This is a genomic window from Streptomyces sp. NPDC058051 (genome assembly GCF_042885475.1).
Lineage (GTDB): Bacteria > Actinomycetota > Actinomycetes > Streptomycetales > Streptomycetaceae > Streptomyces.
Window position 1 is genome coordinate 56708 of the sequence record NZ_JBHVRW010000008.1, and the last position, 56486, is coordinate 113193.

50 protein-coding genes and 1 riboswitch (2 of these 51 running past the window's edge) are annotated in these 56486 nt (G+C 70.5%); of the genes, 28 read left to right on the forward strand and 22 right to left on the reverse strand.

Features of this window, described 5'->3' with window-relative positions:
• From ACFVUT_RS15380 to ACFVUT_RS15415, 8 genes are all read left to right on the forward strand, one after another.
• Window positions 1-299, forward strand: partial view of a LacI family DNA-binding transcriptional regulator gene (locus ACFVUT_RS15380; RefSeq protein ID WP_389650366.1) — the final stretch only. 685 nt of this gene lie to the left of the window's left edge; 299 of the gene's 984 nt are visible here — the last part of the coding sequence; its start codon lies off the left edge, out of view; its stop codon occupies window positions 297-299.
• Window positions 300-380: 81 nt separating this feature from the next.
• Entirely contained in the window at window positions 381-1760 is a 1380-nt protein-coding gene (locus tag ACFVUT_RS15385; protein ID WP_389650363.1) for an ABC transporter substrate-binding protein, read from the forward strand.
• Window positions 1761-1766: 6 nt separating this feature from the next.
• Entirely contained in the window at window positions 1767-2723 is a 957-nt protein-coding gene (locus ACFVUT_RS15390) for a carbohydrate ABC transporter permease (protein ID WP_389650360.1), read from the forward strand.
• Entirely contained in the window at window positions 2720-3598 is an 879-nt protein-coding gene (locus ACFVUT_RS15395; protein WP_389650358.1) for a carbohydrate ABC transporter permease, read from the forward strand. Before ACFVUT_RS15390 ends, ACFVUT_RS15395 begins: the two co-directional genes overlap by 4 nt.
• Before the next feature lie 57 nt (window positions 3599-3655).
• Entirely contained in the window at window positions 3656-5947 is a 2292-nt protein-coding gene (locus ACFVUT_RS15400) for a hypothetical protein (protein WP_389650355.1), read from the forward strand.
• Between the two features lie 3 nt (window positions 5948-5950).
• A complete protein-coding gene (locus ACFVUT_RS15405) occupies window positions 5951-8173 on the forward strand; it encodes an FAD-dependent oxidoreductase (RefSeq protein ID WP_389650352.1) in 2223 nt (740 codons plus the stop codon).
• Window positions 8174-8183: 10 nt separating this feature from the next.
• Window positions 8184-9056: an NAD-dependent epimerase/dehydratase family protein gene (locus ACFVUT_RS15410; protein WP_389650349.1), complete on the forward strand. Its 873-nt coding sequence runs from the start codon at window positions 8184-8186 to the stop codon at window positions 9054-9056.
• Window positions 9057-9449: 393 nt separating this feature from the next.
• Complete coding sequence (locus tag ACFVUT_RS15415) at window positions 9450-9911, forward strand: transglycosylase SLT domain-containing protein (protein WP_389650347.1); 462 nt, start codon at window positions 9450-9452, stop codon at window positions 9909-9911.
• A gap of 55 nt (window positions 9912-9966) precedes the next feature.
• Here the strand turns inward: ACFVUT_RS15415 and ACFVUT_RS15420 are convergent, their stop codons facing one another.
• Together ACFVUT_RS15420 and ACFVUT_RS15425 are read right to left on the reverse strand one after the other, a co-directional pair.
• Window positions 9967-10479: a GNAT family N-acetyltransferase gene (locus ACFVUT_RS15420; RefSeq protein ID WP_389650344.1), complete on the reverse strand. Its 513-nt coding sequence runs from the start codon at window positions 10477-10479 to the stop codon at window positions 9967-9969.
• Window positions 10480-10639: 160 nt separating this feature from the next.
• Window positions 10640-11689 carry an ABC transporter substrate-binding protein gene (locus tag ACFVUT_RS15425; protein ID WP_389650342.1) on the reverse strand — a complete coding sequence of 350 codons (1050 nt, stop codon included), beginning with the start codon at window positions 11687-11689 and terminating at the stop codon, window positions 10640-10642.
• A 96-nt stretch (window positions 11690-11785) separates the two neighbouring features.
• Here ACFVUT_RS15425 and ACFVUT_RS15430 point away from each other — a divergent pair, with 96 nt between their 5' ends.
• Both ACFVUT_RS15430 and ACFVUT_RS15435 read left to right on the forward strand, forming a co-directional pair.
• Complete coding sequence (locus tag ACFVUT_RS15430; protein ID WP_389650340.1) at window positions 11786-12847, forward strand: FecCD family ABC transporter permease; 1062 nt, start codon at window positions 11786-11788, stop codon at window positions 12845-12847.
• Window positions 12844-13893, forward strand: a complete 1050-nt coding sequence (locus ACFVUT_RS15435) for a FecCD family ABC transporter permease (protein WP_389650338.1) — start codon at window positions 12844-12846, stop codon at window positions 13891-13893. The genes ACFVUT_RS15430 and ACFVUT_RS15435 overlap by 4 nt, the downstream gene beginning before the upstream one ends.
• Window positions 13894-14042: 149 nt before the next feature.
• Here ACFVUT_RS15435 and ACFVUT_RS15440 read toward each other — a convergent pair whose 3' ends face one another.
• Together ACFVUT_RS15440 and ACFVUT_RS15445 are read right to left on the reverse strand one after the other, a co-directional pair.
• Entirely contained in the window at window positions 14043-14948 is a 906-nt protein-coding gene (locus ACFVUT_RS15440; protein WP_389650335.1) for an endonuclease/exonuclease/phosphatase family protein, read from the reverse strand.
• Between the two features lie 303 nt (window positions 14949-15251).
• A complete protein-coding gene (locus ACFVUT_RS15445; protein WP_389650332.1) occupies window positions 15252-16448 on the reverse strand; it encodes an alpha/beta hydrolase in 1197 nt (398 codons plus the stop codon).
• 568 nt (window positions 16449-17016) lie between these two features.
• Here ACFVUT_RS15445 and ACFVUT_RS15450 point away from each other — a divergent pair.
• Window positions 17017-18102: a PP2C family protein-serine/threonine phosphatase gene (locus ACFVUT_RS15450; RefSeq protein ID WP_389650329.1), complete on the forward strand. Its 1086-nt coding sequence runs from the start codon at window positions 17017-17019 to the stop codon at window positions 18100-18102.
• 536 nt (window positions 18103-18638) lie between these two features.
• Window positions 18639-19133, forward strand: a complete 495-nt coding sequence (locus ACFVUT_RS15455) for a hypothetical protein (protein ID WP_389650326.1) — start codon at window positions 18639-18641, stop codon at window positions 19131-19133.
• 353 nt (window positions 19134-19486) lie between these two features.
• Here the strand turns inward: ACFVUT_RS15455 and ACFVUT_RS15460 are convergent, their stop codons facing one another.
• Window positions 19487-19951 carry a pyridoxamine 5'-phosphate oxidase family protein gene (locus ACFVUT_RS15460; RefSeq protein ID WP_389650323.1) on the reverse strand — a complete coding sequence of 155 codons (465 nt, stop codon included), beginning with the start codon at window positions 19949-19951 and terminating at the stop codon, window positions 19487-19489.
• A 291-nt stretch (window positions 19952-20242) separates the two neighbouring features.
• Between ACFVUT_RS15460 and ACFVUT_RS15465 the strand changes: the two genes are divergently transcribed.
• Both ACFVUT_RS15465 and ACFVUT_RS15470 read left to right on the forward strand, forming a co-directional pair.
• Window positions 20243-21454, forward strand: coding sequence for a S8 family peptidase (locus ACFVUT_RS15465; RefSeq protein ID WP_389650320.1), 1212 nt, complete (start codon window positions 20243-20245; stop codon window positions 21452-21454).
• A gap of 562 nt (window positions 21455-22016) precedes the next feature.
• Window positions 22017-23522 carry an aldehyde dehydrogenase family protein gene (locus ACFVUT_RS15470; RefSeq protein WP_389650317.1) on the forward strand — a complete coding sequence of 502 codons (1506 nt, stop codon included), beginning with the start codon at window positions 22017-22019 and terminating at the stop codon, window positions 23520-23522.
• A 36-nt stretch (window positions 23523-23558) separates the two neighbouring features.
• Here ACFVUT_RS15470 and ACFVUT_RS15475 read toward each other — a convergent pair whose 3' ends face one another.
• Complete coding sequence (locus ACFVUT_RS15475) at window positions 23559-24185, reverse strand: TetR/AcrR family transcriptional regulator (protein WP_389650314.1); 627 nt, start codon at window positions 24183-24185, stop codon at window positions 23559-23561.
• An 86-nt stretch (window positions 24186-24271) separates the two neighbouring features.
• Between ACFVUT_RS15475 and ACFVUT_RS15480 the strand changes: the two genes are divergently transcribed.
• Complete coding sequence (locus ACFVUT_RS15480; RefSeq protein WP_389650311.1) at window positions 24272-25411, forward strand: acyl-CoA dehydrogenase family protein; 1140 nt, start codon at window positions 24272-24274, stop codon at window positions 25409-25411.
• Window positions 25412-25499: 88 nt separating this feature from the next.
• Here ACFVUT_RS15480 and ACFVUT_RS15485 read toward each other — a convergent pair whose 3' ends face one another.
• From ACFVUT_RS15485 to ACFVUT_RS15510, 6 genes are all read right to left on the reverse strand, one after another.
• Complete coding sequence (locus ACFVUT_RS15485; RefSeq protein ID WP_389650308.1) at window positions 25500-27332, reverse strand: AMP-dependent synthetase/ligase; 1833 nt, start codon at window positions 27330-27332, stop codon at window positions 25500-25502.
• 203 nt (window positions 27333-27535) lie between these two features.
• Window positions 27536-29719 (reverse strand): 3-hydroxyacyl-CoA dehydrogenase NAD-binding domain-containing protein, encoded by a 2184-nt coding sequence (locus ACFVUT_RS15490; protein WP_389650305.1) that lies wholly within the window; start codon window positions 29717-29719, stop codon window positions 27536-27538.
• 44 nt (window positions 29720-29763) lie between these two features.
• Window positions 29764-30978 carry an acetyl-CoA C-acetyltransferase gene (locus ACFVUT_RS15495; protein WP_389650302.1) on the reverse strand — a complete coding sequence of 405 codons (1215 nt, stop codon included), beginning with the start codon at window positions 30976-30978 and terminating at the stop codon, window positions 29764-29766.
• Window positions 30979-31033: 55 nt separating this feature from the next.
• Complete coding sequence (locus tag ACFVUT_RS15500) at window positions 31034-32182, reverse strand: acyl-CoA dehydrogenase family protein (RefSeq protein WP_389650299.1); 1149 nt, start codon at window positions 32180-32182, stop codon at window positions 31034-31036.
• The gene (locus tag ACFVUT_RS15505; protein WP_389650296.1) at window positions 32179-33204 is read right to left on the reverse strand and encodes an LLM class F420-dependent oxidoreductase; all 1026 of its coding nucleotides are present in this window, start codon (window positions 33202-33204) and stop codon (window positions 32179-32181) included. The genes ACFVUT_RS15500 and ACFVUT_RS15505 overlap by 4 nt, the downstream gene beginning before the upstream one ends.
• On the reverse strand, window positions 33204-34358 hold the full coding sequence (locus ACFVUT_RS15510; RefSeq protein WP_389650293.1) for a CaiB/BaiF CoA transferase family protein: 1155 nt from the start codon (window positions 34356-34358) through the stop codon (window positions 33204-33206). The genes ACFVUT_RS15505 and ACFVUT_RS15510 overlap by 1 nt, the downstream gene beginning before the upstream one ends.
• A gap of 261 nt (window positions 34359-34619) precedes the next feature.
• Here ACFVUT_RS15510 and ACFVUT_RS15515 point away from each other — a divergent pair, with 261 nt between their 5' ends.
• From ACFVUT_RS15515 to ACFVUT_RS15530, 4 genes are all read left to right on the forward strand, one after another.
• A complete protein-coding gene (locus ACFVUT_RS15515) occupies window positions 34620-35357 on the forward strand; it encodes a TetR/AcrR family transcriptional regulator (RefSeq protein ID WP_389650290.1) in 738 nt (245 codons plus the stop codon).
• A 124-nt stretch (window positions 35358-35481) separates the two neighbouring features.
• A complete protein-coding gene (locus tag ACFVUT_RS15520) occupies window positions 35482-35979 on the forward strand; it encodes a DUF4334 domain-containing protein (protein ID WP_389650287.1) in 498 nt (165 codons plus the stop codon).
• A complete protein-coding gene (locus ACFVUT_RS15525; protein WP_389650284.1) occupies window positions 35976-37067 on the forward strand; it encodes an NAD(P)-dependent alcohol dehydrogenase in 1092 nt (363 codons plus the stop codon). The genes ACFVUT_RS15520 and ACFVUT_RS15525 overlap by 4 nt, the downstream gene beginning before the upstream one ends.
• 268 nt (window positions 37068-37335) lie before the next feature.
• Complete coding sequence (locus ACFVUT_RS15530) at window positions 37336-38532, forward strand: TetR/AcrR family transcriptional regulator (RefSeq protein WP_389650281.1); 1197 nt, start codon at window positions 37336-37338, stop codon at window positions 38530-38532.
• A gap of 127 nt (window positions 38533-38659) precedes the next feature.
• Here the strand turns inward: ACFVUT_RS15530 and ACFVUT_RS15535 are convergent, their stop codons facing one another.
• Window positions 38660-39859: an oxygenase MpaB family protein gene (locus ACFVUT_RS15535; RefSeq protein WP_389650277.1), complete on the reverse strand. Its 1200-nt coding sequence runs from the start codon at window positions 39857-39859 to the stop codon at window positions 38660-38662.
• A gap of 592 nt (window positions 39860-40451) precedes the next feature.
• Entirely contained in the window at window positions 40452-41417 is a 966-nt protein-coding gene (locus ACFVUT_RS15540; protein WP_389650274.1) for a pirin family protein, read from the reverse strand.
• Between the two features lie 166 nt (window positions 41418-41583).
• On the opposite strand from ACFVUT_RS15540, the gene ACFVUT_RS15545 reads away from it, so the two are divergent.
• Together ACFVUT_RS15545 and ACFVUT_RS15550 are read left to right on the forward strand one after the other, a co-directional pair.
• Window positions 41584-41955: a tetratricopeptide repeat protein gene (locus tag ACFVUT_RS15545; RefSeq protein ID WP_389650271.1), complete on the forward strand. Its 372-nt coding sequence runs from the start codon at window positions 41584-41586 to the stop codon at window positions 41953-41955.
• A 387-nt stretch (window positions 41956-42342) separates the two neighbouring features.
• Complete coding sequence (locus ACFVUT_RS15550; RefSeq protein WP_389650268.1) at window positions 42343-43077, forward strand: SDR family oxidoreductase; 735 nt, start codon at window positions 42343-42345, stop codon at window positions 43075-43077.
• A 275-nt stretch (window positions 43078-43352) separates the two neighbouring features.
• Here the strand turns inward: ACFVUT_RS15550 and ACFVUT_RS15555 are convergent, their stop codons facing one another.
• Both ACFVUT_RS15555 and ACFVUT_RS15560 read right to left on the reverse strand, forming a co-directional pair.
• A complete protein-coding gene (locus tag ACFVUT_RS15555; RefSeq protein WP_389650265.1) occupies window positions 43353-44081 on the reverse strand; it encodes a TetR/AcrR family transcriptional regulator in 729 nt (242 codons plus the stop codon).
• A gap of 301 nt (window positions 44082-44382) precedes the next feature.
• On the reverse strand, window positions 44383-45129 hold the full coding sequence (locus ACFVUT_RS15560) for an SDR family oxidoreductase (protein WP_389650262.1): 747 nt from the start codon (window positions 45127-45129) through the stop codon (window positions 44383-44385).
• A 164-nt stretch (window positions 45130-45293) separates the two neighbouring features.
• Here ACFVUT_RS15560 and ACFVUT_RS15565 point away from each other — a divergent pair, with 164 nt between their 5' ends.
• Window positions 45294-45800: a GNAT family N-acetyltransferase gene (locus ACFVUT_RS15565; RefSeq protein ID WP_389650259.1), complete on the forward strand. Its 507-nt coding sequence runs from the start codon at window positions 45294-45296 to the stop codon at window positions 45798-45800.
• A gap of 105 nt (window positions 45801-45905) precedes the next feature.
• On the opposite strand, the gene ACFVUT_RS15570 is transcribed toward ACFVUT_RS15565, so the two are convergent.
• Together ACFVUT_RS15570 and ACFVUT_RS15575 are read right to left on the reverse strand one after the other, a co-directional pair.
• Window positions 45906-46685, reverse strand: coding sequence for a CbtA family protein (locus tag ACFVUT_RS15570; protein WP_389650256.1), 780 nt, complete (start codon window positions 46683-46685; stop codon window positions 45906-45908).
• 26 nt (window positions 46686-46711) lie between these two features.
• The gene (locus ACFVUT_RS15575; protein ID WP_389650253.1) at window positions 46712-46927 is read right to left on the reverse strand and encodes a CbtB-domain containing protein; all 216 of its coding nucleotides are present in this window, start codon (window positions 46925-46927) and stop codon (window positions 46712-46714) included.
• 3 nt (window positions 46928-46930) lie between these two features.
• Window positions 46931-47079, reverse strand: a riboswitch (adenosylcobalamin (AdoCbl) riboswitch).
• Between the two features lie 107 nt (window positions 47080-47186).
• On the opposite strand from ACFVUT_RS15575, the gene ACFVUT_RS15580 reads away from it, so the two are divergent.
• The gene (locus ACFVUT_RS15580) at window positions 47187-47780 is read left to right on the forward strand and encodes a histidine phosphatase family protein (protein ID WP_389650250.1); all 594 of its coding nucleotides are present in this window, start codon (window positions 47187-47189) and stop codon (window positions 47778-47780) included.
• Between the two features lie 210 nt (window positions 47781-47990).
• Here the strand turns inward: ACFVUT_RS15580 and ACFVUT_RS15585 are convergent, their stop codons facing one another.
• A complete protein-coding gene (locus tag ACFVUT_RS15585) occupies window positions 47991-49430 on the reverse strand; it encodes a dihydrolipoyl dehydrogenase family protein (protein ID WP_389650247.1) in 1440 nt (479 codons plus the stop codon).
• A gap of 116 nt (window positions 49431-49546) precedes the next feature.
• Between ACFVUT_RS15585 and trxA the strand changes: the two genes are divergently transcribed.
• A complete protein-coding gene (gene trxA, locus ACFVUT_RS15590) occupies window positions 49547-49918 on the forward strand; it encodes a thioredoxin (protein WP_389650244.1) in 372 nt (123 codons plus the stop codon).
• Between the two features lie 127 nt (window positions 49919-50045).
• Here the strand turns inward: trxA and ACFVUT_RS15595 are convergent, their stop codons facing one another.
• A complete protein-coding gene (locus tag ACFVUT_RS15595) occupies window positions 50046-50363 on the reverse strand; it encodes a hypothetical protein (RefSeq protein ID WP_389650240.1) in 318 nt (105 codons plus the stop codon).
• Window positions 50364-50434: 71 nt separating this feature from the next.
• Window positions 50435-51457 (reverse strand): LacI family DNA-binding transcriptional regulator, encoded by a 1023-nt coding sequence (locus ACFVUT_RS15600; protein ID WP_389650237.1) that lies wholly within the window; start codon window positions 51455-51457, stop codon window positions 50435-50437.
• Between the two features lie 576 nt (window positions 51458-52033).
• Between ACFVUT_RS15600 and ACFVUT_RS15605 the strand changes: the two genes are divergently transcribed.
• Window positions 52034-52501 carry a type II toxin-antitoxin system PemK/MazF family toxin gene (locus ACFVUT_RS15605; protein ID WP_389650234.1) on the forward strand — a complete coding sequence of 156 codons (468 nt, stop codon included), beginning with the start codon at window positions 52034-52036 and terminating at the stop codon, window positions 52499-52501.
• Here ACFVUT_RS15605 and ACFVUT_RS15610 read toward each other — a convergent pair.
• Window positions 52486-53322, reverse strand: a complete 837-nt coding sequence (locus ACFVUT_RS15610; RefSeq protein ID WP_389650230.1) for a TIGR02452 family protein — start codon at window positions 53320-53322, stop codon at window positions 52486-52488. The two genes, ACFVUT_RS15605 and ACFVUT_RS15610, sit on opposite strands and share 16 nt — an antisense overlap.
• Window positions 53323-53471: 149 nt before the next feature.
• Here ACFVUT_RS15610 and egtA point away from each other — a divergent pair, with 149 nt between their 5' ends.
• The 3 genes in view from egtA to egtC are tightly spaced (each overlapping or abutting the next) and all read left to right on the forward strand, a layout consistent with a single transcriptional unit that may run on beyond the window.
• Window positions 53472-54791: an ergothioneine biosynthesis glutamate--cysteine ligase EgtA gene (gene egtA / locus ACFVUT_RS15615; RefSeq protein WP_389650227.1), complete on the forward strand. Its 1320-nt coding sequence runs from the start codon at window positions 53472-53474 to the stop codon at window positions 54789-54791.
• Window positions 54788-56197 carry an ergothioneine biosynthesis protein EgtB gene (gene egtB / locus ACFVUT_RS15620; protein ID WP_389650224.1) on the forward strand — a complete coding sequence of 470 codons (1410 nt, stop codon included), beginning with the start codon at window positions 54788-54790 and terminating at the stop codon, window positions 56195-56197. Before egtA ends, egtB begins: the two co-directional genes overlap by 4 nt.
• On the forward strand, window positions 56197-56486 hold the 5' end (the start) of the coding sequence (gene egtC / locus ACFVUT_RS15625) for an ergothioneine biosynthesis protein EgtC (RefSeq protein WP_389650221.1). It continues 466 nt past the right edge of the window; the window shows 290 of its 756 coding nt (coding positions 1-290); the start codon lies at window positions 56197-56199; its stop codon lies off the right edge, out of view. Before egtB ends, egtC begins: the two co-directional genes overlap by 1 nt.

Below are 56486 nucleotides of genomic sequence, written 5' to 3' on the forward strand. Positions count from 1 at the left end.
CGGCGGTCATCGCCCACAACGACCTGGTCGCCCTCGGTGTCCTGCACCAGATGGCGAGCCTCGGCGTCAGCGTTCCCGGCGATGTCAGCGTCGTCGGCATCGACGACACGCTGCTCGCCTCGGTCTCCACGCCCAACCTCACCACGATCAGGATCGACCCCGAAGAGATCGCCACGCGGGCCAGCGATCTGCTCATCGACACCATCGCCGGACGGACGCGCGGCGAAGAGACCCCGTGCGTGGAAATCGGCTCCCGGCTCGTCCCGCGCGCCTCGACGGGCCCCGCTCCCGCCAACTGAGTCCCCCTTCTCGTCACCCACGCCCCCGCACAGACCAGGAACCCCCACGCCGTACCCCTCCCTGCCCTTCTTGGAGAAGAAATGTCCAGAACATCCCGCCATGCGGTCGCACTCGGCTGCACAGTCGTGGCGGTGGCCCTCACCGGCTGCTCCGCCCTCACACCGAGCAAGGCCGGCTCGGAGGGCGACCTCGTCCTGCGGGTCCAGGGGATGCCCCCGGCCACCGACAAGCCGGCGCTGGCCCTGTTCAAGGAGCAGGTCGCCGACTTCGAGAGGGCCAACCCGGGCATCGAGGTCAAGGGGTCCACAACAGTCTTCGACCCGCTGACGTTCTCCGCCAAGCTGTCCGGCGGCAACGTCGAGGACGTCATCAGGGTGCCGCTCACCGAACCGCAGCGGCTCATCCAACAGAAGCAGGTGCAGCCGATCACCGGGCAGCTCCAGGAGTGGGACCACTTCGAGGAGTTCAACCCGCAGGTGCTGAAGCCCGTGAGCGACAGCGCCGGCGACGTCTACGGCGTACCGCAGAATCCGTATGCGCAGGGTCTGGTGTACAACCGGGATCTGTTCAAGAAGGCGGGACTCGACCCGGACCGGCCGCCGACGACCTGGGACGAGGTCCGGGACGCCGCGCAACGGATCAGCGAGAAGACCGGCAAGGCGGGATTCGTCCACGAGTCCAAGGACAACCAGGGCGGCTGGCAACTGGCGATGCTCACCTACGCCTTCGGCGGTGAGCTGGAGACCCAGCAGGACGGTACGTACACCGCGACGCTGACCGGCGAGCCGACGAAGAAGGCGCTTCACCTCCTCCAGGACATGCGCTGGAAGGACGACTCGCTGGGCCGCAACCTGCTGAACAACCAGAACGACGTCATCAAGCAGTTCGCGGCCGGCCAGGTCGGCATGTTCATGGGCAGTCCCGGCACCTACCGACTCGCCAAGATGCAGTTCGGCATGGAGCACACCGACCACTTCGGCGTCGGGCAGATGCCGCAGGCGGGCGGCAACGCGACGCTCACCGGCGGTGACATCTACATGGTGCCGAAGTCAGTCGACCAGAAGCACGCGACGGCCGCGGTCAAGTGGCTGACCTTCGCCTATGCCCAGCCGCAGTACAGCACCGATGTCGCCGCGGCACAGGCCGAGGCCCTTGCCGCGGACCCGAAGTCGGCGGTCGGCGTGCCGACCCTGCCGGTTTTCGACGAAAAGCGGCAGGACGCGATCAACGCCGCCATCAAGCCCTACGTCAACATCGAACTGAAGAACTTCCTGCCCTACACCGAGGGCCTGTCGAAGCTCGACCTCAAGGCCGAACCGCCCTACCAGGCACAGCAGCTCTACACGGCACTCGATCCGGTCGTCCAGTCCGTCCTCACCAAGCGGGGAGCCGACGTCGACGCTCTGCTGGCCGCGGCCGAGAAGGACGTCAACGCCAAGCTCGCCGCCGACCAGAAGTAGCCCGTCATGAGCCTGCTCACCTCGTCCCGGCGCCCTGCCGCCGCACCGAAGGAGCCCGCGCCGGAGACTGCGGGCCGGCGGCACGGTCCGCGGCCCGGGTCCGTCCGCAAGCAGTTCACGGCCTGGCTCTTCCTGGTCCCCACGCTGCTGATCTTCGGGCTCTTCGCCTGGTGGCCGATCGTCCGCTCCCTGCTCATCAGCTTTCAGCGGACCAATCTCGTCGATCCCGCGGTCTGGGTCGGCTTCGACAACTTCCGTGCCGTACTCGACGATCCGCTGCTCGGCACAGCCGTGCAGAACACGCTGTTCTTCGTCGGCCTGGGAATCCTGATCGGCTTCCCCGCGCCCCTGGTACTGGCCGCCGTCATGTCCACGGTGCGGCGCGGTGCGGGCGTCTACCGCTTCCTCGTCTATCTTCCCGTCGTGATCCCGCCGGTGGTCGCGATCCTGCTGTGGAAATGGTTCTACGATCCGGGCAGCGGGCTCTTCAACAGTGCCCTGGGAAAGATCGGCCTCGGCCCCTATACCTGGCTGGAGTCCTCCGACAGCGCGATGCTGTCGCTGGTCCTCGAAGCCACCTGGGCCGGGATGGGCGGTGCCGTTCTCATCTATCTGGCCGCGATGGTGGCCATCCCCGGTGAGCTGTACGAGGCCGCCGAGATGGACGGGGCCGGAATTGGGCGCCGGATCTGGCACATCATGCTGCCTCAGCTGCGGCCCGTCATCGGTCTGCTGCTGCTGGTGCAGCTCATCAACACGGTCCAGGTCTTCACCGAACCGTACGTCTTCACGGGCGGCGGACCGGAGAACTCCACCCTCACCGTGCTGCTGCTCATCTTCCGGTACGCCTTCCAGGACGGTGCGTACGGCCAGGCCGCCGCGCTCTCCTTCCTGATGGTGCTGACCCTCGCCCTGCTCTCCGCGGTCTATCTGCGGGTCACCCGCAGCTGGAGCACGTCATGACCTCTCTCACCACGTTCGTCTCCGTCAACGACCGTCAGCGGCCGGGCATCCGGGCGGCGGTGCGCTCCGTCCAGGTCCTCACCCTGATCCTGCTGCTGCTCATCGGGATCGGGCCGATCTACTGGATGGTCAAGGGGGCGGTCTCACCACCGACCGAGCTCACGACCCAACCGCTCGCGCTCTGGCCGGACCGGCCGATGACGGGCAACTTCGCCACCGCGTACACCGACCTGGGAGTCGGTCACTACCTGGCGAACACCGTCCTGGTGGTCGGCGGATCATGGTTCGTCCAGCTGTTCGTCTCGGCCACCGCGGGGTTCGCCCTGTCGGTGCTCAGGCCACGGTTCGGCAAGGTCGTCTACGGGGCGATCCTCGCGACGATGTTCGTGCCGTACACCGTGAACATGGTCAGCCTCTTCATGACCGTGATCGATCTGCCGTTCCTGCACGTCAACCTCGGTGACACCTACTGGGCGATCTGGCTGCCGGCGGGCACCAACGCGTTCACGGTGCTGCTCGCCAAGCAGTTCTTCGACGCACTTCCCACGGAGCTCTTCGACGCCGCGCGGGTCGACGGCGCGAGCACCCGCCAGTTGCTGACGAAGATCGTGCTGCCGATGAGCCGACCGGTCCTGGCCGTGATCAGTCTGCTCGCGGTCATGCACAGCTGGAAGGACTTCATCTGGCCGCTGGTCGCCCTCACCGACCCCGAGAAGCAGCCCATCAGTGTGGCGCTCGCACAGCTCGCCACGCAGGCACCGCAGGACCAGCTCATCGCCGCGATGGTGCTCGCCGTCGCCCCTCCCGTCCTCGTCTTCGCCGTCTGCCAGAAGTACATCGTCGCCGGACTCGGCTTCACCGGCGTCAAGGGCTGAGCCCTGGCCCGCCCCCTCGCGCACCTTCCTCTTCGAGAACGAGAGAAAGGCACCACCATGTCCGTTCACCGCCGCAGATTCCTCCAGGGCACCGCCGTCGCCACGGGCGCCGCGCTGCTCCCCATGGGCACCGCGCACGCCGCGGACCCGGTCACCCTCACCGCCGAGGGCATCACGCTGGTCGGCCGCAGCGACGGCAGCGTGCTCGTGCAGGACGGCTCGGGCACCGACCGCGTCCTGCTCACCCACTTCATGATCAAGGACAGCGCGCTCGGCCAGCAGCGTACGTTCGGCGGAACGCCCACGCAGATCACCCTGGCCGACGGGCGGCCCGCCCTCCGGATCACCTACACCATGAGCAGCGCGGCCCCCGGCATCACCGTGCGCGGCACCTTCGACGTGACGGCCCACCGGGCCCATATGAAGTGGGAGGTCGGCGGATCGGGCACCCTCCTGCCGACCGGCTTCATGTTCGCCCGCACCGTGTACGGCGCGACGGCCGCGGAGACGTACGAGGCACTGACCGTCTGGGAGCGGGACGCCCGCGGCGGCATTCCGTACGAGACGAACGCGGGCGCCGCGTACACCGAGACATGGGCGGACACCCATGGGTTCTTCTGTCTCTCCGCCACCAATGCCGCCTACACCGATGCCACCTGGATCCACGCGCCCGGCACCGCGACCGGCACCGCGACCGCCGTCACCGAGGCCGACCTCGTACTCGGTGATCTGCGACCGCGCGGCGCCGGAACGCTCGCGGCCGGGAAGCCGCTCGGCGTGGAGGTCTGGACCGACCAGCCGTTCAATCTGTACAAGGCCGCAGGGCAGACGATGACGCTCAAGGCGCAGGTGGTCAACGGTTCCGCCGCGCCCGAGCCGGTCACCCTCACCTGGTGGGCGCGCGACTTCGCCGGCACACGGATCGCCGGCGGCACCGTCTCGCGGACGCTGGCCGCGGGCGCCGCGTGGGACGCCTCGTTCGACGTCACCGCACCCTCCCAGGGCATCGTCTTCACCGAGGTGGAGGCCGTCAGCGGAACCGACACAGCGCTGGCCCGCACGAACCTCGCCGTGCTGCCGGACTTCTCCTACCGGGCCGGTCCGGAGTCCATGTTCGGCATCGCCAACTACCCCTGGCTGCTCAAGCCGGGCAAGGACGCCGTGCTCGGGCTGCTGAAGACCCTCGGCGTCTCGTGGGTCCGGATCGCGTACGCGGGCGCGCCGGGGATCGACATCGACACCTTGGACGCCCACGGCATCGCGCACAACGTCGAGCTCAGCGGCATCCCGGTCGGGGGCAGTGCCGAGCAGATCTCCGCGTGGGCCGACACCAATGTCGCCACGGCGATCGCGGCTCGGGCCCAGTACTTCGAGGTGAGCAACGAGGTCAACAACCCCTGGATGCAGGGGAGAGGCACCGAGGCATACATCAGCGACGGGCTGCGCCAGGTCACCGACCGGCTGGCCGCGGCCGGTTCGCAGATGCAGGTGATGAACGCGGGCCTCGGCGGCATGGACTACGTCTGGACGGAGAACTTCCACGCCGCGGGCGGCTGGGACCTCATCGACGCCTTCGCCTTCCACCCCGGCCGCGGCAACTTCACTCCCGACTACGCGCCGCCGCCCGAGGAGTGGACGCAGGGTGCCGCCGGCACGTACTGGAACTTCCTCGGCTCGCTGAGGAAGGCCAAGCAGGTCCTCGCCGAGTACGGCGGGGACAAGGAGCTCTGGCTCACGGAGGCGTACGCGTCCACCCGGCCCAACGCCTGGTGGACCGACACCTACCGCAACGCGGCGGAGAACGTGCTGCTGACCCTCGCCCTCGCCAAGTCCGAAGGGGTCAGGGGCGTCAACTGGTACCAGTTGCACGACTCCACCATCCACCACCCGCAGGAGGCGGATCCCGCCGACAACGAGTACCACTACGGGCTGATGAATCGCGACACCAGCGCCAAGCCCTCGCTGCTCGCCTACGCCACCGCCGCCCGCGTCCTGGACCAGGCCACCTTCGTACGCCCGCTGGTCTTCGCGGACACGGCCGTCAAGGGTCTCCTCTTCACCACTCCCGACGGTCCGGTCTCGATCCTGTGGAGCCGCAAGGACGGGTACGTCCTCAACGCCGACCACGGCGAGGACTCCTGGTACGCGACGCCCGAGCCGTGGACCGACCCCTGGCCGACGAAGACCGACGTCGTCGCGCACTCCGGGACCGTCGAAGGCACGGTGCGCGAACTGAACTGCATCGGCCAGGAACGTACCCTCACCGCTTCCGGCGGCAAGGTCACACTCCGTCTCGACGGCGCGCCCCGCGTCTACTACGGGCTCGCCGCCAACCCTGACTGGAAATAAACCATGAGAAACGAAACCGCAGTCCACGACATCACCGTCGTCGGCGGCGGACTGGCCGGGGTCTCGGCGGCGATCGCCGCCGCCCGGCTGGGCCGTACCGTCGCGCTGATCAACAACCGGCCGGTGCTGGGCGGGAATTCGAGCAGCGAGGTGCGCGTCTGGGTGTGCGGCGCGACCGGACACGGCAAGAACCACCACGCCCGTGAGGGCGGCATCATGGGTGAGCTGTTCGTCGAGAACCAGTACCGCAACCCGGACGGCAACCCGTACTTCTGGGACGCGGTGGTACTCGACGCCGTCCGCGCCGAGCCCGGCATCACGCTCTATCTCAACACCGACGTCCGGGAGGTCGACGCGGAAGGGCCGCAGGACACGCGGCACATCACCGCCGTCACCGGTTGGATGATGGGATCCGAGCGGCGCGTCCGCTTCGAGAGCGAGATGTTCCTGGACTGCACGGGGGACGGGCTCATCGGACACCTGGCGGGCGCCGCGTTCCGCATCGGGCGGGAGGCACGCGCGGAGTACCAGGAGCCATGGGCTCCGGAGACCGCCGACGAGATCACCCTGGGCTCGACGCTCCTGTTCTACACGAAGGACGCCGGGCACCCGGTCAGGTTCGTGCCGCCGGACTTCGCCAAGGACATCACCACGACGTCCATTCCCGAACGGCGCATCATCAAGGCGGGCGACAACGGCTGCGCCTACTGGTGGGTCGAGTTCGGCGGCGAGCTCGACACCGTGCACGACAACGAACGCATCCGCGACGAACTGTGGTCGGTCATCCACGGCATCTGGGACCACATCAAGAACTCGGGGAAGTTCGATGCCGAGAACATGACCCTGGAGTGGGTGGGATCGCTCCCCGGCAAGCGCGAGTACCGTCGCTTCCTCGGCGACTACGTCCTGCACCAGGGCGACATCCTCGGCCAGACCGAGTTCGCCGACCGGGTCGCCTTCGGCGGCTGGTCCATCGACCTGCACCCGCCGCAGGGCATGTACGCCACCGAGTCCGGTGCCAAGCAGCGTTACGCGGACGGCATTTACCACATCCCGTACCGGAGCCTGTACTCCGTGAACGTGTCGAACCTGCTCTTCGCCGGGCGCAACATCTCCGCCAGCCACGTGGCGTTCGGCTCGACCCGGGTCATGGCGACGTGCGCCACGATCGGGCAGGCCGCGGGCACGGCCGCCGCGCTGTGCGCCGCCGTCGGCAGCACCCCGCGCGGGCTCGACGTCCAAGAGCTCCAGCGGACACTGTTGCGGGAGGACGCCTCCGTCATCGGTCTCGCCTCCACGGACCCGGCCGATCTCGCCCTGCGCGCCACGGCCACGGCCTCCTCCACGCTGACCGCACTCACCGTCGGGACTCCCACGGAACGATGGCCCCTGACGGCCGACGCAGGTCTCGTCCTGCCCGTCGACCCCGAACTGACCGGCCTCCAACTGCTCGTCGACGCCGCACGGGACACCGAGCTCGTCGTCGAGCTGCACGATCCGGAGCTGGGCCAGAACTACGTGCCGCGCCGCCTCGTGACCACCTCCACGGTCCCGGTCGCCGCAGGCGAGAAGCAGTGGGTCGACACGGGGCTGCGATGGTCGCCGGAGTACGCGCGCAATGCCTTCGTCGTCGTCCGGGCCCATCAGGACCTTGCCCTGTACAGCTCGGACGGCCCTGCGCCGGGGGTGCTCTGCCTCACCCGCGTTCCGCTGCGGCCGGGCGACGAATCGCCGCAGCCCCTGCGCGAATGGACCGACAGCGGCCTGCTGCGCCGCGCCTTCTGCCTGCGAACGGGAACGACCGACGCGTTCGCCCCCGCCAGAGCGGTCGACGGCTACGCGCGCCCGTACGCAGGACCGCACATGTGGGTCTCCGGGCCCTTGGGCGGGAACGGGAGTGCCTGGCTCCAGCTGGCCTGGCCGCAGCCGGTCACGCTGAGCCGCATCGAGGTGATCGCCGATGACGACGTCAACGAGGACCTGATCAATCTGCACCACCACAGGACCCCGTTCGAGACGCTGCCCACGCTCCTGCGCGACTACCGGGTCGAGGCGCGCGCGGCCGACGGCGGCTGGCAGGTCCTCGCGCGTGCCTCGGCCAACCGACGCCGCCGCCGGATGCACACCCTCGGTGCGCCGGTGACGACCACAGCGGTGAGAATCGTGGTCGAGTCGACCAACGGAGCCGCGTCGGCGCATGTCGTCGCCGTTCGCGCCTACCGATAGGAGTACGGGTGTGGTCACAAGAATCCTGGTCACCGGGGCGGCCGGGCGGATCGGACGCGCGGTGCTCGCGCTGCTCGCCGAGCACTCCGTCGAGGCGAACGCCCTCGTTCTCGACGACCCGGGCGACCTGACCGCACGTCTGGTCGTCACCGGTGATGCCACCGACCCGGCGTCCGTGCGCGCGGCACTGGACGGCGCCGACGCCGTGATCCACCTGGCCGCCATTCCCACCCCGGAGCACACCACCGCACAGGAGGTCTTCGCCACCAACACGCTCTCCACCTTCACGGTCCTGGAGGAGGCGGGACGGGCCGGAGTGCGCCGTGCCGCGGTGGCCAGCTCCTGGGGGGCCACCGGACTGCGGTGGACGGCCGAGCGGGATCCGCACCCCGCCTATGTACCGGTGGACGCGGCGATGGAGGCCCAGGTGGACGATCCGTACGGGCTGTCCAAGCAGGTCGACGAGGTGACGTCCGCGATGATGGCGCGCCGTCACTCGATGAGTGTGGTCTGTCTGCGCTACCCGTTCGTCGGCGGAGTCGACGAACGGCTGCGTGCGCACGCGGCCCGGCTCACCGAGGAACCGGCCGCCGGTGCGAGAGACCTGTGGACCTACCTGGACGTCCGGGACGCGGCTCGCGCGGCCCTCCTGGCCCTGGACGTGCCCGGGCCGGGGGCTCATGTCGTGCACGTGTGCGCCCCCGAGACCATCGTGCCGTACCCCACGGAGGAACTCCTGCGCCGCTACCACCCCACGACCCAGGTGCGTCGGCCGTTGCCGGGGCGTACGGCCCCGGTGGACACGACGGCCGCCCGGCGGCTGTTCGGCTTCACCGCCGAGCACTGTCTCGACGACGGGCAGGCGCCCCGGCAAGGCGGGTGAGTCCGGGGCGCGGACAGTGCGGCCGACGTAATTCCCAACAGGATTCCCTGTCGATTCGAGCCGCTGAGCCGCCACTCGCGTCGCCGATTACGCCACGCATATTCCTCATGACGTCGAGCGAATAAGCGGTTCTCGATATGACGCAGCACACATGACCTGCGTCACTCTTGTCATAATTTGCCGCCTTTTACGTGTGGGGCGGGACACGTGACGGGCGTCACTATGAAGCCTCTTAGTAGAGGAAAAACACCTCCGCGCCGGGCATTGCGGCGAATTTTCGATAATTTCCGGTACCCCACACTAAGGCCAATAGTAAGAAGCGCCCATTGACCTCTATTTCTCCCTCGATTAACAATTCTTGGCATCACCCCCCGAGCGAAGAGGAATTACCGCATGCAGATCACCGCGATGCCCAAGAAGTTCGCCCGCATGACCCGCACCAAGACGATCTCGCTGGGCATGGCCGCTGCCGGCGCGGCGATCGTGGCCGGCACCGTCGCAGGCGCCCCGGCCGCCTCGGCCGCCACCCCCACCGGCGGCAGCGTCGACAACTGGATCCATCAGGCCCTGGAGGTCATGCACGCGAAGGGCATCCCCGGCACCTACGAGGGCATCCACCGCAACCTGATGCGCGAGTCGGGCGGCAACCCCAACGCCGTCAACAACTGGGACTCCAACGCCGCCAAGGGCATCCCGTCCAAGGGCCTGCTCCAGGTCATCGACCCGACCTTCAACGCCTACCACGTGAGCGGCACCGCCCAGAACATCTACGACCCGGTCGCCAACATCACCGCCGCCGCCAACTACGCCGCCCACCGGTACGGTTCGATCGACAACGTCAACTCCGCCTACTGACCGGACGCCTTCGGGGCCCCCGGCGCGGCGGAGCCGCCGGTGACCGACCGGCGGCTCAGAGGTCGCGGACGTACCAGTCCCATCGGACTCCGTCCGCGTCGCGAAACTGCTTGTCACAGGTGAAGCCCGAGCGTCGCGCGACCGCTGCCGACCGAGGATTCTCCGGACTCACCTGGATCACCGCTTGAGCGGTTCCTTCGGCCGCGGCGTACCGGCAGACCAGATCGACCGCGCGCGTGGCCAGGCCCCGGCCGCGCCAGGCAGGGTAGAGCCCGTAGGCGACGTTGGCCTGCCCGGGAGCGAGGCCGGGCATCTCAGCTCGCAGGTCGATCGTGCCGGCCAGAGTGCGCTGGGCACCGACGCGTATGCCGAAGGCGCGCAGTGCCCCACCGGTAGCCCACTGCTCCATGCACAGACGGAAGTACGCCTCAGTGCCGGCCCGGGTGCCAGGTCCGCCGTTCAGCCAGCGCACCAACAGTTCGTCCTCGCCCTCCAGGTGCGCGTCGGCGTCGTCCACGTGCAGAGGGGACAGGGCGACGACACCGTCCGACACGTTCATTCCACGCATGTGCCGACTGTGGTCCCGCCGGTGCCCCCATGCAACCGGATATCCCACGGCAGGAGCCGACTTCCCCGCGAGCTGCCCGACGCCCGTTCACCGGGAAGGCGCGCGGGCCCGGTACGGAATCCGGCCCACGGCCCTGCGCGCCGCGCGTGAACGGCCCGGGTCACGAACCCGCTGCGAGGCTCCTCTTCAGCTCGGCCAGCACCTGCCGTGCCGCAGCGGGGCCGGTGTTGAGGTAGAAGATGTCGTCGTCGACGGCGACAGCCTTCTTCTTGCTGACGGCGCCGAGCGTCGGCCACAGGGGAGCCTTGGTCAGTGGTGCCGCCTTCGCGGCGCCGCCCTGCACTCCGTAGAAGATCCAGTCGGCATCGGCACGGTCCAGCTTCTCGCTGCTGATGTCCTGTGATGTGTCGTCGAAGGTCTGGCTTTCCGGGCGTCCGAGTCCCGCGTCCTCAGCGATGCTTCCGGTGAAGGACGGCACCCCGAAAACCCGCAGCCGATCACCGTTCATGCGCAGGAAGGAAACGCTGACCGGCTTCTTCAACCGCTTCCCCAGAGCGGCGGCGTCAGCGTGGAAGTCCGTCAGGAAGGTCTGTGCCTCCTCCGTCTTTCCGACGGCGTCGGCCAGGAGCAGGAAGTCCTGCTTCCAGTAGAGGCCGGTGCCCTGCGTGGCCACGGTCGGTGCGAGGTTGCTCAGTGACTTGTACAGGCCCTTGGCATCCTTGCCGGCGATGTTCATCAGGATCAGGTCGGGGTCGAGGTTCGCGATGGCTTCGAGATTGGGCTCGAAGCGGGATCCGACGTCGGCGACACCTTCGAGCTGCTGGGCATCCTCGGGGAAGGACGACTTCAGGTAGGGCGGTATCAGATCGGCCCCGTCCCCCCTCGTGGAGCCCGTCGGCACGATGCCGAGCGTCAGCAGGGCGTCGGCCTGCCCGGTGGAGATGACAACGACCTTCCTCGGTGCGGCTTCGAGTGTCGTCTTGCCCTCGAAGTGGCTGACCGTGCGGGGAAAGACACCGTCCTTGGCGCCGCTTCCCATGCCATCGGGAACGGAGCGGGGTGCGGTGTGGACTGCGGGCGTGGCCGCCTTGGCTGAGGCACCGGCATCGGCGGTGTCCGCTGTGCCGCCGGAACAGCCGGTGAGCGTCAGGAGGCCACCCAGCACGAGGCCCGCGGCCAACCGGACGGGCAGGTAGATCGATCTCGTCATGGCGGATAGCTTAGGCTTACCTAACTTAACGCCACGCCGGATGGTCCGTGCGCTGCGTCACACCGCCCCGCTTCCCGCACGGAGATCGCCAGAACGATGCTGTTGCCTCAGCGAACGCCCGCACGGCCGCCGGTCCCTGCCGAACAGCAACGTTTCCGGCGCACCTCGCAGCGGACTGCGGGCTGGTTCGTCTGCCTGCTCGTCGTGGTGGTTCTGACCCTGATCAGTCTGGGCGCCGGCTCCCGAAGCATCCCGCCGGAAGGCGTCTGGCACGCACTGCTCGCCAAGGACGGCACGGCGGAGAGCGTGATCGTCTGGCAACTGCGCCTGCCTCGCACCGTGTTGGCCTGCGTCGTGGGTGCGGCCCTGGGTGTCGCGGGCGTGGTGATGCAGGCCATCACTCGCAACCCTCTGGCCGAACCCGGACTCGTCGGGGTGAACGCCGGAGCTTCCTTCGCTGTCGTCGTGGCCATCTCCGCCTTCGGGATCACGCAGACCTCGGGCTACCTCTGGTTCGCCTTCGCGGGTGCCGTCGGCGCGGCCCTGACGGTCTACGGACTGACCTCCCGCGGTTCCCGCACCGGGCAACACATCCGGCTGGTGCTCGCCGGGGCCGCCCTGTCGGCGACGCTCGGCGCCTGCACCGGAATTCTCACCATGTTCGACACCGAGGCCTTCGACTCCTACCGGTTCTGGGTGGTGGGCACTCTGGAGAACCGTGGAACAGCCGCGCTGGCGGCCTCCGTACCCTTCGTAGCGCTCGGGATCGCGATCGCGCTGCCGCTCGGTCCCGCGTTCAACGCACTTGCGCTGGGCGACGAGGCGTCCACAGCGCTCGGACTTCGGCCCCGGACCGTGCGCGCGGCCGGGTTCACCGCTGTCATGCTGCTGTGCGGTGCCGCCACGGCCGCGGCAGGACCGATCGCCTTCGTGGGCCTGGTCGTTCCCCACGCACTGCGCATGCTGCTGGGGCCCGACATCCGGTGGTTGCTGTGGTACGCGATTCCGGCGGGTGCCGCTCTGCTTCTCGCCGGCGATGTCGTCGGGCGCCTGATCGCACCGCCGGGCGAGATCGAGGCAGGCATCGTGACCGCTTTTCTCGGCGCACCGGTCCTGATGTGGCTGGTCAACCGACGCACGAAGGGGGTGCGCCTGTGAGCACGACCAAAAACCGGCGCGGCGGATACGCCGTCGTGTTCCTGCCTCATGGCAGGTCGCTGCGTTTCTCTCGACGTACCGCGGTGACGGGCACCGCTTCGGTACTGGTCTGTCTCGGGTTGTTCGCGCTGGGCCTGTTCACCGGCACGTATCACATCACCGCACCTCAGGTGCTCGATGTGCTGGGCGGCGGGGGCGACGCGATCGACCGGTTCATCGTCCTCGGCCAGCGGATGCCCCGTATCTGCGCCGCTCTGCTGGTGGGAGCCGGGCTCGGGCTGGCTGGTTCCCTCTTCCAGAGCCTGTCCGGCAATCCACTGGGCAGCCCGGACATCATCGGTTTCACCACCGGTTCCACCACCGGGGCGCTGGCCGCGCTGCTCATCGGCGGGAGCACGGCCGGTCCGGGGCCGGGAGGCGGTGCCCTGCTGGGAGGTCTGGCCACCGCGGTCGCGGTGCACCTGATCACCACGATGCGCGGGGTGTCCGGCGGCAGCCGTCTCATCGTGACCGGTATCGCCGTGGGCGCCATGCTCGCGTCGGTCAACGACTTCCTCATCACCCGCGCCGACGTCGAGTCGGCAGAGAGCGCCAAGGCGTGGACGTTCGGCAGTCTCAACGCCGTCACATGGTCCCAGGTCGCCCCCATGGCAGCCGTGTTCCCCGTGCTGCTCGCGATGACGGCTGTCCTGGCCCGACCGCTGCAGATCATGGGAATGGGTGACGACACGGCCGCGGGGCTCGGGGTGAGGGTGGAGCGCGTCCGCGCCCTGACGCTCCTCGTCGGGATCACGTGGACCGCGATGGCCATCGCGGTCGCGGGACCGATCGGTTTCCTCGCCCTGGCGGCCCCACAACTCGCCCGCCGCGCCGCGCGCGTCACCGGAGTACCCGTCGCGACCGCGGCCCTGATGGGAGCGGTCCTGCTCGCATCGGCCGATTACGCGGGCCAACGCGTCCTCTCCCCCTTCCAGATCCCGGTAGGGCTGGTCACGGGGGCGCTCGGGGGCCTGTATCTGATGTGGCTGTTGTGGCAACGGGACTGAAAGCCCGTCGAGCTGTGGCCACCGCGGCGAAGCTTCTCCACCGAGCTGTGGCCACCGCGGCGAAGCTTCTCCGCGGCGGCGACCGGTCGCCCTCCGGTGTCGGGCACGCGCTGTCGCATCTGCCGGACGGCTCCCCCGGTCCCCCGTCTTCAGCCCCGTGTGATCCGGGCAGCGACCGGCAGGTGATCGCTCCCGGTGGCGGGCAGGGTCTTGATGTGGGCGACGGCCGCCGAGCGCGCCATGACCTGGTCGATGCGGGCCAGCGGGAAGGCCGCGGGGAAGCTGAAGGCGAAGCCGCTTTCCGCTGTGTTCATCTGTGTGGTCAGCGGGGCCAACCCACGTTCGTCCACCGTGCTGTTGAGGTCGCCGAGAAGGATCACCGTCCTCAGCTTCTCGGCGGCGACGGCCTGGCCCAGCAGGCCGGCACTCTCGTCGCGCCAGGAGGAGGCGAGGCCGCTCGCCCGGATGCGGACCGAGGGCAGGTGCGCGACGTACGCCGCGATTTCGCCGTGCGGCGTGTGGACCACGGCCCGCAGCCCACGGTTCCACTCCTCCGTGATGCCCCGCGGCTTGATGTCCACCAGGCGGGTGTCGGAGAGCGGATGCTTCGACCAGAGCCCGACGGTGCCCCGGACCGCGTGATGCGGGTAGTCCGAGGCGAGGGTCTTCTCGTAGAACGGCAACGCCTCGGGCACCAGTTCCTCCAGCGCGATGAGATCGGGCTCGACGCCGGCCAGGGCGCGGGCCGTCCCTGCCGGGTCGGCGTTCTCGTCGCTGACGTTGTGCTGCACCACGAGCAGGTCGTGCGCGCCGGACTTCGCGCCGGGCAGGAGCAATCCGCCGAAGAGGTACGTCCAGGCAGCGACCGGCAGGAGCAGAGTCACCAGCGCGAGGGCCGAGCGGCGCAGCAGCGCCAGTCCGAGCAGCGCCACGACCACCAGTCCGAGCCACGGCAGGAACGATTCGAGCAGACTGCCCAGGCGGCCCACGGAGTTGGGGACAGCCCGGTGGAACGCCAGCAGCCCGGCCGTCAGCACGGCGAGGGCGGCGAGCACCCGCCCCCGCGTCCACGCCGATCTCCCGCTCGCTTCCCTGTCCGGAGCCCACCGCCACGACCGGAGGCGCGCCCACCGGAGCCGCACCCACCCGGGCTCGGACGCTTTCGACGTCGACGTCGCGCCACTGTCCGTCCGTGCCTGCTCCACCATGGCTTCCCCTCCACTTGTCCTCGCCCCGAGGACGAGCGGCCGGGCGACATCAGTTGCGGTTCCTTGCAGGGGTGTCCGCGTCCTCCACCCACGCCGGAGAGACGATACGTTGCCCGCGCGGGAGCCGGTCGGGCGAAGTCGGCGACGCCCTCAGCGCCCCGCCGCTCCTTCACGAGCAGGCAGACCACGATCGGACCGCAGGAGCACGCCCGCCGCCGGAGCGGCCCGGTCCCGGAACGGTGGCAGTGCGCCCGTCAGCCAACGGAAGACGTACGGCACCTGGCGCTCCCACAGTCCGATGGTGTGCGGCCCGCTCACCTCGGCCACCACCACCCGCGTCGGGGGCACCGCCGCCGATCGCAGCGCGAGGCCATCGCGATAGCCGTCGTTGGGGCTGCCCGAGAGATAGAGCGCGACGCGCGGCGGAGTGGGGGCGTGGCGCAGGATCCACAGCGGATTGTTGACGCGCCGCAGCTGTGGATCCCGGCCGGTCAGGGAGACTCGCTCGGCTGCCGGGTCGTTGTAGCCGGAGAGGCCCACTGCGGCCCGGTACCGGTCGGGGTGGGCGAGCGCCATCTTCACGGCGCAGTGTGCCCCGGCCGAGAACCCGGCCACCGCCCAGCCGCTCGCACGACGCTGCGCACGGAAGGTGTCGGTCACCATCCGCCGGACGTCCACACTCAGCCAGGACTCGGCGTCCACGACACCCGGCATATTGGCGCACCCGGTGTCCTGGCCCGCCAGGAGATTGGTCCGCGGCTCGACGAGGATGAACGGGGCGATCTCCCCGCTCCGCATCCCGGCCTCCAGCTGCGACTGCACCCGCAGGCTGCCGAACCATGCCTTCGCCGATCCGGGGAAGCCGCCGAGGAGCTCGACCACGGGGAACCTGCGGCGCGAGAAGGCTCGCTGACGGTACTGCGGCGGCAGCCATACGTACACCTCACCGCGCACCCCCGACACCCGGCCGCTCAGCTGGGTGACGCGGACGCCCCGGCCCATCCGGGCGTCACGCGTCAGGCTGAAACCCTGGACGGCCTTCGGCTCGTCCCTCAGGCGCTCGTGATCCCCGAGTCCGTCGCGTCCGAGGTCCGGCGCGGCGACGATGTGGTGTCCGGTGCCGAGCAGGTCGGCCCAGCTGTCGTACAGGCCGTTGGTGTTGTTGACCACCACGAAGACGCTCAGCACCGCCGCCGCCTGTGCGAGGACGATCATCACCAGGCGCACCGCGCCGCGCGTCACGGCGGGGCCGCGCACCCGGCTCCACAGCAGCAGGGGCAGCAGCACAGTGACCACGGCCAGCGCGATCGTGGTCAGGAAGAAGGGTGTCCCCGTCAGGCTCGTCACGCCTGGGAGGATGCCGTACGTACTGCGACGGTTTACCCGCTTTCCCACCTTTTTACATCTGACGTGGGACAGTTCGTCCGCGGGCATCCCGTTCCGGAGGATTCCGAGCCCGCAGGAGCCCGGAAACACCGAGCGAACGGGCGGCGCGGTGGCCGGCGCAGGCCCGGCCGGACCCGTGCGGGTGGAACCGGCCCGTACGGGTCCGCGCGGTGAGACCGAGAGCAATGACGTACGTCGCCGAGGATGCCGTCGTCGCTCGTCGACCGTACCGGTCCTGACCTGACCTGACATGCCATGGGCTGGAGCAATGACCGGTACGGAGCGTTGCGGCGCAGCAGGATGGACATCTTGACCACCTCTTGTGTCAGGAGTTCCGCGTGTACGGGCTGCGTGAGTGGGGACGCCGGGAGCGCCGACCGCGTTCGAGCCGGACAGGGGCTCCGTGCTTCACCGGGGCAGCGTCCGTACTCGCGCCGCTCGCCCCGCACCGGAGGACGCGGTGAGGTGGCCGGGGCGCCCCGGCGCGGCGAGCGACTCGGCGGCGCGGCCCGACAGCGGGGCTCCGCCGGTGCCTGCCGCACCCGCATGGATGCGCTGGCTGCCGGCCTTCTACATCGCGGGCATCCTGGTGCTGGAACCCATCACGCCCGTGCAGTGGCCCGTGAGCTTCCTCCTCGTCGCCCTCCCCGTGATCGCCGCCTTCGCCCACAGCCCCGCTGCCGTCGCTGCCATCACGGCGTTCGCGATCGTCCTCGAAGGGGTTCTGGCCGGCACTCCGTGCTGCGCGGGCCGCCCGGTGAGCTACGTGTGGGAGCGGCACTACGTGACCGCCTACCTGTGCACCGCTCTGGTCGGCGTCCTCGGGACGATCCTGGCCGCCCACCGGGTGCGCCGGGAACGCACCCTCGCCAACGTGCGTTTCGTGGCCGAGATCGCACAGCGCGTCCTGCTCAGCCCGGTTCCGCACCGCGTCGGTCCCCTTCTGGTGGAGGCCCTCTACCTGTCCGCCGCCGCGGAGGCGCGCATCGGCGGTGACCTGTACGAGGCCGTCCCCACCACATACGGGCTCCGCCTCGTCATCGGCGATGTCCGTGGCAAGGGGCTCCCCGCCGTGGAGACGGCCGCCACCCTTCTCGGCGCCTTTCGCGAGGCCGCCCACGACGAACCCGACCTCGCCGCCATCGCCCGCCGGGCGGAGACGAGCATGAACCGCAGAGCCGCGCGCATGGCCGGAAGCGACATCGGCGAGCGTTTCGTCACCGCGGTCTTCGCGGAGATTCCCCGCCGTCACGTGGTCCGCATCGTCAACTGCGGCCATCCCCCGCCCCTGCTCGTCCGTTCCGACGGGGTCACGGAGCTGGAGACGGACGACCCCGCGCCGCCCCTCAACCTGGGCATGCTCCTCACTGAGGACTACCGGGTCGAGGAGTACCCCTTCGGCCCCGGCGACCAGTTGCTGCTCTACACCGACGGCGTCACCGAAGCGCGCGACCCCACCGGAGCCTTCTACCCCCTCACCCAGCGCGTCCGGTCCTGGGGCCCCCTCCCTCCCCGGGAACTCCTCGACCGCCTGCACCACGATCTCCTCGCCTACAGCGAGGACCGCCTGACCGACGACACCGCGGCGCTCGCCGTCTACCACCTCCCCGACTGAAGGCTGTCCGTCAACTGACCTTCGACATCAGTGGGTTGGTCAGGGTTGGGTCCTGTCTCCCACCGGTGGGCCGCGCCGTCGGGGCTGCGTCGTTCTCGCGGACTGTCCCGTTTCCGGCATCTGCAGCAATGCGGTGTGTGAGGTTCCTGGCCGTCGAGTTGCGTGGTGGCGATCACCGCCCGTCCCAGGTGCTCGGCGGTGGTGGTGTGGCGGGGGGGCGAGTCTGTGCAGCAGGGGGTAGAGCCATGAGGTGAGGCGGTAGGTCCAGCGGTAGACCGCGGTTTTGGAGACGGCTACCCGCGACTGGTGGACACCGGGACAGGCCCCGCAGTTCCCCCCTCTGTCTGCAGGCCTTGCTCCCGACCGGGCCCGGTCGGGAGCCGAGGGACACCATCCGGCCAATTATTTGACGTGCACCTGACATTTTTACCTGCCTGTGGGACCTTCCATTGCGCACCGGATCCGGCGCTCGTACCACGGACGTGGATCCGGGGCTTCACTCACACCCCCACAAGAACGTGGCATGAAGGAGTGACATGAGGCTCACAACGAGACTGTCGTGCGTCACCGCCCTGGTCGTCGTGGTCACCGCCGGCGCGTCCACCGCGGCAAGCGCCCTGGGCACCGCGGCCTCTCAGCAGGTCGACGGCGTGATCACGGCCGCGGGCAGCACCTGCACCTGGACCGACGCCACCGCCACCGCGGACCCGCCTTCCACCCTGACCATCGATAACGGCACCGTCAACAGCACCGTGAGCTGCAGCGGCGGCGCGAGCGCCACCCTGAACAACAGCCCGACCCTCACGTTCGACGACGCGGCGGGCACCGCCACGTCCGACCTCATCGACATCACGGTGCGGCAGAGCATCATCTCCTGCAGCTACCGTGCCACGAACGTCAGCTGGACCCGCGACGGCTCCACCCGCACCTATCTGAACCAGGCGTTCACCGCGACGAAGAGCTCCGGCAGCATCCTGTGCCCGGGCTCGATCTCCGCCGACGCGGGCTCCGCCTCCCTGAACTTCCACTGACCCGCACCCCACTGCTCCGCGCGAGCGCCGCCGCGTGAAGACCCCCGCCTGCGAGCGATCCCTCAACGGCACTGCCGTCCGGACGATCAAGCCACCGGGGCCTGATCGTCCGGGCGTCGGATCGTCCGATCCTCGGATCGTCCGGGCGCTTGATCGTCCGGGCGCCTGGCAGTCGGGAGACGGCACCCACGTCACAGTCGCACGGCCCCGAACGGCGGCCGGGTACCGAGGACCTTCACCCCTGCACGCGGGACACGGTCCCTTCCGGCCGGGACGCGGCCCGCCCGTCGCCCGGGCCGGAAGGCTCCACGGCGATCCTTGTCGGCGTTCCCCCACCGGGTGGCCGCCGGTTGTCACGCGTCCGGCGGAGGGAACTTCGCGGTCAGCCAACGGTCGGGACGGATCTCGATGTACTCCGGCTCCCCGTTGCCGTTGCCACCGCTCAACTCCCAGTCGGCCCAGGCGTCCACGTCGGCGGGGTCGATGTATCGGCGGCCGATGCCGGTGAGTTCCTCCCTGCTCGGCGGTCGTTGCGCGACAACCGCGCCTTCCACAGTGACGTACTCATAGGGCCGCTCGGCCCGCTGAACGCAGAAGGACAGCAGCCCCGCCTGCCTGATCAGCCGTGACTTGCGCTTGCCCCCTCGGGCGACGACCGCAATGTTTCCGCCCGGCTCATAGGCATACCAGGTCGGCAGCGTCGACGGCGGGCGACCGTCCTCGGCCGCCACGCTGAGCACTCCGATGTGCGGCAGCGCGAGGAACTCTTCGCGCTCCTGTCGACTCAGCTTCCGTGACTGACGCGCTTCTGCGCTCACTTCATTCCCTGCGGTGTCGGACAAGGTTTTCCCTCTCCCATTGGAGGCGAGCCGGCGATCCTCAGCATCTCAACAGCCGTGCCCCTGGGGGCATTCCCAGGCATTCATGTTTCCCCGACGCTACAAGGAATGACGCTTTATGTCTTGTTCATGACAGCCCCTCGGGATTCCTTGCCGCGCTACTCGCCGTCGGCGCATCGTCGCTCTGTGGCACCGACCCGCGTGCCGCATCCGTTTCAGGGGCGCGCTCGCACCCATGGCGTGCGCCTGATCCAGAAGGAGTTCATCTCGATGGCAGCAGTGCGCACCATCAAGCGGCGGATCGCCGCGGCAATCGCGACGACGGCCGCCGCGGCGACCGTCGTCGGCGCCCTCACGGCGCTCCCCGCCACGGCCGCACCGGCCGAAGGCACCGTGCTCGGAGCCGACTCCGCGCAAGCGGTCCCTGGCAGTTACCTCGTCACGCTCAAGGGCGACGCCGGCTTCAAGGCGAGCACAGCTCAGGGCAAGGACCTGATCTCCGAGTACGGCGGCAAGGTCAAGCGCACCTTCACCTCCGCGCTCAACGGCTACTCGGCCACGCTCACCAGCGGCGAGGCCCGCAGACTCGCGGCCGACCCCGATGTCGCCTCCGTCGAACAGGACCAGGTGGTCCACGCGCTCGGCACCCAAACCAACGCCCCCTGGGGGTTGGACAGGATCGACCAGACGAACCTTCCACTGAGCGGCACCTACACCTCTCCCGACACCGGCGGCAGCGGGGCGACCGTATACGTCCTGGACACCGGTGTGCGCATCACCCACCAGGACATCGCGGGCCGGGCCTCCTACGGCTGGGACTTCGTCGACAACGACGCGACCGCACAGGACGGTTACGGCCACGGCACCTTCGTCGCCACGGTCGCCGCCGGCACCACGTACGGGGTGGCCAAGAAGTCGAAGATCGTCGCGGTCCGGGTCCTCGGCAACGACGGCTCCGGCACCACCGCCGGCGTCATCGCGGGCGTGGACTGGATCACCGCCAACCACGTGGCCGACTCCGTCGCCAACGTCTCGCTCGGCGGCGCCGTCAGCACCACGCTGGACAACGCGGTGAAGAACTCCATCGCCTCCGGCGTGACGTACTCCATAGCCGCGGGCAACTCAGGCGCCCTGGCGTCCAACTACTCGCCGGCCCGGGTGGCAAGCGCGATCACCGTCGGCGCGACCACCAGCACCGACGCGCGGGCCAGCTACTCCAACTACGGCTCGACCGTCGACCTCTTCGCCCCCGGCTCCGGCATCACCGCGGCCTGGAACTCCTCCGACAGTGCCACCTACACCGGCAATGGCACCTCCTTCGCCGCCCCGCACGTCTCCGGAGCGGCAGCGCTCTACCTGACGGCTCACCCGGGCGCGTCCCCGGCCACCGTCGCCTCCGCACTGGTGAACGGAGCGACCAACGGCGTCCTCACGGGCGTGGGCACCGGCTCGCCGAACAAGCTGCTGAAGCTCGTTCCGTAGGACCCCTGTCCAGCGGCCCTGCCGCACCGGACAGTCCGCACGGGATACGCCCCGCCACCCGGGGCATTCCCCGCAGGCAGGCGCCGCGCTCACATCCTGAGCGCGGCGCCTGTCGCACGTCTCGCCGTCGGTCGGGCGGCGCCGACCGCGGCAGCGGCCGCCCAGTCGTGGCACCTGCCCCTCGGATGCCCCGTCACTTCTCATCACCGGTAAGGAAATGGCCGGTGTGGACGACACCGTTGTGCGGCCTTGGGCACCTCCGCCTCTCCGTTGCGTCCGGAGTATTGACGCACCATGAAACACTTCAATAGTTTGAGTATCTTCGACTCACAAGGGTGCTCCCTGGCAGCGGACCGCGTGGATCCGCCTGCCGGCCGGGGGGACGGAGGAGTTCCCACGCAGAACCAAGACGCGCACCCACCCGTTCGGCCGGAGACCGGACAACCCGGTTCCGCACTGGGCACGTTCCCGTCCGCCGCCCCCGCTCCTGGACGAGGCCACGCCGGCCCGGGCCTCCGTTCCGGAGCAGTCGTCCGCCCCGCATTCCCCATCAGGAGACCCGATGACCCACACCACGCCGGCCGCCGCACCAGGCGCCGCGGCCTTCACCACGTATTCCCCCGCGACCGGTGAGCCGATCGCCGAACACCCGGTGAACGGGCCGGAAGAGGTCTCCCGCGCCACAGTTCGGGCCCGGACCGTCCAGGCCGGCTGGGCGGCGCTGCCCGCGTCCCGGCGCCGTGACCACCTGCTGCGCTGGAAGAAGGCCCTCGCCACCGACCTGGACGCCATGGCCCGCGCCATCGCCGAGGAGACCGGCAAGCCGGTCGGCGACGCCGCGCTGGAGGTCGTGCTCACGCTGGAGCACCTGAACTGGGCCGCCCACAACGCGAAACGCGTGCTGCACCGGCGGAAGGTGGGCACAGGACTGTTCACCGTCCACCAACGGGCCTCACTGGTACACCGGCCGCTCGGCGTGGTCGGCGTGATCGGCCCCTGGAACTACCCCCTGTACACCCCGATGGGTTCGATCGGTTACGCCCTGGCGGCGGGGAACGCCGTGGTCTTCAAGCCGTCCGAACTGACCCCGGGGACCGGGGTCCTGCTGGCCGAACTGTTCGACGCCGCCGTGCCCGAGCACGCCGGGCTGCTCACCACCGTCACCGGCGCGGCGTCCACCGGGGACGCCCTGGCCCGGTCCGGGGTCGACAAGATCGCGTTCACCGGTTCGCCGGGGACGGCCCGCAAGGTGATGGCGGTGTGTGCCGAGACGCTGACGCCGTTCCTCGCCGAATGCGGCGGGAAGGACGCCGTCATCGTCACCGCGGACGCGGACCTGTCCGCTGCCGCCGACGCGATCGTGTGGGGCGCGCTGAGCAACTCGGGACAGACCTGTGCGGGCGTGGAGCGCGTCTACGCGGTGCGTGAGATCCATGCGGAGCTGTGCGAACGGGTGGTCGAGCGGGCCGAGGCACTACGCCCGGGTGCCGAGGCGGACGCCGCCTACGGCCCGATGACGCTGCCGGGCCAGGTCGCGATCGTCGAGCGGCATGTCACCGGTGCGGTCTCGGCGGGTGCGCGGGCCCTGCTGGGCGGGCCGGAGTCGATTCGCGCTCCGTACATCGCGCCGGTCGTGCTGACCGGAGTTCCGGAGGACGCGGCGGCGATGACCGAGGAGACCTTCGGACCGGTCGTGGCAATCAACCCGGTGGCCCATGTGGACGAGGCGGTGGAGCGGGCCAATGCCTCGCGTTACGCCCTGGGGGCCGCGGTGTTCTGCCGCAGCGGGCGCGAGGGAGCGGCGATCGCGGCGCGGCTGCGCGCGGGGGCGGTGTCGGTGAACTCGGTGCTGGGCTTCGCGGCGGTGCCGTCGCTGCCGTTCGGCGGTTCGCAGGACTCCGGCTTCGGGCGGATCCACGGCGAGGAGGGACTGCGCGCCTTCACCGCTGTGCAGTCGACGACGGTGCAGCGGTTCACCCCGCCGATCGCGCTGACCTCCTTCGGCGTTCCGGCCGCGACACGGGAACGCGCGGTGCGGCTGGCCCGGGCGCTGCACCGGCGCCGCTGACCGGCCGGCCGCCGCCGCCCGGGCGGTCCGGCCGGTCTAGGCGTCCAGCAGTGGGGCCAGGTAGCGGCGGGCGAAGGCCCGGGCCTGGTCCTCGTCGTCCATCTCGATGCAACTGGCGGGGTTGAGCAGGAACGACACGGCGACGCGCACCATGAGCTCGGCGACCGGCTGCGGGTTCTCGTCGGGACGCCCCTCGGCCTGCTGGGCACGGCGCAGATGGCCCGTCAGGTACGCGACGGTGGCGGAGAGCGAGAAGCCGCCCTGCACGGTCAGATAGGGAAGCACGACCTCGGGTTCGAGGCGCAGCAGGCCGCCGAAGAGCGGGTGGGCGCGGGTATGGCGCAGGGCGACCACGAAGCCCTCGACGACCCGCTCCTCCATGGTCGGCAGCGCCGCCACCGCCGAGTCAAGTCGCTGGAAGAACCGGTTGAGCTCGCGCAGCAGGGTGGCCTCGACCAGCTTGTCCTTGGTCTGGAAGCGCCGGAAGACGGTGACGCGGGAGACTCCGGCCCGTTTGGCGACGTCGTCCACGGAGGAGCGACGCAGGCCCAGGAGGGTGAACTGCTCCAGTGCGGCGTCGAGGATCCGCCGCGCCGTACCGTCCTCCGCCTCCGGCTGGGCGATGGCCCGGGCGAGTCCCGAGTCGTTCGTGTCAGTTCTCATGACGCTCACGATACCGGCGAACACCTGCCAAGATACGTTGACACTCTTATCATATCTCCGTAACACTACGCACCCCGGAGGACCTGATGGGCAGTCGCCTCACCGAAGACCAGGCCGATTTCGTCGCGGCCATCCGCGATTTCGCCAAGCGGGAGTGCGGCACCCGTGAGCAGCGCGACGCGCTGACAGCGGGCGGCCGCGAGGCCCACAACCCCGAGCTGTACGGCAGGCTCGCCGATCTGGGCTGGCTCGGGGTGTGCCTGCCCGAGGAGTACGGAGGCTCCGGCGGCGGGCTGGCCGACGCCTGTCTCGTCCTGGAGGAGACCTCGTACGGGATGGTCCCGGCCGGGGGTTTCATCACCACAGTCATCACCGCGAAGGCGTACGAGAAGTTCGGCACGGAGCAGCAGCGGCAGGAGGTGCTGTCCGGCGCCGTACGCGGTGACGTGCTCTCCATCGCCATGTCGGAGCCGGGGGCCGGGTCGGACGTCGGCGCGCTGCGCTGCCAGGCCCGGCAGGAGGCGGACGGTACGTGGGTGATCGACGGTCAGAAGACCTGGATATCCAACGCGCACTGCGCGAAGTACACCCTGCTGGTGGCCCGCACCGGCGAGGACAAGCACGGCGGCCTGACCATGTTCCATCTGCCGGCCGGCACCACGGGCGTGGACGTGCGGCGCATCGACACCATGGGAGGCCGGGAGGTCAACGACGTCTTCCTCACCGACGTACGGCTGCCCGCGGACGCGGTCGTCGGGCAGGTGGACAACGGCTGGCGACAGTTGATGGCCGGACTGAACCACGAGCGGCTCTTCCTGGCCTCGAACATGCTGGGCCTGGCGCGCCGCGCCTTCGACGACACGGTCGCCTACGTCCGCGAACGCGAGCAGTTCGGCCGGCCGGTCGGCTCCTTCCAGGCGCTGCGGCACCGGATCGCCGACCTCGCCACCGAGATCGAGTGCACCCGGCTGCTGGTGCGCGAAACAGCCCTGGACTGTGACGCGCAGCCGGACAAGCTGTTCCCGCGCGAGGCGTCGATGGCCAAGCTGAAGGCCACCGAGATCGCCAAGCGAGCCGCGCTGGAGGGCATGCAGATGATGGGAGGCTACGGCTACACCACGGAGTTCGACATGGAGCGCCACCTGCGGGCCGCTGTGGTCTCCACGGTCTACGGCGGGACCAGCGAGATCCAGCGGGACGTCATCGGCAAGACCTACGGCCTCTGAGAGGCCCGGACGCGACCGTGCGGCCATCCGCCCCGGTCGGGGGGCGGATGGCCGCACGGTCGCGGACGCGAGGGGCGAGGCGCCCGGCTCAGCCCTGGTAGAGCCCGGACAGCGAGTCGGCGTACTTGTCCCGGATGACCCGGCGCCGCATCTTCAGCGACGGCGTCAGCTCGCCGGTCGCCGGGCCCCACTCCTCGGCCAGCAGCACGTACCGCTTGACCTGCTCGCTGCGGTTGAGCCGGGAGTTGGCGGCGGCGACCGCCCGGTCCACCTCCGCCCGGACGACGGGGTGCTCCGCCAGTCCGGCCGGCCCTCCCTTCGCCTCGACTCCGTTGGCCGCGGCCCAGACGGGCGCGGCCTCCGCGTCGAGCACCAGCAGGGCGACCAGGTAGGAGCGGTTGTCGCCGTGCACCATGGCCTGGCCGATCAACGGGTGTTCCTTGAGCGCGTTCTCCACCAGCGCCGGCGAGATGTTCTTGCCGGTGGAGGTGATGATCATCTCCTTCTTCCGGTCGGTGAGCCAGAGGTAGCCGTCCTCATCGATCCGGCCGATGTCGCCGGTGGCCAGCCAGCCGTCGGCGTCCAGGGCGGACCGCACCGAGCCGTCCGGCTGGAGATAGCCGGAGAAGACGGACGAGCCCCGTACCAGGATCTCGCCGTCCTCGGCGATGCGGATCTCCACGGACTCCACCGGGCGCCCCACCGAGCCGAGCCGGAATCCGGCCCGCGGGCTGTTGCTGGTGGCCACGCCGGTGGTCTCGGTCAGCCCCCAGGCGTCCATGATGACGATGCCGAAGCCGGCCCAGAACCTCACCACGTCGACCGACATCGGCGCCGACGCACTGGCGGACCAGGTCACCCGGTCCAGACCGCCCGCGGCCAGCATGGGCAGGAGTACGTCCTCGCGGACGCGGGCGTAACGCTCCTCAAGCTCGGCGGGCGGCTTCTCGCCCCGCTCGCGGTACCCGACGTGCGCGCGGGCGGTCTCAAACGCCTGGTCGATGATCGTCCGCTGCTCGGCCGGCATCAGCGAAAGGAGGCCCCGCACGGTGGCGGACAGTTTCTCCCAGATCCTCGGCACACCGAAGAACTGCGCGGGGCGTACCTTGCGCACCACGGCGGCGACGCCCGACGGGTCGGCGCAGAGGTAGACGTGCGAGGCCCGGTGGCAGGGCAGGTAGATGCCCAGCATCCGCTCGGCGATGTGGGCGAAGGGCAGGTAGCAGATGTGCTCGACGTGCGGGGGCAGCTCCACCACGGCGTCCAGCGCCAGGGCGTTGGACATCACCTGACGGTGGGTCAGGACGACGCCCTTGGGCTCGCCGCTGGTGCCGGAGGTGTAGACGACGGTCAGCGGGTCCTCGGGGCGGGCGGCGTCCAGTTCCTCGGCGAACCGCTCCGGCACCGGTTCGCGGAGCAGGGCGGCGTACGGGAAGTGGCGGCCTTCCGCACCCGCCTCGGCCACCACCAGACGCTCCAGCGGGGTATCGGCATCGGCCAGCAGCGGCTCCCACACGGCCGCCTGGGCAGCCCCCTCCAGCACGGCGAGACGGGCCCGGCAGTTGCGGGCGATGTGGGTGATCTGCTCGGGGGCCGCGGTGCCGTAGACGCTGACGGGGACCGCGCCGAGGCGGACCAGCGCCAGGTCGGACAGCCAGTGTTCGGGCCGGTTGGACATCATCAGCAGTACGCGGTCGCCGCGGCCGACTCCGAGGGCCCGGTAGCCGGCGGCAAGGCTCCGGGTGTGCTCACGGATCTCCGCCCAGCCGAACGTCGTCCAGTCGGTGTCGGGGGCGGCCGACTGCCAGGAGATTGCGGGTAGTTGGGGATACTCACGTGCGTTGCGGGCCAGCAACTGCGGCAGGGTCCGGTCGGCCGGGGCGTGGGGCAGGTCACCGGTGGTGCGGGGTGCTGATGTCATCGGGGCCTCCACGGGGCGGAAGGGAAGATCTGGGGAGACCGGGGCGGTGGAGCCCCGGCGGGCGGGCCGGACGGAGCCGGGCGGGAGGTGGGGGCGGCCCGCGGGTCCGGGCCCCGGGGGAAGGACGGCCCTGCCCACGGGAACCGGTCGGTGCTCAGGAAGTGCCGACTCGGGCCGGGGGCGCCGCGCGTCCCCGGCCCGGATCAGGAGTCGGTGAAGGTCTCACCCCGCTCGGCGTTGCGCAGCAGCAGCTCGGGCGGGGCGAAGCGCTCGCCGTGCTTCCCGGCCAGCTCACGCGCGCGGGCCACGAAGCCGGGCAGGCCGCCCTCGTAGCCGTTGATGTACTGCAGCACGCCGCCGGTCCACTGCGGGAAGCCGATACCGAGCAGCGAGCCGATGTTGGCGTCCGCCACCGAGACCAGCACGCCCTCCTCCAGGCAGCGCACCGAGTCCAGTGCCTCGACGAAGAGCATCCGCTCCATCATCTCGGTCAGGTCGGCGGGCTGCTTCGCGGGATCGGTGAAGTGCTCGCGCAGCCCTGGCCAGAGCCCGGCGCGCTTGCCGTCCACGTAGTCGTAGAAGCCCGCGGCACCGGACCGTCCCGGGCGGCCGAACTCGTCGATCATGCGGTCCACCACGGTGTCCGCCGGGTGCGGCTCCCAGCTGCGGCCCGCCGCCTCGACCGCGCGGCGGGTCTCCTCGCGGATCTTGCGCGGCAGGGTGAGGGTGAGCTCGTCCATCAGGTTGAGGACCTTGGCCGGGTAGCCGGCCTGGGCGGCGGCCTGCTCGACGGAGGCCGGGTCGATGCCCTCGCCGACCATGGCGACGCCCTCGTCGATGAAGTGGCCGATGACCCGGGAGGTGAAGAAGCCGCGCGAGTCGTTGACCACGATCGGCGTCTTGCGGATCTGCCGCACCAGGTCGAAGGCGCGCGCCAGCGCCTCGTCCCCCGTCTTCTCGCCCTTGATGATCTCCACCAACGGCATCCTGTCGACCGGCGAGAAGAAGTGCAGGCCGATGAAGTCCTGCGGCCGCTCCACCCCCTTGGCGAGGACGGTGATGGGCAGGGTGGAGGTGTTGGAGCACAGCAGCGCATCCGGGGCGACAAGTTCCTGGACCTCCTGGAACACCTTGTGCTTGACGCCGGTGTCCTCGAAGACGGCCTCGATCACCGCGTCGCAGCCGACCAGGTCCCGGACGTCGGCGGTCGGGGTGATGCGAGCCAGCAGGGCTTCCGCGCTCTCCTGCGTCGACCTGCCGCGCGAGACGGCCTTGGCGCACAGCTTCTCGGAGTAGGCCCTGCCCTTCGCCGCCGCCTCCGCGGAGACGTCCTTCAGCACGACATCGATGCCCGCCGCTGCGCAGGAATGGGCGACACCGGCGCCCATCATGCCCGCGCCGAGCACGGCGACCTTGGTCACCCTGCGCGGCTCGATGCCCTTCGGGCGGCCGGCACCGGAGTTGACCGCCTGCAGGTCGAAGAAGAACGCCTGAATCATGTTCTTGGTGATCTGCCCGGTGACCAGTTCGGTCAGGTATCCGGCTTCCACCACGAAAGAGGTGTCCACGTCGACCTGGGAACTCTCCACGGCAGCGGCGAGGATGTTGCGCGGCGCCGGGTGGGGGGCGCCACCCGTCCTTCTCTTCAGCATCGCGGTGAAGGCGGGGAGGTGCGCGGCGAACTTCGGGTCCGAGGGGGTGCCGCCGGGGATGCGGTGGCCGGGCACATCCCAGGGCTGCGTCGACTGCGGGTGGGCGTCGACGAACGCCCGTGCCCTGGCGAGGAGTTCGTCCGGACCGGCGGCGATCTCGTCGACCAGGCCGGCCTCCAGGGCGCGCGCGGGTCCGTACTGGGTGCCCTCCAGGAGGACCTTCTGCAGGGCGTTCGCCACACCGAACATGCGGACCGTGCGGGTCACTCCACCGCCCCCGGGCAGCAGGCCGAGGGTGACTTCGGGAAGCCCGACGCGGGCGGCCGGGCTGTCCAGCACCACGCGGTGGTGGCAGGCCAGGGCGATCTCGTAACCGCCACCCAGGGCAGCGCCGTTGATCGCGGCGACGACCGGCTTGCCCAGCGTCTCCAGGATGCGCAGCGAGCGCTTGACGCGCATCCCGGCCTCGAAGGAGGCGCCGGCGGTCTCGGGAGTGACGGAGATCAGGTCGCGCAGGTCGCCGCCGGCGAAGAAGCTCTTCTTGGCGGAGGTGACGATGACGCCCCGGATGGCGTCGCGGCCATCCGCCAGCCGCGCCGCGACGGCGTCCAGCGAGTCGATGAACGTGGCGTTCATGGTGTTGGCGGACTGGTCCGGGTCGTCGAGGACGAGGGTGACGACGTGGTCGTCGGACTCTTCCCAGCGGATGGCGGAGGGCCGTGCGGTGGTGTCCATGGCTGTGGTCTCCCGTGAAGGCGGACGGCTGCGGGGCGGGACGGTCAGAGGCGTTCGACGACGGTGGCGATACCCATGCCGCCGCCGACGCACAGGGTGGCCAGCCCGTACCGCAGGTCGCGGCGCTCCAGCTCGTCCACGAGGGTGCCGAGGATCATCGCGCCGGTGGCGCCGAGGGGGTGCCCCATGGCGATGGCGCCGCCATTGACGTTGCCCCTGTCCGGACTCAGCCCCATGTCCTTGACGTAGCGCAGGACGACGGCGGCGAACGCCTCGTTGATCTCGACCAGGTCGATGTCGTCGACGGTCAGTGCGGCCTTGGCGAGCGCTTTGCGGGACGCGGGCGCGGGCCCCGTCAGCATGATGGTGGGCTCGGCTCCGGACACGGCTGCGGAGACGATCCGGGCACGCGGGGTCAGGCCGTGACGCTCGCCGGCCTCCTTGCTGCCGATGGCGACCAGGGCGGCGCCGTCGACGATGCCCGAGGAGTTGCCCGCGTGGTGGACGTGGTCGATCCTCTCCACCCAGTGGTACTTCTGCAGCGCCACGGCATCGAAGCCGGCCAGTTCGCCGGGCCCGGCGAAGGAGGGCTTGAGCGCGCCCAGGCTCTCGGCGGTGGTGCCGGGCCGGATGTGCTCGTCCCGGTCGAGGACCAGCAGCCCGTTGCGGTCCCGCACGGGGACGACGGAGCGGTCGAAGCGCCCGTCCTTCCATGCGGCGGCGGCCCGCTCCTGGGAGAGCGCCGCGTAGGAGTCCACGTCGTGCCGGGAGAAGCCCTCCAGAGTGGCGATCAGGTCGGCGCCGATGCCCTGCGGGACGAATCCGGTGGCGTGGTTGGTACGCGGGTCCAGCGCCCAGGCGCCGCCGTCACTGCCCATGGGAACACGCGACATGGACTCCACGCCGCCCGCCAGGACCAGGTCCTCCCAACCCGAACGGACCTTCATCGCGGCCATGTTGACCGCTTCCAGCCCGGACGCACAGAAGCGGTTCTCCTGCACACCGGCCACCGTCTCCGGCAGACCCGCGAGCATCGCGGCGGTGCGGGCGATGTCCGCGCCCTGGTCGCCCACCGGGCTGACCACACCGAGCACGATGTCGTCGATCGCCGTCGGGTCGAGGTCCGGGAAGCGGCGGAGGGTCTCGTGGATCAGGCCGACGACCAGGTCGATCGGCTTGGTGCCGTGCAGGGCCCCGTTGGCCTTGCCGCGACCGCGCGGGGTGCGGATCGCGTCGTACACGTATGCTTCGGTGCTCACCTTGGGGTGCCTTCCATGTCGGATCTGAAGAAAGCCTCGAACGCGGGGACAGCCCTCAGCGGAGCAGCGAGCGGCCGATGATCTCCTTCATGATCTCGGTGGTGCCGCCGTAGATGGTCTGGATGCGGCTGTCGAGGAACGCTCGGGCCACCCGGTACTCGCTCATGTAGCCGTACCCGCCGTGGAGTTGCAGACAGCGGTCGACAATCCGCTTCTGCAGTTCGGTGGCCCACCACTTGGCCATCGAGGCGTGCACGGCGTCGAGCCGGCCCTGGTTGTGCTCGGTGACGCAGCGGTCGAGGAAGGTGCGGGTGACCGCGGTCTCGGTGGCCATCTCGGCGATCTCGAAGCGGATGTGCTGGAGCTTGGCCAGCGGTCTCCCGAATGCCTCGCGCTCCTTGACGTACCGCGTGGTGACGTCCAGGAGCTCCTCGGCCGCGGCGGCGGCGCCGACCGCGATGGCCAGCCGCTCCTGAGCGAGGTTGTCCATGAGGTGGGCGAAGGCCTGGTTCTCCTCGCCCAGCAGGTTCTCCTTGGGGACGCGCACGTCGGTGAAGAACAACTCGGCGGTGTCCTGGGCCTTCTGGCCGATCTTGTCGAGGTTGCGGCCCCGTTCGAAGCCCACCATGCCGCGCTCGACGACGAGCAGGCTCTGCCCGCCGCTTCCGCCCTCGGGGGTGGTGCGGGCGACGACGACGACGAGGTCGGCGAGGATGCCGTTGGAGATGAAGGTCTTCGTGCCGTTGAGCAGGTAGTGGTCGCCCTGGTCGGTGGCGGTGGCGCGGATGCCCTGCAGGTCGGAGCCGGCTCCTGGTTCCGTCATGGCGATGCCGGTGACGAGGTCGCCGGAGACGAACCCGGGCAGCCAGCGGCGTTTCTGCTCCTCGTCGGCGAGCCGGGTCAGGTACGGGCCGACGATGTCGTTGTGCAGGCTCAGGGCCGGCCCGGACGCGCCGGCGCGGGCGAACTCCTCGATGAGGACGGCGCTGTACCGGAAGTCGCCGGTCCCGCCGCCGCCGTACTCCTCGTCGACGGCCATGCCCAGCAGGCCCTGGCGGCCCGCCGAGCGCCACACCTCGCGGTCGACGACGCCGTCCCTCTCCCAGCGTTCGTGGTGCGGGGCCACCTCTTTGGCGAGAAAGGTCCGCACGGTCTCGCGGAAGGCCTCGTGGTCGGGTCCGTACAGGTCTCGTTCCACTGTCACAACCAACTCCTCACGTGCTCGATCAGCCGAGCGGGATCGGGACCGACGGGGGTGACGTTGAGCATGGTCACGCCCGCCTCACGGAAGACCTCGACGCGGTCGCGTACATAGCCCTCGGGGCCGGCCAGGCAGAGCTGCTCCAGCAACTCGGCCGGTACGGCGGTCTCCGCCTCCTTCCTGCGGCCCGCGAGGTAGTGCTCCTGGATGGCTGCCGCGGCGGATTCGTAGCCGTAGGAACAGACCAGGTCGTGGTAGAAATTGCGGCCGGGCGCGCCCATGCCGCCGACGTAGAGGGCAACGGTCGGACGCATCAGGTCACGGACGGCCTCTGCCTCGTCGCCGATGGCGAGCAGGCCGCCCGCCACGACCGAGAGCGGGCCGAGTGCGGGGTCGCGCTCGGCGGCGCCCTCGGCCAGGGACCGGCCCCAGACCTTGGCGGCGTGCTCGGGGACGTAGAGGAACGGCAGCCATCCGTCGGCGATCTCGGCGGCCATCCGCACATTGGCCGGGCCCAGCGCCGCGACGTAGACCGGGATGGCGTCGCGGACCGGGTGGTTCAGCAGCTTCAGCGGCTTGCCGAGGGTGCCGCCCCTCTCGGCCGGCAGGGGCAGGTCGGTGATGCCGTGGTGCTCGATCACCTCACGCCGCCAGATCCGCCGGGACAGCTGGATCACCTCGCGGGTGCGCCCCAGCGGGCGGTCGTAACGGCGGCCGTGCCAGCCCTCGACGACCTGGGGTCCGGAGGCGCCTATGCCGAGGACGGCGCGCCCGCCGGTGAGGGCGTCGAGTCCGGCCGCGGTCTGGGCGATCAGTGCGGGGGTGCGCGAGTAGACGTTGAGGACGGCCGAGCCGATCCGCATCCGCTCGGTCTTCGCGGCGAGGTATCCCATGATCGTCGGGGAGTCGAAGCCGTATGCCTCGGCCACCCAGACGGCGTCGAGGCCCGCGGACTCCAGGGCGGCGGCCCGGTCCGCGGCGACGCGCGGGTCGCCCGCGTACGTCAGAGGTGAGGACAGTTCCATCAGCAGTGGTCCTTCAGCAGTTCGGGAACACCCCAGTCGCGGGCGACGTCGGGGGTGTGCGCGCCGGGGACGGCCGGGGGGAGCCGGAGGGTGCCGGGGGTGCCGGAGAAACGGGGGGCTGGAGCGGGCTGGGTGATGCCGTACGCCTCGGCGTAGGTGCCACGTCCGGTCAGGTGCCGATGACCCGCTGCCTCGTGCAACGAGAGCACGGGCGCGACGCAGGCGTCGGTGCCTTCGAAGACAGCCGTCCACTCCTCGCGGGTGGCGGACTTGAACCGGGTGGTGTACGCGGCCCGCAGCTCGTCCCAGTTGCGCGGGTCGGCACGGTCCGGCAGGTCCTCGCCGTCCAGACCCAGCAGGGTGACGAACACCGCGTAGAACTGCGGTTCCAGGGCGCCGACCGCCATCCAGCCACCGTCGGCGGTCTCGTAGACGGCGTAGTAGGGGCAGCCGCCGTCCAGCAGGTTGCGGCCGCGGGTGTCCTGCCAGGTGCCCTCGGGGAGCATGCCCCAGAACATGGCGGTGAGGTGTGCGGCGCCGTCCACGATCGCGGCGTCCACCACCTGGCCACGGCCGGTGGCGCGGGCCGTGAGCAGCGCGGCGAGGACGCCGGTGGTCAGATAGAGGGAGCCACCCGCGTAGTCGCCGAGCAGGTTGGCGGGGAAGACGGGCGGTCCGTCCGGCGCCCCGATCATCGACAGGACGCCGGCGGTGGCGATGTAGCCGATGTCGTGTCCGGCGTGGGACGCGAGGGGTCCTCGCTGGCCCCAGCCGGTCATCCGGCCGTACACCAGCGCGGGGTTGACGGCCATGCACTCCTCGGGGCCGACCCCGAGCCGCTCTGCGACACCGGGCCGGTATCCCTCCACCAGGATCTCGGCGCGCGCCGCCAACGCCCTCACCGTTTCCGGACCTTCGGGTGACTTGAGGTCGATCAGGACGGAGCGCTTGTTGCGGTTGGTCACGTCGCGGGCGGGATCGCCACCGAGCGGCGAGGGGCCGGGGCGGTCCACGCGCACCACGTCGGCGCCCAGGTCGGCAAGGAGCATCGCGGCGAACGGACCGGGACCGATCCCCGCCAGTTCGACCACGCGCACGCCGTCCAGCGGGCCCGTCACGTCACGGCCGGAAGGGCCGAAGGAGTGATGGCTCATGCGTTCCTTTCTCGGTGCACGACAGGCTCATCGCCGTCCAACCGGGTCCTTACTGAGCGTTCGCTAAAAAGTAGGAGCGCGGTGCCGGTCGGTCAACTCCCTGTGCAACACTAGTTTTTATGGATTCACATCGGGGAATTGAGAGCAGACCGGACGTCGATCGTCAGGTTTTCCTGATCGATCGCTAAGCATCACGAAGGAGATGTCTCGGACCCACGGCCGTACGATGTCGCCGACCACCGCCCGTCCCGAGGAGAGTCGTTGAACACCGAGCCGAGCCAGGACACCACGCCCCCAGCGGAGCACTGGCGCTCCTACGGACCGCTCGACCTGCACCCGATCCTGATGCACGCCATGGAAGCCTTCAACGAACACGGCTACCACGGCACTTCGGTCCGGGACATCGCCGGCCGGGTCGGCGTCACCGTACCCGCGCTGTACTACCACTACGAGAACAAGCAGGCTCTGCTGGCCACCTTGCTGGAGACGTCGATCAAGGATGTCCTGGACCGCTGCCGGGCCGCGGCCGGGGAGGCCGGGGACGATCCGCTGGCGCGCATCTGCGGCATGGTCGAGTCGATCGTGCTCTATATGGCCCACCGTCAGCAGCTGGCTTTCCTGGACACCGAGATCCGCAGCCTGGAGCCGCAGAACCGGGCGCGCTACGTCGCCCTGCGCGACTACCTCGAACACATGCTGCTGGACACGGTCGAGGCGGGACGCGCCCGGGGCGTGTTCACCACACCGATCCCGGCCGACGCGGTGCGTTCGGTGCTCATCATGTGCCAGGGGGTCGCCAACTGGTTCCGCGCGGACGGCCCGCTCACTGCGGAGGAGGTCGCGGAGCGCCACGTGCTGCTGTGCCTCGGCACCGTGGGGCACCCCGGCGCGGTCACCGGCGACCCCGCGCTCCCGTTCCTCCGGCGCGCTTCCCTCCGGCCCCCCTCCCTCGCGCGGACCTCCGCCCCCGGGGGATCCGCTCAGCGCACGTCCCGGTGACGCGGCGGGGCACCGTGCTCCGCCGCGTCGGCAGCAATCGGGGCGACCGTCTCCGGCGCGTCGCGCACCGGCGACATCCTGACGTTCCGCCTCTGTGGTTCAGCACCGACGAGAGGACACCCGCATGAACGTGCACGAAGCCCGCGCCCGGTTCCAGGAGCTCCGCGAGAGGGACGGCCAGGTCGCCCCCCTCGAACTCGACGAGATCTGGGCGGCGTTGGCCACCGTCCGTCCCGAGGAGATACTCGGTGAGTGGAAGGGCGGCGAGTTCCGCACCGGCCACCCCCTCGACGGCATGCTGGCGGAGGCCGACTGGTACGGCAAGACGTTCGCCGCCGTGCACGACGCCAAGCCGCTGATCTGCCGCAACGCGGCGGGCGAGCTGTACTCCAACCGCGAGCTCGGCCAGGGCGAGGCCAGCCTGTGGACCGTCGAGTTCCGCGGCGAGGCGACGGCCACCATGGTCTACGACGGCCGGCCGGTCTTCGACCACTTCAAGCAGGTGGACGACACCACGCTGATGGGGATCATGAACGCCAAGGGGGTTCCCGCCGAGGGCCCCTTCTACTACTTCTTCCTTGAGCGCGACCCCGGAACCCCGCATACCGGAGAGAGCTCGTGAGGCGCGTCCGCGCGGCGGTCACCGAGGCTCCGGGCGCCCCGTTCGCCGTCCGGGACGCAGACCTTGAGGATCCACGGCCGCGCGAGGCACTGATCAGGATGACCGCGGTCGGCGTCTGTCACACCGACCTGCTGATGCGGGACACCTGGCCCCGACAGCTCACACCGATGGTCTTCGGCCACGAGGGCGCCGGCCGGGTCGAGGCAGTGGGGGCGGAGGTGACGGGCGTCGCGCCGGGAGACCATGTCTGCCTCACCTTCGCCAGTTGCGGCGCCTGCGATCAGTGCGCGACGGGCCGGCCGGCCTACTGCCACGCCGCGCAGACCCTGAACTTCTCCGGTGGACGCGACGACGGCACCACTCCGCTCTCCCTCGACGGCACACCGCTGCGCGCCGGCTTCTTCGGCCAGTCCAGCTTCGCCACGTACGCCGTCGTCCACGAACGCGGCGTGGTCAAGGTGCCCTCCGGCCTGCCGGCCCCGGTCGTCGCGCCGCTCGGCTGCAGCGGCCAGACGGGCGCCGGCGCCGTGCTCAACCGGCTCCGCCCGGAACCGGGTTCCTCGCTGGTCGTCCTGGGCGCGGGCGGGGTGGGCCTGAGCGCGCTGATGGCCGCAGTGGCCGTGGGCTGCGACCCGGTGGTGGCCGTCGACCCGGTCGCCTCCCGCCGCGCCCTGGCCGTCGAACTCGGCGCCAAGGCGGCACTGCCCCCCGGGGACGGTCTGGTGGCGGCGCTGCGCGACCTCACCGGCGGTGGTGCGCACCACGTCGTGGAGACCACCGGCCGTCCGGAGATGGCCCGCCGGGCTGTCTCCGCGCTGCGCCCGCGCGGCGACCTCGCCCTCCTCGGCCTCGGCGGTGAGGTGACGTTCGACGTGATGGGCCTGCTCTCCAAGGGCGTCCGCGTCCATGGGGTGATCGAGGGAGACTCCGACCCCGGCCGCTTCATCCCTGAGCTGGTCGGCCTGCACAGGCGTGGCCACTTCCCGCTCGGTCGGCTGGTCACCACGTTCCCGTTCGAGGACATCGACGCGGCCGTGGCCGCCATGCGGGACGGCAGCGTGGTCAAGCCGGTCCTCACCTTCACCTGACCGGCCGCTCCGGCACCGGGAACGGCGGTGCCGGACGGCATGTCCCCCCCCGGAGTACGGACAGCCGCCTGCCGTCTGCCGCGTCGGCGATGGGCGCGAGCCGTTCACGTCGCGGGACGGGAAAATCACAGCGGAGGTGATGCGGGAGTGGGTCGGGAGTGAGTCGCGGGACAGGAAAATCGCAGGGGAAGTGATGGGGGAGTTACGTCCTGCGCGGTCCGCGCCGGGGGCACCCGGCCTCCTGACGACCTGTGATTGACTGATCCGCATGGCCCCCGCCTCCCCGTCCGCCCGTTCGGCCGCGACCGCCGATCCGACCACGGCCACGCGGCCTCGCAACCGCAAGCAGCTCATCGTCGACGCGGCCGGACGGGTCTTCAGCGAGCGCGGCTACCACGCGACGTCCATGGAGGAGGTCGCGGCAGGCGTGGGTATCACCGCGGCCGCCCTCTACCGGCACTTCCCGAACAAGTACGCACTGTTCGCCGAGTGCGCCGACGTCATGGTGGACGGACTGGTCGCCGCGCTCGCCGAGGTGCCGTCCGGGGCGTCCTTGACGGATCTGCTCACCGCCATCACCCGGATCACCGTCGCTCATCGCGCGTCGGGCGGCGTGTACCGATGGGAGGCCCGCTACCTCAGCCGCGAGGACCGCCGGCGGCTCGGGGTGAAGTTCGGCCGCCTCGTCGCGCGGGTCGACGAGGCGGTGCAGCGCGAGCACCCACTGCCCGACGAGCGCCTGCGGGCCATGGCGGCCCTCGGTGCGATCGGGTCCATCACGATGCATCACACGTCCATCGCCCAACGCCGGGCCGAGGACCTGCTGCTGGCGTCCGCGCTGCGCGTGGCCGCGAGTGATCCCGCCGCAGGCGGGCTGGGCGCGCACCCCGTCGAGCTGCCCGCCCAGCCGGTGCCGCGCACGCGCCGCGCGGAGATCCTCGCGGCCTCCATCCCGCTGTTCGCTCGGGACGGATTCGCCAGCGTCACGAACGGACAGATCGCGGAGGCGGTGGGACTGACCCCGTCCGCGCTCTACCGCCATTACCCCGGCAAGATCGACATCCTGACGGCGGCGTGCCTCCAGGCGGCGGGACTGCTGGCCCAGGGTGTGGAGCGGAGTCTGCACGAGGTGGCCGGCCCGCACGAGGCCATCGTCGCACTGACGGCGACATATGTGGCTTACAGCTTTGAATACACCGAACTCAACAGTGTTGCCGAGGCCGAGCTCGCCGGCCTGCCCGCCGACCTGCGGCGTCCTCTGGTCCTCGCACAGCGGGAACACATCGCCGTCTGGGAGCAGCAGTTGCGGCTGGCCCGTCCGGAGCTGGACCCACGCCAGGCCCGGGTGCTGGTGCACGCGGGCTTCGGCGTGGCGGTCGAGGCGGGACGCAGACTGCGGTGGCGGGACAGCCCTGACCACCGTGAGGCCGTGACCGTTCTGGTCGTGGCCGCCCTGGGTCTCTGAACGGCCGTCGGAACCCGGCACGCGACGAGACGCCGCGTCATGGGACGCCTCGCGCGAAAGTCCCCCTGACGCCCGCCCCTCGGCTCGTCTCCGGCGGGGCGGGCACCGATGGGAGCGGATCGGCGGCTCAGGCCGCCCTGTTCCCGGTGGGGATGGTGATGGGGGTGGTGGTCCCGGAGGAGCCCTTGTTGAGGAACAGCATGGCCAGGGCACGCACGAACTGGTCGACCGTGTAGAACGTGGCGGGCATGACGGGCGACAGCCCCTCACGGAACAGGATGTACGCCGGCCATGCGGTGCGGACCAGGGCCGCCGCCACGTAGTCGCGTTTCAGCCCCAGCCAGTCGCCGACCTCGTCGCTGAGAACGTAGCGGACGAACTCGTTCAGGAACCCGCGCGTGACGCCGAGGTCGATCTGTGCGGTCAGGCCGAGCAGTTCCTCGGCCAGCGCGATGCCCTCGGTCGACGGAGTGAGGATCGGGGTCAGCACCTGCGCCGACTGCGCTTCGGCCTCCGCCCAGGTCTGCGGAATGTACTCGTCCGGCACACCGAGCAGATGGATGGCGACCTGCCACGAGTGCAGGAACGCCTCCTGGTCCGCGGCCGGGAACGGGATCTTCCACTCGACCAGCTTCCTGTGGGCGTAGGTGCCCAGGCTGTGGAAGGTGACCAGGATGTCGGCCGCGCTGATCGGGATGGTCTCGTCGGCGACCGCCCGCCAGTGCGGCGACTGGGGCAGCAGGTGACGCACCGCAGCGTGCACCACGCGCGTCTTGTTGGCGGTGACGACGAACTGCCCCGTGGGCTCGAAGGCTCCCAACTGGGACAGGTCGTAGCCGAACGTGAACGTCTTGGCCGCCCGGTCCTGCATGTTGGCGCCACCCGCGGACCAGTAGACGCTCTTGGCCTCGCGCGGGATCACGGTGCTCATGATCCCGCTGCCCAGGCCGTACAGCATGAAGAGGTACGTGTCCCTGCGCCGGTTGAAGTCGGCGGCGCGGGCCAGCTTGACGGGGTCGGCCCAGGAGGGCAGTTGGTTGACCTGCCCCAGGTAGGCGGCGAATTCGGCCGGTACGCCGCTGGGAAGCGCGTCGTTGTTGTTCACCCACGACGCCCATGCGGTGTTGATCGTCGGCACATGGCCGTTCTCCAGCATCGAGACCATCAGCGGGTCCGCCAAGTCGTCCCAGATCCACGCCGGTCCGGTCCCCGCGGTGGCTCCAGTCACCGAGCCTGTCGACGCCCACGCCCGGGCGGGGTTCGCCACACCCACGAGGCCGAGTGCGACACCGAGGGACAGAATTTTTCGCCTGCTGAGATTTTCCATTGACTTACCTGCTTCCCTGATGGGCCAGATGGTTCGAGATGGCTTCCCAGACTTACGAGTTGCACGATCCACGCGTGATCGATCTTGTCACACAGATGTGATTTTCGATTAACATAGCGAGGTGCGTTGCCGTCGGCAATGGTGGTGACAGAGAGGTTCGTCGCCCCTGAGTGGTGCGCATCGTGACAACCGTGTGCCGGATGGTCCGGTGCACGTGGGCGTAGGGACGTCCGGCCAGGTCCGGGTAGGCAGTCCACCGGCGAGGTCATCGGCGAGCAGGCGGCTCCCCCGCTACGTACCCGGCGGCGCACCGGCAGTGGAGCCGGAAGCACCGCTCCGGTCATCGCACATGCTGCGGCTCACCCTTGTTGCACGCACCCACCGCACACCGGCGGGCACGGACGACGGTCGGCGTCCGCCACCAAAGGGGCAACAGGTGTTCGATCAGACGTGGTCTCGGGAACCTGCACCGGCATCAGCCGACCCTCCCGTGCATCGGCTCACACGACCGGCGCAGCCTGCCCCCTCACGGCGTCGGCGAGAGGACAGCGGCAAGCGGCGACGGACGCTTCCCACGCGCCAGTGCGCCAGGTCAGCGCACTCTTCCCCGAGGTTTCAGCGCCACCGGCGGCACCACCGGGGCGGGCAGCCGGTCGCCGGCGTAACCGTGCACCTCGCCGAAGCGCGAACCCTCGGTCCACTCCCGTCGAGCCTCCTCGATCTCCTCGTGCGAACGCCCGATGAAGTTCCACCACATGACGATCTCCTCCTCGAAGGGCTCGCCGCCGAGGAGCATGAGGCCCGCGTCGGTATCCGCGCGCAGGGGCAGTTCGGTGCGGCCGCAGCCCAGGTAGAGCATGGAGCCGGGCAGCACGGGTACGCCGTCGACCACGGTCCGGCCGGACATCGAGAGCACCGCGTACTCGAAGTCGGGGTCGAGCGGCAGGCGGGCCTCGGCACCGCCGGACAGGGCCAGGTCGGCGCCGACGATCGGCGTGTACGTGGTCCCGGGCGAGGTGGCGCCGTCGAGTTCGCCCAGGATCAGGGTTGCGGTGAGGCCGGGGGCGATCACGGTCGGCAGGTCGGTGTGGTGCTGGAAGTGCGGCTCGGCGTGGCGGTGGGCGTCCGGCAGGGCGACCCAGAGTTGGGCGCCGTGCAGAAACCTCGCATGCGACGCGGGGCTCTCCTCGGAGTGACTGATGGCCCGGCCGGAGGTCATCAGCCCCAGTTCCCGCGGCCGGATCGTGCGGAGACTGCCGAGGCTGTCGCGGTGCAGGACCTCGCCGTCGTGCAGCCAGCTGACCGTCTGCAGGCCCATGTGGGGATGGGGCGGTACTTGCATCCCGGGTTCGCCGGCGATGTCATCGGGGCCGTAATGATCGACAAAGGCCCATGCGCCGACCATCCGGCGACCCAGGTTGGGCAGCAGCCTGCGGACCTCGGTGGACTCACCCAGCCGGACGTGGCGCGGGCTGAGGAGTTCCCGTACGGGCTCGGCGACGACGAAGCCCCGTCCTCCACAGACGGAGAGTGCGGCCTGGCGATCGAGATTGCTCATGGCCCTCAACCTATTCCCGCACGAACGCCGGGTGCCGGTACCGACGCCGATTATTTAGTGGAATATTCAACCGATGGGGCATGTTCGTGTGAGCAGAGAACAGCTGAGCGTGCAGCCGGCTCAGCACCGGGCGGACCCGGGGACGGTCCGTGAACAAGGAGGACAAGTGAGCGACACCTACTTCGAGTTCGGTACGGCCGCCGACCGGTGGGACCGTGCGCAGATGTTCTTCGAAGCGAAGGAGTACATGACGGCCGCCCGGATTCTGGAGGGTCTGGTCGAGGAGGTACCGGAGCAGGTGTCCCCGCGGCTGCTGCTGGCCCGGACCTACTTCCACTCGGCTCGGCTCGGCAGGGCCGAGACGGAGCTCCGGGCGGTTCTGGAGCGCGACCCGGTCGAGCCGTACGCGCGGCTGATGCTCGGCCGCACGCTGGAGCGCCAGGGGCGGAGCGCGGAGGCGACCGGTCACCTGCGGATGGCGGCGGCCTTCTCCGGGGACTTCGACGGGGACTTCGACAGGGATCCGGCGCGGTCCTAGGCGCATCGCGCCGAGAGGTCGTGTCGTCGGAACTGCCGTCGTGCGGCCGAAGGCCAGGCGCAAGGCCCGGCCTTCGGCCGCACGACGGACGGTTCGCACGTCGCTCCGGCACCCACGGCCCGCTCCCCGGGGCGCGCCGTGAGCACGGAACCGTGCCGCTCGTGCCACAACGAGCCTCTCCCCCTGACGAGTTCAGCGATCGCGTTGCGCACCAGCACGTGATCCGCCGGCTTCGAACGGCTCTGCACACGCACGGTTTCCCCCCGTCCCCCGTCCGCCGTCCGCCGTCCGCCGTCCGCGCGATCAACGATCAAGGTCACCACGCGCCACCGCCACCCTGCACGTGCTGGCTAGTATCCGAGGATCACGCCGACGAATGGAGCGCACATGCCGACCGGAAGAGTCGCTTTGGTCACCGGAGGGTCGCGTGGCATCGGCCGGGCCATCGTCGAACGGCTCGGCGCCGATGGGGCGCGAGTCGTGGTGAACTACCGCTCCGACGCCGATGCGGCTGCGGAGGCCGTGGCCACCGTGCGGCGCACGGGCGGCCAGGCAACGGCGGTACGCGCGGACGTGTCCGACCCGGAGCAGTTGCGCGGTCTGTTCGAGGAGACGGAGCGGGCTTACGGCGGGCTCGACATCCTGGTCGGCAACGTGGGCATCGCGCGGTTCGCCTCCCTGGCCGACACCACCGATGAGGACTTCGAACAGGTCTTCGTGACCAACGCGCGTGCCACCTTCCTGGCCTTGCGTGAGGCCGCCCACCGGATACGCGACAAGGGCCGCATCATCGTGATCTCCAGCGGTGCGACGGTGACGGCACGGCCGGCGAGCGGCCTGTACGCGGCCAGCAAAGCGGCCGGCGAGCAGCTCGTGCTGGCGGCGGCCAAGGAACTCGGCCCGCGGGGGATCACCGTCAACAGCGTCCTGCCCGGCGCGACCCGCACCGACGCCCTGGAAGCAGGGGCGACCGCCGAAGCGCTGGCTGCGACTCGTGCGCAAACACCCCTGGGACGGCTCGGAGAACCCACCGACATCGCCGCGATTGTCGCCTTCCTCGCCTCGGAGGACGGTGCCTGGATCACCGGCCAGTCCATCCGTGCGGGAGGCGGCCTCTTCTGATCGGGACGCGGCCTGTCGTGGTCGCCCCGACCAGCGCGCGGGAACCGTGACAGGCCGCCTGAATGCTCAACCACGTGATGGGGCCGGGCCATTCGGCCTCCCCTGATGTCCTCGACGCGCCGCCGCTGCCGCATGTCACCGAGCCGGGCCACGAACCCCTGATCCTCCGGTCTCGGATGGTCGCGGTTGGTCGCGGCACGAGTCGTGTTCCCATCACACGGCCCTGATGAACGATCACGAGCTGAACGTCTCACCGCCTGGCGTGCACGAGCTCGTCAGCGATCGTGGGGGACGTTCGACAGGCGGTTCAGCCATTCCGTCAGGAGAGCGCCCTCAGCGGTGCTGAGCGCCGGGTCGGGCGACTGCCGCAGCAGTGCGTTCAGCCGGGCCGCCGCGGACGGCACCTGGGCCTCGGACACGGCAGCCCCCGTATCGTCCGCGCCTGCGGATGCGCCGGACACGTCCGGGGTGAGGACCGCGGCGAGCACGGCATCGCGCACCCGCCGCGACATGCCCGGATCATGGAAGGTGGCCGGGCGGGCGACGAGCATCAGCGCCACGCCGACACTGGCCGACATCACCATCTGCGCGGCCAGTTCGGGGGCCAGACGCAACTTGCCCACGGCTGCGGCCCGTTCCAGATCCCTGGTGAGGATCCGGTGGGATTCGAGAGCCGCGGCCGGCGGAGTGCGCATGGCCGGTGAATTCATCAGCCGGTAGAGATGGGGGTTCCGCTGGGCGAACTCGACGTGGATGTCCCAGCCGTTGCGCAGGTCCGCGATGGGGTCCGTGCTCTCGTCGCGCTGCCGCTTCGTCGCCAGGTACTGGTCGAAGCCGTGGTCCACCACCGCGGACAACAGGCCTTCCTTGTCGCCGAAGTGGCGGTAGAGCGCCGGGGCACCCACCTGCGCGGCCTCGCACACGGCCCGGGTGGAGATGTCCCCGTCCGGGGACTCCGCGATCAGCCGCGCCGCGACTTCCAGAATGCGTGCTCGTGTGCTCATCGCTCGGACGCTATCAAAGGCGCCCCAACGGATGCCGGACGACCGCACGAGGGACACAGCCCGATCCGGGTGGGCTCGACCGCACGAGGGACACAGCCCGATCCGGGTGGGCTCGACCGCGCGAGAGGAGCGCAGGCCGACGTCGGCTCCGGCGCACTCGGCCGCACAGAAAAGACGCAGGCCGGCCCCGGTGCGCCCGATCACGCAGAGGGAGCACCGGCCGCCCCCGGCGCGCTCAACTGCACACGAGACGGGGGCGCGTCCGTGACGGCCGGGACTCCGGGGCCGGAGCCCGCGCCGGTCAGCCGATGCCGCCGTTGGCACGCAGCACCTGGCCGTTGACCCAGCGGGCAGGACCGGCGAGGAAGGAGACCACCTCGGCGATGTCCTGCGGCGTGCCCAGACGTTCCAGCGGCGTCCGGTCGGCCAGACTCGCGATGGTCTGCTCGTCCTTTCCTTCCAGGAACAGGGCGGTGGCGGTCGGCCCGGGGGCGACCGCATTGACCGTGATGTCCCGCCCGCGCAGCTCCCGGGCCAGGATCAGCGTCACGGCCTCGACCGCGCCCTTCGTGGCCGCGTAGGCGCTGTAGCCCGGCAGTGCCAGCGCCAGCACGGAGCTGGAGAAGTTGATGATCGCCCCGCCCTCGCGCAGGCGGCGTGCCGCCTGCTGGTCCACGACGAACGTCCCGCGGATGTTGGTGCGGTGCATCCGGTCCAGAGCGTCCAGATCGATGTCGGCCAGGGGCGCGAGGGTCATCACGCCCGCCGCGTGCACGACGACATCGATGCCGCCGAAGGACTCCTCAGCGGCATCGAAGAGGGCCGAGACCGCGACCTCGTCGGCCACGTCGGCCCGGAAGGCGATGGCGCGCCCGCCCGCCGCGGTGATCGCCGCGATCGCCGACTCGGCCTCGGCCCGGTTTCCCGCGTAGTTGATGACGACGGCGAATCCGTCGGACGCCAGCCGCTCGGCGCTCTCACGGCCGATTCCCCGGGAACCTCCGGTGACGATCGCCACCCGGCGTGCTGTGGCGTGCTGCTCGCTCATGGCTGTACTCCCCTGTTCCGGGCGGCCGTGAATTCAGACCCGAAAGAATCAACGCTAACGCGATTACCGTAGCACTGCTACGCGCAGGTCGACCAGCGACACCGCCGCCGCCACCGCGCAATCCGGGTGCCGCGCTTCGGGGTCGCGTGATAATTCACTCGGTCATGACCGACCTTGAGACCTCCCGCCTCCTCCTCCGCCCGATGAGCGCCTCCGATGCCTTGCGGGTGATGGCGGGCGTGCCGGGAGAGGGCGCCCACTGGGCGCCCGGGTACCCGTCCCCCGGCGAGATGGCCGCGGCCGAGCGTTTCCTCGACACCTGTGCGACGACGGGTGACCCCAGCCCGTTCTGTTCGTACGAGATGCGGCGCCGCGAGGACGGGTTGGTGATCGGCGGGCTGGGTTTCCACGGCGCGCCGGACGAGAACGGGCAGGTCACGATCGGCTACGGCCTCGTCCCCTCGGCGCAGGGCATGGGTTATGCCTCCGAGGCGCTGCGCGCACTGCTTCTGTTCGCCCGCGACCAGGGCGTGCGCTGCGTGCACGGCGACACCGATCTGGACAACCTCGCGTCCCAGCGCGTCATGACGGCCGTCGGCATGCGTCTGGTGAAGGTGGACGCGCGCCTGAAGCACTACCGGATCGACTGGGATCAGCGGGCCGGGCGGTAGGCGCTCCCTCCCCGGCCGCCGGTCCGGCCACGCGGGTCACGACGACGGACCCGCCGGGCAGCTCCCGGCGGGTCCGTCGTCTTCCGGTGGTCGGTGGTGTGTCGGTCAGCCGGTCACCACGGCGGCCCGGTCCGCAGCACCGTTTCCGGCCCTGGAGGAGCCGGCTCCCGGTGCGAGAAGCCGTTCCGTCAGCCAGCCGAAGACGAGGCCGAAGGTGATCCAGAGCGTGGCCTGCACGGCAAGGGTGGCCAGGCGGAACTCCCACAGCAGGGAGGCCGGGAAGTCCTTTCCGACCTCGTTGTACGAGGGCAGGAACGCGTACGAGAGTCCGATCACGAGGACGTAGGCGGCGGATGCGGCGATGGTCGCGTTCCAGTTGCCCAGGCGGGGAGCCAGCCGCTTGCCGAGGATGACGGCGGCGACGGCCAGCAGCACACTGAGGGCGACCATCAGGAAGAACAGGGTGGTGCGTCGGCCGATCGTGTCGGGGTTGCCGACGGCCGGCGGGTTGGCCGGGTACTTCAGGAAGGGAACGACGTACACCGTCAGCAGGGCCGCGCCCGCGATCAGGGCTGCCGTGGCCCGCGGGCCGAATCTGCCGATCCGGCCGAGGGCGTAGCAGTAGACGAGAGCGGCGATGCCGCCGATCGCCACCCCGAAGACGAGCACGCCGGTGGCAAGGCCGGCGGTGGACTGCATGGTGCGGCTGACGAGTTCCTCGCCGCCGCCGTGGTCGTGGCTGTGGCTGTGTGCCTCTTCGAGGGCGATGGCCGCGTCGACGCGGGACTCGCCGAGGAAGTAGGCGACGACCAGAGCGAGCGCGCCCGCGACGAGGCCGGCCAGCATGCCGCGGACGAGCAGGGCTCTGACAGATATGGAGTTCATGAGGTTTTCCCTGGTTGGAAGTTACGTCAGTGGCAGGGGAAACCGAGGAGGTGGCGTCCGTCGTGGACCCACTCGTGGACGCTTTCGCCGGAGATGACCGCGGTGGCGCCCTGTTCGGCGCCGACGAAGTACAGCAGTACGAGCATGAGGATGCCGAAGAAGACCGCCCAAGGGGCAATGGCCTTCAGGGAGATGGGGGTGATCGCCGGTACGGCGGTGGCGGGCGCAGCACTCTGTGCCATGGCAGAACCTCCTGAGGGAACACGCGTCCCGATCGTGGTGCCTGAGACGAAGGTGCTGGGTCTGACTTCCCGTACGGGTACGGGTTCACAGTGGCGCGACCGTGCCGGATTCTCACCGGACTTCCGTCACACCTTCGCCATGTTCGTTGCGACGATACCGGCTGGGAGCGGACACGGCCATGGCCCCTTCGGGGCAGTGGCGCCCGGATGCCATGGTGGGGTGGCCAGAAGGGCCACCGTTCAGGGAGTTGACCCGGTCATGACGATCCAGGTGATGTTGATCTCACCGGCGCTCAACGCCGCGCTGCGCGAGGCCCGCTTCGACGGCGATGCTCCGCTGGACGCGGCCGGGGTCCGACAGGCCCGGGAGGCCGCGGCGGCGGTGCCTGCGGCCGACCGGTACGTGTGCGGGCCGTCGGAGCGGTGCGCCCGGTCCGCCGAGGCGTTGGGTGTGCGTGCCGCACTCGAACCGGCGCTCCGTGGCTGGGACATGGGCCGGTGGAGCGGGCAGCGGCTGGTGGACGTGAGCGCGCGCGAGCCGGAGGCGGTGTCGGCCTGGATGACCGATCCTTCGGCGGCCGGGCACGGCGGTGAGTCGTTGCTGACGTTCTGTGCACGGGTCGCCTGTTGGCTGGATTCCGTGGAGTCCGCGTACGACGGGGAGGACGGCCGGGTGCTGGGGATCGTCGAGCCCGCGGTGGTGCGGGCCGTGATCGTACGGGCACTCGGCCTGCCGACCCTGGCGTTCTGGCGGCTGGACATCGCCCCGTTGACGCTGACCGGGCTCAGCGGCCGGTCCGGGCGGTGGAATCTGCGGTGTGGGCAGCCGCTGTCCTCCGCCGCGGGGGACTGACGCGCTCTCCGCAACCCCGGCGGACAACCGACCGCTGCGGGGCGGTGAACGACGTCCCCGGCCCGCACGGCCACATGACGCCCCGTCACCGTCGGCATCGGCATCGGCATCGGCATCGGCATCGGCATCGGCGGACGCGACGTCTTCGACGAGCGCACGGTACGGGAAGGCGCGCCCCGCCCGGGGAAGCGCCGGACAGGAACGGGCCCCTTACGCGTCGCGGTACGTCTCCAGCAGGCGCAGCCAGATCTCGCTGATCGTCGGGTACGAGGGGACGGCGTGCCACAGCCGGTCGAGGGGGATCTCGCCCGCGACAGCGACCGTCGCCGAGTGCAGCAGCTCGCCGATGCCGGGTCCGACGAAGGTGACACCCAGCAGGACCTCACGGTCGAGGTCCACGATCATGCGGGCGTGGCCCTGGTAGCCGTCGGCGTACAGGCCGGAGCCCGCCACCGCGGCGAGGTCGTGGTCGACGGCGCGCACACGGTGGCCCGCCTCCTCGGCCTCAGCGAGGGTGAGGCCCACCGATGCGGCCTCGGGATCGGTGAAGACGACCTGGGGGACGGCCGCGTGGTCGGCGGAGGCCGCGTGGGCGCCCCATCGGCCGGTCTCTGTCGGTGCGCCCGCGGCACGGGCGGCGATCGCCGCGCCCGCGATGCGGGCCTGGTACTTGCCCTGGTGGGTGAGGAGTGCCCGGTGGTTGACGTCACCGACCGCGTAGAGCCAGCCGGTGCCGTCCACGCGACAGCTGTCGTCGACGCCGAGCCAGGAACCGGGCTTCAGACCCACTGTTTCGAGGCCGAGGTCGTCGGTGCGCGGGGCGCGGCCCGTGGCGAAGAGGATCTCGTCGGCCTCGATCTGCTCGCCGGTGTCCAGCTCCACGGTGACCGGGCCGTCCGGGACCGCGCGCCGTACGGCGGTCGCCGAGGTTCCGGTTCGGATGTCGGCGCCCGCCTCCGTCAGCGCGCGGGCGACCAGCTCGCCCGCGAAGGGTTCCATCTTCGGCAGGAGTCCCTTGCCGCGGACCAGCATCGTCACCCGGGCGCCGAGGGCCTGCCAGACAGTGGCCATCTCCGTCCCGACGACGCCGCCGCCGACGATGACGAGGCGGCCGGGCACCTCCTTGGCGCTCGTCGCCTCCCGGCTGGTCCACGGGCGGGCCCCGTCGACGCCGGGCAGTGCGGGGACGACCGCGCGGCTGCCGGTGCAGACGGCGACGGCGTGCCGGGCGGTGAGCCGGTGCTCCGTGCCGTCGGGAGCCGCGACGGAGACCGTCTTCTCACCGGTGAGCCGGCCCTGGCCCCGGTAGATGTCCGCCCCGATCCCCTCCAGCCAGGTGACCTGCCCGTCGTCCTTCCAGTGCGAGGCGTAGGTGTCACGGCGGGCAAGGACGGCCGTCGCGTCCAGCGGTCCCTGCACGGCCTCGCTGAGGCCCGGGATGCGGCGGGCGTCGGCGCGGGCGACCACCGGGCGCAGCAGGGCCTTGCTGGGCATGCAGGCCCAGTACGAGCACTCGCCGCCGATGAGTTCCACCTCGACGACCGCTGTGCTCAGACCGGCCGCGCGGGTACGGTCGGCGACGTTCTCGCCGACCGGGCCCGCTCCGATCACCACGACGTCGTACTCGGTGTTCAGGGAAGCATCTGTCATGGGGACAGTCTTATCGCCGGGTGTACGCGACGGCCACATGGGCAGGCGGAATAGCGCAAGCACAGACACCGTTGTGCGGAACACGTCCGAGCGGGCACAGGAAGAGGTAACACAGCATGAGCACCGTTGAGCTCACCAAGGAAAACTTCGATCAGGTCGTCAGCGACAACGACTTCGTCCTGATCGACTTCTGGGCTTCCTGGTGCGGCCCGTGTCGGCAGTTCGCGCCGGTCTACGACTCGGCGTCGGAGCGTCATGAGGACCTGGTCTTCGCCAAGGTCGACACGGAGGCGCAGCAGGAGCTGGCGGCGGCCTTCGAGATCCGCTCCATCCCCACACTGATGATCGTCCGGGACAACGTGGCGGTGTTCGCCCAGCCCGGGGCGCTGCCGGAAGCGGCGCTGGAGGACGTCATCGGGCAGGCGAGGAAGCTGGACATGGACGAGGTGCGCAAGTCCATCGAGGACCAGAAGAACGAGCAGAAGTAGCACCGGAAGGAGGCGCCCGCGCGCAGGAGCGGGGCGAGGTGCCGCAGGAGCGAGGCAAGAGGCCCGGCCGCCGGACACCGACCGGCAGCCGGGCCTCTCTGCCTGGCCGCACACGGCCGGCTCTCGCTCAGCCGGCGGAGTCGCCCTCGGTATCACTGTCGGCATCGCTGTCGGCGCTGCCCTGGGTGGGCTTCTCCTTGATCCGGACCGACAGGCCGTAGTCCAGCTCGGCACCGTCGACCAACAGGGCCTCGACCGTGCGCGTCGCCGGGTCGATGTCCGCCACGACGCCGTCACCCGAGTACCGGGGGTAGCCCGATGCCCCGGTCTCGCCGGTCGCCGCCACGACCGCCGAGCGGATGGCGCCGGCGGACTCGGCGGCGTCGGTGGAGTCCTCGGCGAATCCGGGGACCAGCAGGATCTCGTAACTCTGCGGATGGCTCATGGTCATGACGCTAAGCAAGCGGCGCGCGGTACGCATGTCGCGGCGCCGGTGCCCGGTGCGGAGGGGGCGACTCAGCTGGATTCGCGGTGGACCACCCCGACCCGCAGCAGCTCGTGGTGCTCGGGGCCGCCGCCAGGGTGCTGCACCAGCCGGTCGACGAGGTCCGCCAGCGGCTGTGCCGTGGCGAGCTCCATCCGAACGGTGCTGAGCCGGGGCCGCAGCAGTCTGCCGAGCATCAGGTCGTCGGCGCCCACCACGGCCGTCTCCTGGGGCACCTCGATGCCGGCGTCCTGGAGGGCCCGCATCAGGAGCATGGCGTATTCGTCGTTGTACGCGAACACGGCGTCCAGGCCCAGGGTGCGCCAGCGGGCAGCCAGCCGGGCGGCCGACTCCTCCTCGTAGCGCAACGGCAGAGGTTCGATACGGGCCCCGTGCCCGGACGCGGCCTGCCGGGCTCCGGCCAGCCGGGGTTCGGCGAACAGGCCGAGTCCACTCTCCTCGGGCATCACGACGCCGATGCGCCGCCGGCCGCGCTCCAGCAGATGTCCGATCGCGCAACGGCCGACCTCCCGCTGGTCCATGACCAGCGCATGGGCGCCGGCCACAGGCCGGGGCCCGAGGGTGATCACAGCCTTCGCTCCGGAGCGCCTGAGTACGGATATGCCCTGCGGCGTGAGCTCGATCGTGCCGGGCGCGATGACGGCGGCGGGCCGGAGTTCGGCCCAGGCGCGAGGCGCGTCGTCGGCGTCCAGACCGGTGCTGCCGTACTGGACCACGGTGTAGTCGAGGCGGCGCAGCCCGGATTCCAATAAGTGGAAGAAGTGGTGGTGCAGGGGGTCCGTGGGGAAGTGCACGGTGGGCAGCAGCACCGTACGGGTGTGTCCGGCACGCAGACTGCGGGCCGCCGCGTGTGGCACGTAGCCCAGCTCGGTGGCCGCTTCCCTGACCCGGCGGCGGGTGGATTCGCTGATCCGGACGGCCGCGTTGTTGTTCAGTACGTACGACACGGTGGCCCGGGAGACTCCGGCGAGCCGTGCTACGTCGGCGCTGGTCGGGACGGGGCCTTCGGTGGGCTGTTTCGGTAAGTGGCTCATGGCGTCGGGCAGTCTTCCAGACCTGTGCGGTACGGGTGCGCTCCGGGGCATGGACGACTCCTCGACGACGGGACTGCGCGGCCGGGTGGCCAGGACGGCGGGGGGTGGGCCGGTCGGCGAGGTGATCGTACGGACCCTGGGTGGCGCCGAGCACTCCCGGAGCCGGGCGAGGAACGCGCCGGGCGGAGGAACGCGTGGGGCTCGGCGCGGTGATGAGCTGATCGAGCGTCTGCGTGCTGCCTGCTGCCTGCTGCCTGCTGCCTGCTGCCTGCGTGAGAACGATGGTGTGAACCTCAACCTCCGGTACAGCGTGAGGTCGACGTCGAAGTCGAGGTCAAAGTCGAGGTCGAGGTCGAGGTCGGCTGTGCACGGAGCGGGCAGGACGCCGCGCGATCACATGCGGGAGTGCGGGGGTGACGGCGTGTCCGGTCGACGACCGGCGCAATCACCTGCGGGGAGGCGGGGGTGACGGTGTGTCCGTTGCCGGTGCTTTGGCCGGTCGTCCCGGTACGGGGCGGCTGCCCGCGCACCGGCCCCGCTCCGCAATCCGGGCCGCGCAGGTCCTACGGTGTGGGGATGAGCATTCAGCACCGTGCCGACAGCACCGACAGCCCGACGTCCTTCCCCGGCCGCACCGGCCCGACCGCCACAGCCGAGGCCGACCCGCACGACGCGGGCCCGGTCCGTACCTCGTACGCCCCCGACCGGGACGGCGACCCCGACCCCGGCGAGATCGTCTGGACGTGGGTGCCGTTCGAGGAGAACGACGGGCGCGGCAAGGACCGCCCGGTCCTGGTAGTGGCCCGGGAAGCCGCGGGCACCCTGCTCGCCGTGCAGTTGTCCAGCAAGCAGCACGACCACGACCACGAGTGGCTGGCGCTCGGAGCGGGACCGTGGGACAGCTCCGGCCGCCCGTCCTGGGTCGACCTCGACCGGGTGCTGCGGATCCATGAGGACGGGATGCGGCGTGAGGCATGCGCCCTGGACCGGGCCCGGTTCGATCTGGTCGCCGGTCGGTTGCGGGAGCGCTACGGCTGGAACTGACTGTCGAACGTCCGCGCGAAAGCAGACCGGGTAGGGGCTTCGGGGCCGCGGTCGAGAATGCCGAAGACGACCTGCTCGAAGTGGCCGGCGAACCTGCCGCCGTCCAGGAGCAGTGCCCGGAACACACCGGCCACCTGTGCCGGATCGTTGCGGAACACACCGCAGCCCCAGGCTCCCAGGACCAGCCTGCGGTACCCACGCACCGCCGCGACCTCCAGCACCCGCTCGGCCCGGGACGCGAGCGCCGCGGGTATGCGGTCCGCGTCCTCCGGATCACGGCTGCGGATCACCCCGGCGTTGGGCGCCGGGGAGGTGAGGAAGCCGGCGGTGTACGGGACGTCGAGCAGCCGCCCCCGGTCGTCACGGAACACCGGCACGCCCGGCGAGTGAATCACCCGGTCGGTGTAGAAGGCGCTGCGTTCGGCACGGTGGTGGGCGTAGTACTCGGGTGCGCGCAGCAGTGTGGCGTACAGGGCGGAGCCCCTGCACAGGGCTTCCTCCTGGGCCTGTGCGCCGTTGAGGTAGCCACCACCGGGGTTGCGGGCGGAGGCGTAGTTCAGGACGGCGACCTTGCCGGGCCCTTCGCCGGTCATCCGGCGCGCCGCCTGAAGGCTGCTCTCGTCGGTGACCTCGACCGCCGTTGAGCGGTCGGAGTCGAGCGCGGCGACGGGCACCGGCTCCGGACCGTAGAGCCTGGTGCCCGAGAGCGCGGCGCTCAGCGCCCGCTCGATGCTCACCTCGCGCCCGCCCTGGGTGCGGTAGCGCCCCGCCTCGACAATGGCCTCGGTCTCCCGCGCGATCCCGCGCAGTCGTGCGCTCATCGGTACTCCCCCGTGTGGTGCATATGGGGCATGCTCGGCGCTCCGGCGGCACGGATGCAACCGAATTTCCGACGCACAGGGGCACTCTTGTGCGATCCCCCTCAAAGGGTTTGGGTGGTAGGGACGAACCGAGACGAAGGAGGCCCGGCATGTCATCCGAGACACCCGGCGACCACCGTCCGCCCGGCCAGGCCCCGCCCCTCGACGAGGGCGGGGCCGAGGACTTACTGCGCTGCATCTGTTTCAAGACCGGACCGCCCCGCACGGTGGGCGTAGAACTCGAATGGCTGATTCACCACCGGGATCTTCCCCGCGTCCCGGTCCCCCACCACCGTCTCGACGCGGCCACCGCCGTCCTTCGGACCCTTCCTCTGAATGCGGCGCTCACCTTCGAACCCGGCGGCCAGCTGGAACTCAGCTCGCGCCCCGCCGACTCCCTGATGGCGTGCGTCGATGCCACCGCCGCCGATCTGACCGCCGTACGTGACGCCCTGGACCGGCTGGACCTCGCGCTCGTGGGCCTGGGTGTCGATCCGTGGCACCCGCCGCGTCGCCTGCTGCGCGAGCCCCGCTACGACGCCATGGAGATCTCACTGGACCGGTCGGGACCGGCCGGCCGAGCCATGATGTGCACCACCGCGTCCGTCCAGGTATGTCTGGACGCAGGAGAGGAGGAACCCGGTCCGCTCGGCTACGCGCGGCGCTGGCAGCTGTCCCATCTGCTCGGCGCGGTACTGGTGGCGGTGTTCGCGAACTCGCCGTTCCAGTCCGGCCGCCCGACGCCGTGGCGGTCCACCCGGCAGTCGCTCTGGGCCGACCTCGACCCGTGGCGGTCGCTGGCACCATCGGGCCATCTGCCGCCGCGTGACGCCTGGGCCGCCTATGTCCTCGACACCCCGGTGATGTGCATCCGGGACGACGAGGGGCCCTGGGCCGTGCCGCACGGCCTGACCTTCCGCGACTGGATCCGTACCGGCGCGCCGAGACCTCCCGTGCGTGCCGACCTGGACTACCACATCAGCACGCTGTTCCCGCCCGTACGCCCACGCGGGCACCTCGAACTGCGCATGATCGACGCACAGTACGGGGCAGACGGGTGGCTGGTGCCGCTCGCCGTCACCACTGCCCTGTTCGACGACCCGGAGGCAGCCGAGACCGTGTACCGCACCGTCAAACCACTGGCCGAGACGGCCGGGCCGTGGCCCGCGCCGCGCAATCAGCTCTGGATGGGCGCCGCCCGCGACGGACTGACCGATCCCGAGCTGCGGGCGGCAGCCGCGACCTGCTTCCGGCTCGCGCTGGAGGCGCTGCCCCGGATGGGCGCGTCCACCGCGGTGCAGGAGGCGGTGGCGGACTTCAACGACCGCTTCGTCGCCCGGGGCCGGTGCCCGGCCGACGACCTTCCCGAACTGCTCGCGTCCGGCCCGGCGGCCGATCCGGGCCAGTACTTCGAGGGGCCCCGCTCATGACCGACTCCCCCACACCCGCCACACCCGGTTCCCCCACACCCGCCACACCCGCTTCGCCCACACCCGCCGCACCAGGTTCGCACCGTCCGGCCGGTCCGGACGAGGTGGACGTCGAGGCGCTGCGGCAGCGCGCGCTCGCCGCGCTGCTCGACGCCCGTGAACGCACCACGCTCCTCACCGAGAGTGTGGACGACCACGAACTGGCCGCCCAGCACTCACCGTTGATGTCGCCTCTGGTCTGGGACCTCGCCCACATCGGCAATCAGGAGGAGCTGTGGCTGCTGCGTGCGGTGGCCGGGCGGGACGCGATGCGCCCGGAGATCGACGGCCTGTACGACGCCTTCGAGCATCCCCGGGCGGCCCGCCCCTCGCTGCCGCTGCTGGCACCCGCCGAGGCCCGCTCGTACGCCGCGGAGGTACGCGGTCGCGCCCTGGACGTACTCCAAGGGACGGCGTTGCGGGGCGACCGGCCCCTGGTCCGGGCCGGGTTCGCCTTCGGCATGATCGCCCAGCATGAGCAGCAGCACGACGAAACGATGCTGATCACTCATCAGCTCCGGTCGGGGCCCGCCGTTCTCACCGCCCCCGTGCCGCCCTCCCCCACTGACGCGGCAGCCCTGCCGGCCGAGGTCCTGGTCCCGGGCGGCCCGTTCACCATGGGTACGTCCACCGAGCCATGGGCCCTCGACAACGAACGCCCCGCCCACGAGCGCGACGTGCCCGGCTTCTTCATCGACACGACCCCGGTCACCTGCGGCGCATACCGGCGTTTCGTCGAGGACGGCGGCTACGGCGAGCGGCGCTGGTGGACCTCCGAGGGATGGGCGATGGTCCGGGAGCACGAACTGGCCGCGCCGCTGTTCTGGCACCGGGACGCCGGTCAGTGGCTGCGCCGCCGCTTCGGAGTGACCGAGACGGTCCCCGAGAACGAACCCGTGCTCCATGTCAGCTGGTACGAGGCGGACGCGTACGCCCGCTGGGCGGGACGCAGACTGCCGACCGAGGCGGAATGGGAGAAGGCCGCGCGCCACGACCCGGCGTCGGGGCGTTCGCTGCGCTATCCGTGGGGCGACGAGGACCCGACCCCCGAGCGGGCCAACCTGGGACAGCGCCATCTGCGACCGGCACCCGCGGGTGCGTATGCCGCAGGCCGTTCACCGCTCGGCGTGCGGCAGCTGATCGGTGATGTGTGGGAGTGGACGTCCAGCGACTTCCTCCCCTATCCGGGCTTCTCGGCGTTCCCGTACCGCGAGTACTCCGAGGTGTTCTTCGGACCGGCGCACAAGGTCCTGCGGGGCGGTTCGTTCGCCGTGGACCCGGTGGCGTGCCGGGGGACGTTCCGCAACTGGGACCTGCCGGTGCGGCGCCAGATCTTCTCCGGATTCCGTACCGCGAGGGATTTCTGATGTGCCGTCATATCGCTTATCTGGGACCGTCGGCAGCCCTCGGCGATGTGCTGACGCGACCGCCCCACTGCCTGGTGCGCCAGTCCTGGGCACCGAGACACCAACGGCACGGGACGGTCAACGCCGACGGCTTCGGCGTCGGCTGGTACGCGGACGGCGATCCGGTCCCCGGACGCTATCGGCGCCAGGGCCCGGTCTGGGGCGACCAGACGTTCGCCGACCTGGCCCGAGTGGTGCGCAGTCACGCGCTGCTCGCCGCGGTGCGTGACGCCACCGAGGCGAGCGCCGA

Excerpts from the sequence above, each read along its gene's own strand:
- ACFVUT_RS15570 (WP_389650256.1), bottom strand. The coding sequence starts at position 46,685 with ATGAACTCCATATCTGTCAGAGCCCTGCTCGTCCGCGGCATGCTGGCC.
- ACFVUT_RS15475 (WP_389650314.1), bottom strand. The coding sequence starts at position 24,185 with ATGAGAACTGACACGAACGACTCGGGACTCGCCCGGGCCATCGCCCAG.
- ACFVUT_RS15610 (WP_389650230.1), bottom strand. The coding sequence starts at position 53,322 with ATGAGCGCACGACTGCGCGGGATCGCGCGGGAGACCGAGGCCATTGTC.
- ACFVUT_RS15555 (WP_389650265.1), bottom strand. The coding sequence starts at position 44,081 with ATGAGCACACGAGCACGCATTCTGGAAGTCGCGGCGCGGCTGATCGCG.
- ACFVUT_RS15505 (WP_389650296.1), bottom strand. The coding sequence starts at position 33,204 with ATGGAACTGTCCTCACCTCTGACGTACGCGGGCGACCCGCGCGTCGCC.
- ACFVUT_RS15510 (WP_389650293.1), bottom strand. The coding sequence starts at position 34,358 with ATGAGCCATCACTCCTTCGGCCCTTCCGGCCGTGACGTGACGGGCCCG.
- ACFVUT_RS15480 (WP_389650311.1), top strand. The coding sequence starts at position 24,272 with ATGGGCAGTCGCCTCACCGAAGACCAGGCCGATTTCGTCGCGGCCATC.
- ACFVUT_RS15560 (WP_389650262.1), bottom strand. The coding sequence starts at position 45,129 with ATGAGCGAGCAGCACGCCACAGCACGCCGGGTGGCGATCGTCACCGGA.
- ACFVUT_RS15400 (WP_389650355.1), top strand. The coding sequence starts at position 3,656 with ATGTCCGTTCACCGCCGCAGATTCCTCCAGGGCACCGCCGTCGCCACG.
- ACFVUT_RS15485 (WP_389650308.1), bottom strand. The coding sequence starts at position 27,332 with ATGACATCAGCACCCCGCACCACCGGTGACCTGCCCCACGCCCCGGCC.
- ACFVUT_RS15415 (WP_389650347.1), top strand. The coding sequence starts at position 9,450 with ATGCAGATCACCGCGATGCCCAAGAAGTTCGCCCGCATGACCCGCACC.
- egtB (WP_389650224.1), top strand. The coding sequence starts at position 54,788 with ATGACCGACTCCCCCACACCCGCCACACCCGGTTCCCCCACACCCGCC.
- ACFVUT_RS15550 (WP_389650268.1), top strand. The coding sequence starts at position 42,343 with ATGCCGACCGGAAGAGTCGCTTTGGTCACCGGAGGGTCGCGTGGCATC.
- egtA (WP_389650227.1), top strand. The coding sequence starts at position 53,472 with ATGTCATCCGAGACACCCGGCGACCACCGTCCGCCCGGCCAGGCCCCG.
- ACFVUT_RS15540 (WP_389650274.1), bottom strand. The coding sequence starts at position 41,417 with ATGAGCAATCTCGATCGCCAGGCCGCACTCTCCGTCTGTGGAGGACGG.
- ACFVUT_RS15530 (WP_389650281.1), top strand. The coding sequence starts at position 37,336 with ATGGCCCCCGCCTCCCCGTCCGCCCGTTCGGCCGCGACCGCCGATCCG.
- ACFVUT_RS15430 (WP_389650340.1), top strand. The coding sequence starts at position 11,786 with ATGCTGTTGCCTCAGCGAACGCCCGCACGGCCGCCGGTCCCTGCCGAA.
- ACFVUT_RS15605 (WP_389650234.1), top strand. The coding sequence starts at position 52,034 with ATGAGCATTCAGCACCGTGCCGACAGCACCGACAGCCCGACGTCCTTC.
- ACFVUT_RS15390 (WP_389650360.1), top strand. The coding sequence starts at position 1,767 with ATGAGCCTGCTCACCTCGTCCCGGCGCCCTGCCGCCGCACCGAAGGAG.
- ACFVUT_RS15600 (WP_389650237.1), bottom strand. The coding sequence starts at position 51,457 with ATGAGCCACTTACCGAAACAGCCCACCGAAGGCCCCGTCCCGACCAGC.
- ACFVUT_RS15405 (WP_389650352.1), top strand. The coding sequence starts at position 5,951 with ATGAGAAACGAAACCGCAGTCCACGACATCACCGTCGTCGGCGGCGGA.
- ACFVUT_RS15585 (WP_389650247.1), bottom strand. The coding sequence starts at position 49,430 with ATGACAGATGCTTCCCTGAACACCGAGTACGACGTCGTGGTGATCGGA.
- ACFVUT_RS15580 (WP_389650250.1), top strand. The coding sequence starts at position 47,187 with ATGACGATCCAGGTGATGTTGATCTCACCGGCGCTCAACGCCGCGCTG.
- trxA (WP_389650244.1), top strand. The coding sequence starts at position 49,547 with ATGAGCACCGTTGAGCTCACCAAGGAAAACTTCGATCAGGTCGTCAGC.
- ACFVUT_RS15455 (WP_389650326.1), top strand. The coding sequence starts at position 18,639 with ATGAGGCTCACAACGAGACTGTCGTGCGTCACCGCCCTGGTCGTCGTG.
- ACFVUT_RS15420 (WP_389650344.1), bottom strand. The coding sequence starts at position 10,479 with ATGCGTGGAATGAACGTGTCGGACGGTGTCGTCGCCCTGTCCCCTCTG.
- ACFVUT_RS15425 (WP_389650342.1), bottom strand. The coding sequence starts at position 11,689 with ATGACGAGATCGATCTACCTGCCCGTCCGGTTGGCCGCGGGCCTCGTG.
- ACFVUT_RS15385 (WP_389650363.1), top strand. The coding sequence starts at position 381 with ATGTCCAGAACATCCCGCCATGCGGTCGCACTCGGCTGCACAGTCGTG.
- ACFVUT_RS15470 (WP_389650317.1), top strand. The coding sequence starts at position 22,017 with ATGACCCACACCACGCCGGCCGCCGCACCAGGCGCCGCGGCCTTCACC.
- ACFVUT_RS15535 (WP_389650277.1), bottom strand. The coding sequence starts at position 39,859 with ATGGAAAATCTCAGCAGGCGAAAAATTCTGTCCCTCGGTGTCGCACTC.
- ACFVUT_RS15575 (WP_389650253.1), bottom strand. The coding sequence starts at position 46,927 with ATGGCACAGAGTGCTGCGCCCGCCACCGCCGTACCGGCGATCACCCCC.
- ACFVUT_RS15395 (WP_389650358.1), top strand. The coding sequence starts at position 2,720 with ATGACCTCTCTCACCACGTTCGTCTCCGTCAACGACCGTCAGCGGCCG.
- ACFVUT_RS15465 (WP_389650320.1), top strand. The coding sequence starts at position 20,243 with ATGGCAGCAGTGCGCACCATCAAGCGGCGGATCGCCGCGGCAATCGCG.
- ACFVUT_RS15565 (WP_389650259.1), top strand. The coding sequence starts at position 45,294 with ATGACCGACCTTGAGACCTCCCGCCTCCTCCTCCGCCCGATGAGCGCC.
- ACFVUT_RS15520 (WP_389650287.1), top strand. The coding sequence starts at position 35,482 with ATGAACGTGCACGAAGCCCGCGCCCGGTTCCAGGAGCTCCGCGAGAGG.
- ACFVUT_RS15490 (WP_389650305.1), bottom strand. The coding sequence starts at position 29,719 with ATGGACACCACCGCACGGCCCTCCGCCATCCGCTGGGAAGAGTCCGAC.
- ACFVUT_RS15595 (WP_389650240.1), bottom strand. The coding sequence starts at position 50,363 with ATGAGCCATCCGCAGAGTTACGAGATCCTGCTGGTCCCCGGATTCGCC.